At 72.7% G+C, this 52825-nt stretch carries 51 protein-coding genes (1 of these 51 cut by a window edge); 15 read left to right on the top strand and 36 right to left on the bottom strand.

The annotated features are described in order from the left end of the window. A partial coding sequence (locus VFJ94_RS12465) for a hypothetical protein (RefSeq protein ID WP_325004535.1) occupies positions 1-187 on the top strand: 187 nt, incomplete at its 5' end. A 17-nt stretch (positions 188-204) separates the two neighbouring features. On the opposite strand, the gene VFJ94_RS12460 is transcribed toward VFJ94_RS12465, so the two are convergent. Continuing rightward, positions 205-675 carry a hypothetical protein gene (locus tag VFJ94_RS12460; protein WP_325004534.1) on the bottom strand — a complete coding sequence of 157 codons (471 nt, stop codon included), beginning with the start codon at positions 673-675 and terminating at the stop codon, positions 205-207. A 90-nt stretch (positions 676-765) separates the two neighbouring features. On the opposite strand from VFJ94_RS12460, the gene VFJ94_RS12455 reads away from it, so the two are divergent. Next, positions 766-1614 carry a response regulator transcription factor gene (locus VFJ94_RS12455; RefSeq protein ID WP_325004533.1) on the top strand — a complete coding sequence of 283 codons (849 nt, stop codon included), beginning with the start codon at positions 766-768 and terminating at the stop codon, positions 1612-1614. 26 nt (positions 1615-1640) lie between these two features. Here VFJ94_RS12455 and VFJ94_RS12450 read toward each other — a convergent pair whose 3' ends face one another. The 3 genes from VFJ94_RS12450 to VFJ94_RS12440 all read right to left on the bottom strand — a co-directional run bounded on the left by VFJ94_RS12450 (position 1641) and on the right by VFJ94_RS12440 (position 3315). Then, positions 1641-2033 carry an Hpt domain-containing protein gene (locus VFJ94_RS12450; RefSeq protein WP_325004532.1) on the bottom strand — a complete coding sequence of 131 codons (393 nt, stop codon included), beginning with the start codon at positions 2031-2033 and terminating at the stop codon, positions 1641-1643. After that, a complete protein-coding gene (locus tag VFJ94_RS12445) occupies positions 2030-2560 on the bottom strand; it encodes a signal peptidase I (RefSeq protein WP_325004531.1) in 531 nt (176 codons plus the stop codon). Before VFJ94_RS12445 ends, VFJ94_RS12450 begins: the two co-directional genes overlap by 4 nt. A 137-nt stretch (positions 2561-2697) precedes the next feature. Then, on the bottom strand, positions 2698-3315 hold the full coding sequence (locus VFJ94_RS12440; protein ID WP_325004530.1) for a TasA family protein: 618 nt from the start codon (positions 3313-3315) through the stop codon (positions 2698-2700). Positions 3316-3716: 401 nt separating this feature from the next. Between VFJ94_RS12440 and VFJ94_RS12435 the strand changes: the two genes are divergently transcribed. Then, positions 3717-4256 carry an AMIN-like domain-containing (lipo)protein gene (locus tag VFJ94_RS12435; protein ID WP_325004529.1) on the top strand — a complete coding sequence of 180 codons (540 nt, stop codon included), beginning with the start codon at positions 3717-3719 and terminating at the stop codon, positions 4254-4256. 55 nt (positions 4257-4311) lie between these two features. On the opposite strand, the gene VFJ94_RS12430 is transcribed toward VFJ94_RS12435, so the two are convergent. Genes VFJ94_RS12430 through VFJ94_RS12420 form a run of 3 tightly spaced genes read right to left on the bottom strand, consistent with a single transcriptional unit; the run spans position 4312 to position 7024 of the window. Next, the gene (locus VFJ94_RS12430; RefSeq protein WP_325004528.1) at positions 4312-5085 is read right to left on the bottom strand and encodes an FAD:protein FMN transferase; all 774 of its coding nucleotides are present in this window, start codon (positions 5083-5085) and stop codon (positions 4312-4314) included. Then, positions 5082-5549, bottom strand: a complete 468-nt coding sequence (locus VFJ94_RS12425; RefSeq protein ID WP_325004527.1) for an FMN-binding protein — start codon at positions 5547-5549, stop codon at positions 5082-5084. The genes VFJ94_RS12430 and VFJ94_RS12425 overlap by 4 nt, the downstream gene beginning before the upstream one ends. Positions 5550-5593: 44 nt before the next feature. Then, complete coding sequence (locus VFJ94_RS12420) at positions 5594-7024, bottom strand: ferredoxin reductase family protein (RefSeq protein WP_325004526.1); 1431 nt, start codon at positions 7022-7024, stop codon at positions 5594-5596. 113 nt (positions 7025-7137) lie between these two features. Between VFJ94_RS12420 and VFJ94_RS12415 the strand changes: the two genes are divergently transcribed. Continuing rightward, positions 7138-8634 (top strand): HNH endonuclease, encoded by a 1497-nt coding sequence (locus tag VFJ94_RS12415; protein WP_325004525.1) that lies wholly within the window; start codon positions 7138-7140, stop codon positions 8632-8634. A gap of 13 nt (positions 8635-8647) precedes the next feature. On the opposite strand, the gene VFJ94_RS12410 is transcribed toward VFJ94_RS12415, so the two are convergent. From VFJ94_RS12410 to VFJ94_RS12400, 3 genes are read right to left on the bottom strand one after another with little or no spacing between them, the layout of a single operon-like run. Continuing rightward, entirely contained in the window at positions 8648-9430 is a 783-nt protein-coding gene (locus tag VFJ94_RS12410) for a sulfite exporter TauE/SafE family protein (RefSeq protein WP_325004524.1), read from the bottom strand. A gap of 13 nt (positions 9431-9443) precedes the next feature. Beyond that, on the bottom strand, positions 9444-11213 hold the full coding sequence (locus VFJ94_RS12405; protein WP_325004523.1) for a proline--tRNA ligase: 1770 nt from the start codon (positions 11211-11213) through the stop codon (positions 9444-9446). 55 nt (positions 11214-11268) lie between these two features. Next, on the bottom strand, positions 11269-12150 hold the full coding sequence (locus tag VFJ94_RS12400) for a GNAT family N-acetyltransferase (RefSeq protein WP_325004522.1): 882 nt from the start codon (positions 12148-12150) through the stop codon (positions 11269-11271). Between the two features lie 129 nt (positions 12151-12279). Here VFJ94_RS12400 and VFJ94_RS12395 point away from each other — a divergent pair, with 129 nt between their 5' ends. Then, on the top strand, positions 12280-14232 hold the full coding sequence (locus VFJ94_RS12395) for a PKD domain-containing protein (RefSeq protein WP_325004521.1): 1953 nt from the start codon (positions 12280-12282) through the stop codon (positions 14230-14232). Between the two features lie 21 nt (positions 14233-14253). Here VFJ94_RS12395 and ispG read toward each other — a convergent pair whose 3' ends face one another. The 6 genes from ispG to VFJ94_RS12365 all read right to left on the bottom strand — a co-directional run bounded on the left by ispG (position 14254) and on the right by VFJ94_RS12365 (position 22343). Next, on the bottom strand, positions 14254-15414 hold the full coding sequence (gene ispG, locus VFJ94_RS12390) for a flavodoxin-dependent (E)-4-hydroxy-3-methylbut-2-enyl-diphosphate synthase (protein WP_325004520.1): 1161 nt from the start codon (positions 15412-15414) through the stop codon (positions 14254-14256). A 63-nt stretch (positions 15415-15477) separates the two neighbouring features. Further along, on the bottom strand, positions 15478-16824 hold the full coding sequence (locus VFJ94_RS12385; protein WP_325004519.1) for a M50 family metallopeptidase: 1347 nt from the start codon (positions 16822-16824) through the stop codon (positions 15478-15480). An 86-nt stretch (positions 16825-16910) separates the two neighbouring features. Beyond that, positions 16911-18122 carry a 1-deoxy-D-xylulose-5-phosphate reductoisomerase gene (dxr, locus tag VFJ94_RS12380; protein ID WP_325004518.1) on the bottom strand — a complete coding sequence of 404 codons (1212 nt, stop codon included), beginning with the start codon at positions 18120-18122 and terminating at the stop codon, positions 16911-16913. 189 nt (positions 18123-18311) lie between these two features. Beyond that, positions 18312-19775 (bottom strand): NAD-dependent succinate-semialdehyde dehydrogenase, encoded by a 1464-nt coding sequence (locus VFJ94_RS12375; protein ID WP_325004517.1) that lies wholly within the window; start codon positions 19773-19775, stop codon positions 18312-18314. A gap of 1 nt (position 19776) precedes the next feature. Continuing rightward, complete coding sequence (speB, locus tag VFJ94_RS12370) at positions 19777-20871, bottom strand: agmatinase (protein WP_325004516.1); 1095 nt, start codon at positions 20869-20871, stop codon at positions 19777-19779. Positions 20872-20894: 23 nt separating this feature from the next. Continuing rightward, positions 20895-22343 carry an aminobutyraldehyde dehydrogenase gene (locus tag VFJ94_RS12365; RefSeq protein WP_325004515.1) on the bottom strand — a complete coding sequence of 483 codons (1449 nt, stop codon included), beginning with the start codon at positions 22341-22343 and terminating at the stop codon, positions 20895-20897. A gap of 112 nt (positions 22344-22455) precedes the next feature. On the opposite strand from VFJ94_RS12365, the gene VFJ94_RS12360 reads away from it, so the two are divergent. From VFJ94_RS12360 to VFJ94_RS12345, 4 genes are all read left to right on the top strand, one after another. After that, a complete protein-coding gene (locus VFJ94_RS12360) occupies positions 22456-22947 on the top strand; it encodes an Lrp/AsnC family transcriptional regulator (RefSeq protein WP_325004514.1) in 492 nt (163 codons plus the stop codon). Further along, a complete protein-coding gene (locus VFJ94_RS12355) occupies positions 22944-24386 on the top strand; it encodes an aspartate aminotransferase family protein (protein ID WP_325004513.1) in 1443 nt (480 codons plus the stop codon). Before VFJ94_RS12360 ends, VFJ94_RS12355 begins: the two co-directional genes overlap by 4 nt. A 223-nt stretch (positions 24387-24609) precedes the next feature. Continuing rightward, entirely contained in the window at positions 24610-26034 is a 1425-nt protein-coding gene (locus tag VFJ94_RS12350; RefSeq protein WP_325004512.1) for a polysaccharide deacetylase family protein, read from the top strand. A 104-nt stretch (positions 26035-26138) separates the two neighbouring features. Beyond that, positions 26139-26882 (top strand): hypothetical protein, encoded by a 744-nt coding sequence (locus VFJ94_RS12345; protein ID WP_325004511.1) that lies wholly within the window; start codon positions 26139-26141, stop codon positions 26880-26882. A 6-nt stretch (positions 26883-26888) separates the two neighbouring features. Here VFJ94_RS12345 and VFJ94_RS12340 read toward each other — a convergent pair whose 3' ends face one another. Continuing rightward, the gene (locus VFJ94_RS12340) at positions 26889-27830 is read right to left on the bottom strand and encodes an AEC family transporter (RefSeq protein WP_325004510.1); all 942 of its coding nucleotides are present in this window, start codon (positions 27828-27830) and stop codon (positions 26889-26891) included. Between the two features lie 76 nt (positions 27831-27906). On the opposite strand from VFJ94_RS12340, the gene VFJ94_RS12335 reads away from it, so the two are divergent. Next, on the top strand, positions 27907-29016 hold the full coding sequence (locus tag VFJ94_RS12335; protein WP_325004509.1) for a Rossmann fold nucleotide-binding protein: 1110 nt from the start codon (positions 27907-27909) through the stop codon (positions 29014-29016). A gap of 113 nt (positions 29017-29129) precedes the next feature. Here the strand turns inward: VFJ94_RS12335 and VFJ94_RS12330 are convergent, their stop codons facing one another. From VFJ94_RS12330 to rpsB, 10 genes are all read right to left on the bottom strand, one after another. Then, the gene (locus VFJ94_RS12330) at positions 29130-31028 is read right to left on the bottom strand and encodes a propionyl-CoA synthetase (protein WP_325004508.1); all 1899 of its coding nucleotides are present in this window, start codon (positions 31026-31028) and stop codon (positions 29130-29132) included. Positions 31029-31113: 85 nt separating this feature from the next. Further along, a complete protein-coding gene (rlmN, locus tag VFJ94_RS12325; protein WP_325004507.1) occupies positions 31114-32322 on the bottom strand; it encodes a 23S rRNA (adenine(2503)-C(2))-methyltransferase RlmN in 1209 nt (402 codons plus the stop codon). Between the two features lie 42 nt (positions 32323-32364). Then, the gene (locus tag VFJ94_RS12320; protein ID WP_325004506.1) at positions 32365-33363 is read right to left on the bottom strand and encodes a phosphatidate cytidylyltransferase; all 999 of its coding nucleotides are present in this window, start codon (positions 33361-33363) and stop codon (positions 32365-32367) included. Positions 33364-33382: 19 nt separating this feature from the next. Next, complete coding sequence (frr, locus tag VFJ94_RS12315) at positions 33383-33940, bottom strand: ribosome recycling factor (RefSeq protein WP_325004505.1); 558 nt, start codon at positions 33938-33940, stop codon at positions 33383-33385. Between the two features lie 85 nt (positions 33941-34025). Next, the gene (gene pyrH, locus VFJ94_RS12310; protein WP_325004504.1) at positions 34026-34754 is read right to left on the bottom strand and encodes a UMP kinase; all 729 of its coding nucleotides are present in this window, start codon (positions 34752-34754) and stop codon (positions 34026-34028) included. 133 nt (positions 34755-34887) lie between these two features. Beyond that, complete coding sequence (locus VFJ94_RS12305; protein ID WP_325004503.1) at positions 34888-35397, bottom strand: DsrE/DsrF/DrsH-like family protein; 510 nt, start codon at positions 35395-35397, stop codon at positions 34888-34890. Between the two features lie 54 nt (positions 35398-35451). Next, positions 35452-35766, bottom strand: a complete 315-nt coding sequence (locus tag VFJ94_RS12300; RefSeq protein ID WP_325004502.1) for a TusE/DsrC/DsvC family sulfur relay protein — start codon at positions 35764-35766, stop codon at positions 35452-35454. Between the two features lie 228 nt (positions 35767-35994). Then, on the bottom strand, positions 35995-37026 hold the full coding sequence (locus VFJ94_RS12295) for an FAD/NAD(P)-binding oxidoreductase (RefSeq protein WP_325004501.1): 1032 nt from the start codon (positions 37024-37026) through the stop codon (positions 35995-35997). Between the two features lie 192 nt (positions 37027-37218). Next, positions 37219-38049 carry a translation elongation factor Ts gene (tsf, locus tag VFJ94_RS12290; RefSeq protein ID WP_325004500.1) on the bottom strand — a complete coding sequence of 277 codons (831 nt, stop codon included), beginning with the start codon at positions 38047-38049 and terminating at the stop codon, positions 37219-37221. A 97-nt stretch (positions 38050-38146) separates the two neighbouring features. Next, entirely contained in the window at positions 38147-39100 is a 954-nt protein-coding gene (gene rpsB, locus VFJ94_RS12285; protein ID WP_325004499.1) for a 30S ribosomal protein S2, read from the bottom strand. Between the two features lie 323 nt (positions 39101-39423). On the opposite strand from rpsB, the gene VFJ94_RS12280 reads away from it, so the two are divergent. The 5 genes from VFJ94_RS12280 to VFJ94_RS12260 all read left to right on the top strand — a co-directional run bounded on the left by VFJ94_RS12280 (position 39424) and on the right by VFJ94_RS12260 (position 45280). Next, positions 39424-41325 carry a DUF6541 family protein gene (locus tag VFJ94_RS12280; RefSeq protein ID WP_325004498.1) on the top strand — a complete coding sequence of 634 codons (1902 nt, stop codon included), beginning with the start codon at positions 39424-39426 and terminating at the stop codon, positions 41323-41325. Positions 41326-41437: 112 nt separating this feature from the next. Next, positions 41438-42367 carry a metallophosphoesterase family protein gene (locus VFJ94_RS12275; protein WP_325004497.1) on the top strand — a complete coding sequence of 310 codons (930 nt, stop codon included), beginning with the start codon at positions 41438-41440 and terminating at the stop codon, positions 42365-42367. A 40-nt stretch (positions 42368-42407) separates the two neighbouring features. Further along, complete coding sequence (locus VFJ94_RS12270) at positions 42408-43580, top strand: pyridoxal phosphate-dependent aminotransferase (RefSeq protein ID WP_325004496.1); 1173 nt, start codon at positions 42408-42410, stop codon at positions 43578-43580. A 91-nt stretch (positions 43581-43671) separates the two neighbouring features. Next, positions 43672-44220, top strand: coding sequence for a peptidoglycan DD-metalloendopeptidase family protein (locus VFJ94_RS12265; protein WP_325004495.1), 549 nt, complete (start codon positions 43672-43674; stop codon positions 44218-44220). A gap of 142 nt (positions 44221-44362) precedes the next feature. Continuing rightward, positions 44363-45280, top strand: a complete 918-nt coding sequence (locus tag VFJ94_RS12260; protein ID WP_325004538.1) for a tyrosine recombinase XerC — start codon at positions 44363-44365, stop codon at positions 45278-45280. Positions 45281-45342: 62 nt separating this feature from the next. Here the strand turns inward: VFJ94_RS12260 and dprA are convergent, their stop codons facing one another. The 9 genes from dprA to trmD form a co-directional block, all read right to left on the bottom strand. After that, the gene (gene dprA, locus VFJ94_RS12255) at positions 45343-46437 is read right to left on the bottom strand and encodes a DNA-processing protein DprA (protein ID WP_325004494.1); all 1095 of its coding nucleotides are present in this window, start codon (positions 46435-46437) and stop codon (positions 45343-45345) included. Then, the gene (locus tag VFJ94_RS12250) at positions 46434-47963 is read right to left on the bottom strand and encodes a YifB family Mg chelatase-like AAA ATPase (RefSeq protein WP_414654607.1); all 1530 of its coding nucleotides are present in this window, start codon (positions 47961-47963) and stop codon (positions 46434-46436) included. Before VFJ94_RS12250 ends, dprA begins: the two co-directional genes overlap by 4 nt. 17 nt (positions 47964-47980) lie before the next feature. Continuing rightward, entirely contained in the window at positions 47981-48370 is a 390-nt protein-coding gene (locus tag VFJ94_RS12245; RefSeq protein ID WP_325004492.1) for a YraN family protein, read from the bottom strand. A 141-nt stretch (positions 48371-48511) separates the two neighbouring features. Beyond that, the gene (locus VFJ94_RS12240) at positions 48512-48832 is read right to left on the bottom strand and encodes a DUF2469 domain-containing protein (protein ID WP_325004491.1); all 321 of its coding nucleotides are present in this window, start codon (positions 48830-48832) and stop codon (positions 48512-48514) included. Continuing rightward, a complete protein-coding gene (locus tag VFJ94_RS12235) occupies positions 48829-49557 on the bottom strand; it encodes a ribonuclease HII (RefSeq protein ID WP_325004490.1) in 729 nt (242 codons plus the stop codon). Before VFJ94_RS12235 ends, VFJ94_RS12240 begins: the two co-directional genes overlap by 4 nt. A gap of 10 nt (positions 49558-49567) precedes the next feature. Beyond that, on the bottom strand, positions 49568-50506 hold the full coding sequence (gene lepB, locus VFJ94_RS12230; protein WP_325004489.1) for a signal peptidase I: 939 nt from the start codon (positions 50504-50506) through the stop codon (positions 49568-49570). Next, on the bottom strand, positions 50506-51129 hold the full coding sequence (gene lepB, locus VFJ94_RS12225; protein WP_325004488.1) for a signal peptidase I: 624 nt from the start codon (positions 51127-51129) through the stop codon (positions 50506-50508). The genes lepB (VFJ94_RS12230) and lepB (VFJ94_RS12225) overlap by 1 nt, the downstream gene beginning before the upstream one ends. Before the next feature lie 127 nt (positions 51130-51256). Continuing rightward, positions 51257-51634: a 50S ribosomal protein L19 gene (gene rplS / locus VFJ94_RS12220; RefSeq protein ID WP_325004487.1), complete on the bottom strand. Its 378-nt coding sequence runs from the start codon at positions 51632-51634 to the stop codon at positions 51257-51259. A 190-nt stretch (positions 51635-51824) separates the two neighbouring features. Next, positions 51825-52825, bottom strand: partial view of a tRNA (guanosine(37)-N1)-methyltransferase TrmD gene (gene trmD / locus VFJ94_RS12215; RefSeq protein ID WP_325004486.1) — the 3' portion only. 169 nt of this gene lie beyond the right edge of the window; only the last 1001 of its 1170 coding nucleotides appear in the window; its start codon lies off the right edge, out of view — the gene reads right to left on this strand; its stop codon occupies positions 51825-51827.

Here is a 52825-nt window from a genome sequence, read left to right as displayed (position 1 = left end):
GGTGCGCCGATCGCCGAGCCCCGGGATGGTGGCGGTGGCTGGGCCGCCGGACGCACCGGGCATCCCGCTGCTGGCCGAGCGGCCGCTCGTCGGAGAGCGCCCCGCGGCATACGTGTGCCGTGGCTTCGTCTGCGACGCCCCGGTCACGCACCCGGACGACCTGGCCCGGCTCCTCGCCAGTCCGTAGGGGTCAGCAGGTGAGGGTCAGCACGGGAACGTGCCGGTCCAGGCCGGTCCGGTCCACCCCGCCACGCCGGGCACGACGGTCACCGTCCACGTGCCCCTGCCGGCCGACACGGTGCTGGAGACCGAGAGGTTCACCGTCTGCGACCCGGGAACCGTCGCCGAGTCGGTGACCCCCTTGGGGGACGTCAGGGTGAGCACGTAGCGCGTCGCGCCTTGCACCTCGCCGAACGAGGTCACCTTCACCCTGCCGGTCTTGTTGAGCACCGTCGGGCAGGTGGACGTGCCCTGCAGGAAGGACGGGGCCCCGAGCACGAGCGTCTTGGCGCTCACGGAGGCCGTGGCGGAGGCGGTGAACCGCGCCCACGCCACGGACGGTGCGAGCACCGTGACGACCCCGAGCAGCGCGACCAGCAGCAGCCGCCCGGAGCGCCCTGGCCACCCGGAGCGGCCTGGCCGCCCGGGGCCGCCAGCCGGGGCCCTCCTCGACATCACGTTCATCCTCCTGGGTCGCGGCCGGGGCGCGCCACGGCGCCCCCGATCCTGGCCATACCATGCCGCCGGATCTGTCACAATTATCCCATGATTGACGACACCCGGACCGCCGTCGTCGTCGAGGACGATCCCGACATCCGGGAGCTGCTCATCCGCTCGCTCCAGCTGCAGGGCTTCACCGTCCACGCCGCCCGGACCGGCTGGGAAGCTCTCGACCTCGTCTCCAGCACGTCGCCCGACCTCGTCACGCTCGATCTCGGCTTGCCCGACCTCGACGGGGTTGAGGTATGCCGCCGGATCCGGCAGGCGAGCACCGCCTACATCGTCATGGTGAGCGCCCGTGGCGAGGAGATCGACCGCCTCGTCGGCCTCGAGACCGGCGCGGACGACTTCCTGACCAAGCCGTTCAGCCCGCGGGAGCTGCAGGCCCGGGTGACCGCCATGTTCCGTCGGCCCCGCGTGGCGGCGCCAGCTCACGCGCCCGCCGACCCGGCGATCGCGCCGCCCCCGGCGCCCGACTCGCCGGCCCCCGCACCCGCCGGCGTTGCGACCCTGGCCCGGCCACTGACCCAGCCTGTCACCACGGTGGCCGGGATCGAGCTGCCACCCCCCGCGCCAGGCGCGTCCGTGATCCGGCACGGCAGTCTGCAGGTCGACCCCGAGAGCCGCACGGTGACCGTCGAGGGCGCCGAGGTCGAGCTGACCCGGACCGAGTTCGACCTGCTCACCACCATGCTGAGCGCGCCCCGCCGGGTGTGGGGCCGCGACGTCCTGCTCCGCTCGCTGTGGGGAGAGGGTTGGGAGTCCGACGACCACCTCGTGGAGGTCCATGTCGGCAACCTGCGTCGCAAGCTCGCGCGGTCCTCCCGCGCGGGGTCCCGGGCGTTCATCCGCACTGTCCGCGGGGTCGGTTACCGCATGGAGGAGCCGGCCTGAGGCCGCGCCGCGGCCGGCTCCGGTCATCAGCCGTGCTCGACGGCGTAGGCCTCGGCGAGCAGGGCGGCGACCGCTGCCGCGGTCGCCGCCGCCACCCGTGGCAGCCCGTCGGCTGCCGTCCTGGCGGTCACCAAGTCCCCCCTGGTCACCGCCATCTCCACCTCGGCGGCCAGGCCCATGAGCAGGCTGGCCCCCACCATCGCCGAGGTGACGCGCAGGCTGAGGACGGCGTCCTCGGCCGCCTCCGAGTCGGAGGCCGTGCAGGCCGCGCAGACCCGGTCGACCCGGGTCGGCAGCAGTCCGAGGTAGGCCGCGGCGAACCTCAGGGCCGCCTCGCGGTCGCCGACCTCGTCCCCGAGCCGGGCGAGCACCCGCTCGTCGAGCAGCTGTCCGGCCGAGCCGTCGCTGGCGTCACTCATGTCGTCTCTCCTTCGCCACTCGGGCGCCAGATCCGCCACAGCACGAGCGGCACGAGCGCCGCGAGAGCTGCCCAGAACACATACCGCTGCACGAGCGGCTCGCGCAGTGCCCGGATCGCCGAGCCCACGTGCGGCACGACGAAGCGGGTCTTCCACACCGTGTCGCCCTCGATCGTCGCGACCCACGGGTCGACGCCGTTGTTGGCGTCCCCCTTCGTGACGATCGACACCCGGCCCCCCGCATCGCGGGTCACCCTGGTGACGCGGTGTGTCTCCACCCGGTGGTCCTCCACCGGGATGTGGTAGCTGAGGACGTCGCCCACCACGACGTCCTCAGCGGCCTCCGGCACGCTCACCACGACGTCGCCGGGCGCGATGCCCGGCGCCATGCTGCCCGTGAGCATCGTCGCCGTCTGGTATCCCAGCACGTGTGGCCCCACCGCAAGGAAGAGGAAGGCCACGGCCGAGACACCGAGGGCGAGTGTCGTCGCCCAGGCGACGAGCCGGTGGAGCGCCCGACCGAGCACCTGACGCGGCGCGTGAACCCGCGCCCTCGCCCGAGAACGTGGCCGCCCCACCATGGACCTACGTTGGGCGATCGTCGTCATTGCAGTGCTCCAGATCGGTCGTGCGCAAGATCGGTCATGCGCAGGGGGTGGCCAGCTCAGCGGCTGGTGGCCGTGCGCTGCGTGCCGGTGAAGTCGAAGCCGAGGACGCTGTCGAGGCCCTGGAAGGAGTTGTCGGCGGTGTCAGGCAGCGTGAGCCGGACGCGCAGGTTGTCGCTGCTGCCGGAGCCGAGGGCGCCGAGGTTGGTGAGCGTCACGTTGGAGCCGACCACCGGACGGCTCGCGAGAACCGTCTTCGTGGTCCCGGTGCACGTGTAGGTGTAGGCCGGCGAGGTCCCCGCCTCCACCCACGGCGTCGAGCACGAGTCGATCGAGAGCTGAAGCCCGTTCGTCGCGTCGGTGTCGAGCTTGCTCGAGGTGGTCGCGGTGGTGGTGAGCGACAGCGTGGCGAGGTCCTGGTTGCCGGTGTTGCTGAGGACGACCGCGCGCTGGACCGTGTCCCCGGGCACGAGGCCCGTGGCCGCCACGTTGAGCCGGTTGGCCGCCCCCGCCGCGCCGAGCGCGACCTTGACCGTTCCGCTGCCGACGGCCTGGCTCGCCGACGTCGTCGACGTGAAGGACCCGAAGGTGCCGAGCCCCGCGACGCCTGCAGCCGCCGCGACGAGGGCGACGGAGGCGAGGAGCTTGCCGGAGGCGTTCTTGTTCGTGGTGCGCATGGTGTGCTCATTTCCTTCTTGGCCGGGCGATCCGGGAGTCTCGTGCCCGCACCCTGTGCTTCTCGTGCTGGCAAGAGGAAGTCTGTCGTGCAGATTTCAAGGAACAAGCCGGACAGACTGCAGCAGAAACGCAAGAAAGCCGCAAGAACGACTCTTGCCACTTGAGTGATGCGCGTATGCCGCGGAGCCCCGGGCCGTCGACCCCCAGGCAGCCGCGCCGCCGCAGTCCTCCCACTCAGCCCGTACGGCGGAGTACGCGTCTGCCAGGCCGGGTCGGTGGGCGTCCTCGGGAGCAGGCCGGTCGAGCTGTGGCGAGCCCGTCTGGACCGCGCCGGTGTCAACCCCCCTGCCCGAGCAGGCGTCTGTTGATCATCACGTCTCGTGCACCTCGGGAGAACATCATGAAACGGCCACTGGCATTGTCCTCGCTCCTCGCCGCGCTGCTGCTGGTGGCGGCCCCTTCCGCAGTTGCAGCCGACAGCCCGTACTGCGGGATCTGGTGGGGCTCCCTCGACAAGGCGTCGCCGCGCTCGGACGTCACGTCCATGACCAACGTGCGAGCCGGGCGGCACGAGTGCTTCGACCGGCTGGTCCTCGACTTCGAGGGACGCAGCGGCGGGTTCTCTGTTCGCTACGTGCCGGCCATCGCCGGGCTGGGCCTCGCCCAGCCGGTCGACCTGCGCGGCGGTGCGCTCCTCGAGATCGTCGTCGCGGAGCCCTACGGCCCTGACACCCAGACCAGGTACCACCCGGCCAGTCGCGCCGAGCTGGTTGACGTCACCGGCTGGCGCACCTTCCGGCAGGTCGCCTGGGTCGAGCTCTGGGAGAGCAACAACACCTTGGGACTCGGCGTGCGGGCACGCTTGCCGTTCCGAGTGTTCACCCTCGCTGGGCCCGGATCCGGGTCGAGGCTCGTCATCGACGTGGCCCACCGCTGGTGAGTCTCCTGCCAACAAGTGCGCGACTGCCGTCAGCCTTGCCCGCCCGACCGTCGGTCTACAGCCCCAGCGAGCGGTAGCCCGGCGCCTCGCGCGCAAAGGCCCGCGAGGCGGCGCCGCCGCCGACGAACAGCGCGGTGGCCCACACGTCGGCCCACAGCAGGGTCGGCCCCACGACGGTCACGGACCCGGTGCGCCCGACCATGCAGCCGGTGGCCGGGTCGTAGAGGTGGGCACCGCGCGCAGCGGTCCCGGACGTCGCCACCGCTCCGGCCGTCAGGGACACCGTCGTGGCGATGCGCGAGCGATCCGCCGGGTCCTCGATGCCGATGCGCCAGTCGATCGCCCCAGGGCCGCACGCCGGCAGACCGGCCGACGCGCCCACGAGCAGGTCACCACCGGCGTTGATGCAGAAGGAGATCCGCGCCAGCGGACGGAGTTGCTCGGCTGCGCGATCGACCGCCCAGCCCTTGACCAGTCCGGTGAGGTCGAGGGCGAGCCCACCGTCCGCGGTCGGGAGACTCGTCGTGAACGCACCCCCCGTGCGCCGCGCTGCCTCCTCGCCGAGCGCCAGCGCCTGGGCCACGAGTGGACTGCACGCGTCGAGATCGACCTCGCCTCGACGCAAGCGCATGAGGTCGGAGTCGGCGCGGTAGGTCGAGAACACCCGGTCCAGGTCGTGGAAGACCTCGTATGCCGCCATGACGGCCTGGCGGGTCAGCGCGGAGTCCGCGGCGGCCCCGCGCACGTGGATGCTCACCGGCATACCCATGACGTGCTCGACCCACGCCCGGCGCGGGGGCGGGCCGTGCGACACGACGGGATCGGTCACAGGTTCGCCTTGTCGATGGCCGACTGGAGGGACTGGACGTAGCCGTCGTAGGTCACCGTGGCGCCCGACACCATGTCGATGCCGGCGGACTGCGCGGCGACGACCTCGTCGTTGTAGACCGGGACGGCCTGGCTGTTGATCATCTGGTCGTGGCGGTTCTCCGACGGCGCCTGGACGGCCTCCGACTTGGTGATCTTGCCGTCCTGCACCGTGATCTGGACCTGGACCACCCCGTAGCGGGTCATGGCTTCGTCGCCGGTGACGGTGCGGGCGGCAGCCGCCGCGGACGTGGGCGACGAGCCGGAGGAGCCCGACGTGGCCGCCGAGTGCTGCGTCGTCGTCGTGGTGACCCGGCGTGTCTCGGCCGTGGCGGCGACCGGCTGAGACGACCGGGACGTGCTGTAGCTGAAGAGCAGGACGAGGACGGTCAGCGTGCTCATGGCCCACGTGACGATGCGGCGCATGGGGTCTCCTTTGTCGCGGGGTGCCCGGTCCGACGGGCCGGTGGTCAGTAGCTGAAGCGTTCGGAGTGCAGGGCCTGCTCCGGCACGCCCGCCGCGCGGGCCGCCCCCATGACGGACCGCATCCACGCGGGGTTGCCGCAGACGAAGACGTCACGCTGCGCCACGTCGGGAACGATGCGCAGCAGCGCCTCGGCGTCCCCGAGGTGGCCGAGCTGCGCGGGCAGCCAGCTGTCACGGTCGGGCGCCCGGTGACCGACGACGGCGACGACGCGGGCGCCCTTGGAGCGAGCGAGCTCGACGAGCTCGTCGGCGAGGACGATGTCCTCGGTGCTGCCGACCCGGTAGATGAGCACGGTCTCGTCCGGCCCCGCCGGCAGCTCCTCGAGGAGGGCCCGCAGCGGCGTGATCCCGATGCCGGCGCCGATCAGCACGCTTCGCTGCCGGACCTTGGTGCCTGCGTGGAGCCGGCCGTAGGGACCCTCGAGCAGCACCTTCGTGCCGGGGCGGAGACTGCGAAGCCGGCCGGACCCCGGGCCGACGGCCTCACCCGTGAGGCGCAGGCTGCGCCCGTCCGGTGCGGCCGACAGGGAGAAGGGCTTGGCCCGGCTCGACCCGGGCCCGTCGAGGAAGCGCCACTGGAAGAACTGCCCGGCCCGCGCGGGCAGCCGCTCGAGCGCCCTCCCGGTGATGACGACGCTCGTGACCGTGGGCGACTCGGCGACGACGTCCGCCACGACGAGGCGGTGCCTCGCCGAGCGGACGGCCGGCAGGGCGAGGCGGAAGACGAGGACGGCGGCCAGCGTGGCGGCATACAGGCCCCACCAGAAGACGGTGGCCACGGCGCTCGACCGGAAGTCCTGGCCCGTCCACAGCTGGTGCGGCAGCGCCAGCCCGGCGCCGAGGTAGGCATAGAGGTGCAGCAGGTGCCAGGACTCGTAGCGCAGCCTCGCGCGCGCCTTGCGGATCGAGGTGGCGACGACCATGACGAGGGCCACGGTGCCGGCAAGGGCGAGCAGCATGCCGGGCGAGTGCAGCACCTGGTCGACGAAGGTGCCGACCACGCCGAGGCTCGTGCCGGCGGCATACCCGACGATGACCAGCCCGATGTGGGCCAGCATGAGGCTGAAGCTGGTGAACCCGACGACGCGGTGGACCCGCGCCAGCTCGTCCTGTCCCCAGGCCTGCTCGACCATGGGGATCCGGGCCATGAGCAGCACCTGGATCAGGATGAGCACGGAGGAGAGGAGGCCGGCGAGTCGACCGAGGGTCGTCATGGCGTCGCCGGTGGTGCCGAAGGCGGTAAGCCCGCCACCCGCCACCCAGAGACCGACGACGAAGAGGACGAGCCCCCACGCCAGCGCGCCGGACACGTCCCGCCACCAGAGGGGCACGGGCCTCGGCAGCCTCGGCAGCGCAGCACGGGCGGGGGACGGCACGGGTATGCCGTGCGGCTCGGTGACGACTCCTGCGCTCATGCCTCCACGGTGCGGGTGGCCGCTGTGCACTCCCTGTGGGGCGCGGGTGGCCCGGATGTGAGGGCTGCGTGGAGGGCTTCCCTGCGGGCCATCGGTCCGCTATAATCGAACATATGAACGAGTCCGCAGGGAGGCTGTCGACGGGGGACCTGGAGGCCCTCGTCACCGCCCTGCCGCGCCTCGACGACCGGGTCGATGACCGTGAGCGCATCGACCAGCTCGCACTGCTGGAGCGCGCCAAGGCCGCGCTGGCGGCCGCGCAGGTGCGGGTCACCGCCGCCTTGGTCCGCTCTCAGGAGCAGGTGGCTGCCGAGTGGCGCGAGCGGGCGCGGGAGTGTTCCGACCGGGGCGACTTCGACGGATGGCGTGCGGCCCGCGACCAGGCGCGTCGCGCCTCGGTCCCGGACGAGGCGGTCAGCGGCCCCCGCGGTGGGCGCTCCGAGCGACGACCGCGAGGGCCTCGAGCTGGCACCGGCATCGCGGCCCAGGTGGCGCTCGCACGCCGAGAGTCCCCCACGCAGGGCGCCCGGCACCTCAACCTCGCGCTGACCCTCACCGGGCAGATGCCGCACACCCTGGCCGCCCTCGAGGCGGGAGAGCTCACCGAGTGGAGGGCCATGCTCATCGTTCGTGAGACCGCCGTCCTGACGCCGGAGCAGCGCACCGTCGTCGACGCGCAGATCGCGGGACCCCTGGCGGACCAGGGTGAGCGGCTGGGATCGCTCGGGGACCGAGAGCTCGTCCGGCGCGTGCAGGCGATCGCCTACCGCATCGACGCCGCGTCGGTCGTGGCTCGCAGCCGGCGTGCCGAGTCCGATCGGCGGGTCACGACTCGCCCGGCACCGGACACGATGGCCTACCTGACCGCGTTGCTTCCCGTGGCGCAGGCTGTGGCGGTCCAGGCCAGCCTCACCGTCGCGGCCGACACCGCACGCGCCGCCGGCGACGCGCGGTCCAAGGGTCAGGTCATGGCCGACACCCTGGTCACCCGCGTCACCGGTCAGAGCACGGCCGAGGCGGTCCCGGTCGAGGTGCAGCTCGTCATGACGGACCGGGCGCTGCTCGCCGGGGACGACACGCCCGCCCAGCTGACCGGTTACGGCACCGTGCCGGCCTCCTGGGCCCGCGACCTGCTCACGACCAGCGCCCCAGCGGACTCCGCGTCGGCCGCGGCTCGGGCCTGGCTCCGACGGCTCTACACGCACCCCGCCGACGGCACGCTCGTGGCGATGGACTCCACCCGCCGCGTCTTCGACGGCGCACTGCGCCGCTACCTCGTCACCCGCGACGCCGGCACCTGCCGGACCCCGTGGTGCGACGCCCCGATCCGCCACCTCGACCATGTCGTCGAGCACGCCGCGGGGGGACCCACGCATGCGGACAACGGTCAAGGGCTGTGCGTCCGGTGCAACCATGCGAAGCAGCACCCCGGCTGGCATGCCCGCACGCTTCCGCCCGGCATCGGAAGGTCCCGCCGACGGCATACGGTCGAGACCACCACGCCCACCGGGCACACCTATGCCTCGACCGCACCACCCCTCGTCCCGGGCCTGGCCACCGCGCCACCGAGCGCGCTCGAACGTCACCTCCTCAGCGTGCTGGCCGCCTGACCCGACCGCAGTGTCAGGCCCACCAGCCGACGAGGCTGCCGCCGATCTTCACGACGAAGGCGGACACGATGGTGATGAAGAGCGCCCGGACGAAGCCGCTGCCCCGGGCCACGGCGGTCCGCGCGCCCACGTAGCCGCCGACGAGGTTGGCCCCGGCGATGACCAGCGCCACCTTGACGAGGACCAACCCCATCGGGGCGAAGACCGTCAGCGCGCCGAGGTTGGTGGCGAAGTTCGCGATCTTCGCCTTGGCGCTCGACTCGAGGAAGCTGTAGCCGAGCAGGCCGACGAGCGTGAAGACGAGGAAGGAGCCGGTGCCCGGGCCGAGGGCCCCGTCGTAGGCGCCGATGACCAGCCCGGTGAGCATCGCCAGGCCGACGTGCTGGTGGCCGTGGAAGCGCCGGATGGACTCCCGGCCGAGGTCGGGCCTGAGGAGGGTGTAGGCGCCGACGACCACGAGCAGCACCAGGACGACGGGGTTGAACGCCGCCTTCGGGATGTGCAGGCCGACCAGGGCCCCGCCGACGGACCCGGCGTAGGCGACCGCCGCCATGGGCAGCGCGGTGCGCAGGTCGGGGCGCACCCGGCGGTAGTACGTCACCGCGCTGGTCGCCGTGCCGAAGATCGAGCCGAACTTGTTCGTCGCGAGCAGCTGCGCCGGCGTGGCCGCCGGCAGGCCCACGAGCAGGGCGGGCAGCTGGACGAGGCCGCCGCCGCCGACCACCGCGTCGATCCAGCCGGCGGCGAAGGCGGCCAGGGCGAGGAAGGCGAGCGTCGTGAGGCTGGGATCGCTCACCCGCGGCCGCCGGTCACGAGCCGCGGACCTCCGCGACGATCGCCTCGACCACCTCGTCGACTCCCACCTCGCGCCGCTCGCCGCTGCGCCGGTCCTTGATCTCGACGACCCCGGTGGCGAGGCCCTTGCCGACGACGACGATCGTCGGCACGCCGATCAGCTCCGCGTCCTTGAACTTCACGCCCGGGCTGGCCTGCCGCCGGTCGTCGAGCAGCGAGGAGACGCCCCGCGCCTCGAGGGAGGCCGCGACCTGCTCCGCCTTGGCGTGCACCGCCTCGTCCTTGCCCGTCGCGACGATGTGCACGTCGACGGGCGAGAGCTCGCGCGGCCAGATGAGCCCCGCCTCGTCGTGGTTGCCCTCGGCGACGCAGCCGACCGCCCGCGACACCCCGACGCCGTAGGAGCCCATTGTGACCGTCACGAGCTTGCCGTGCTGGTCGAGCACCTTGAGGTCGAGCGCCTCGGCGTACTTCGTGCCGAGCTGGAAGATGTGGCCCATCTCGATGCCGCGCGCGGTGACGAGCGTGCCGCTGCCGTCCGGGGCCGGGTCGCCGTCGCGGACCTCGGCGGCCTGGATGGTGCCGTCGCCCGTGAAGTCGCGGCCGTGGACGAGGTCGAAGACGTGCCGCCCGGGCTCGTCGGCGCCGGTGATCCACGCAGACCCCACGGCGACCCGCGGGTCGAGCAGGTAGCGGATGCCGGTGGGCCGCTTCTCGCCCAGCGCGCCGGGGCCGATGTAGCCCTTGACCAGTCCCGTATGCCGCGCGAAGTCCTTGTCCTCGAAGGCCGCCACCTCCGCCGGCGCCACCTGGGCCTCCAGCCGCTTCACGTCGACCTCTCGGTCGCCGGGAAGCCCGATGGCGAGCGGTTCGCGGCGTCCGTCGGGGTGCACGAGCATGACGAGCACGTTCTTGAGCGTGTCCGCCGCCGTCCAGGGGCGCCCGTCGGCGCGTGGGTGGTGCGCGTTCGCCGAGGCGACGAGCGTCTCGATGGTCGGCGTGTCAGGCGTGTCCTCGACGTGCGCGGCCGGCACGGCGGAGCAGTCGACGGGCTCGGCCTGCGGCACGACCACCGCCTCGACGTTGGCGGCATACGACCCGCCTGTGGAGCGGACGTAGGTGTCCTCGCCGTTCTCCGCCGTGGCGAGGAACTCCTCGCTCTTGCTGCCGCCCATCGCGCCGGCCATCGCGCGCACGATGACGTAGTCGAACCCGAGGCGGTCGAAGATCCGCACGTAGGCGCCGCGATGGGCCTCGTAGGCCGCGTCGAGCCCGGCCCCGTCGACGTCGAAGGAGTACGAGTCCTTCATGACGAACTCGCGCCCGCGCAGCACGCCGGCGCGCGGACGCGCCTCGTCCCGGTACTTGTTCTGGATCTGGTAGAGCGTGAGCGGCAGGTCCTTGTAGGAGCCGAACAGGTCCTTCACGGCGAGCGTGAACATCTCCTCGTGAGTCGGCCCGAGCAGGTAGTCCCCGCCCTTGCGGTCGGTCAGGCGGAAGAGGTTCTCGCCGTACTCCGTCCACCGACCGGTCGTCTCGTAGGGCTCCCGCGGCAGCAGGGCCGGGAAGATCAGCTCCTGGGCGCCGATGGCGTCCATCTCCTCGCGGACGATGCGCTCGACGTTGCGCAGCACGCGCAGCCCCAGCGGGAGCCAGGTGTAGATGCCGGGGCTGACCCGCCGCACGTACCCGGCCCGGACGAGCAGCCGGTGGCTCGGCACCTCCGCGTCGGCCGGGTCCTCGCGCAGAGTTCGCAGGAACAGGGACGACATGCGCAGGGGCACGGGGACTCCTCGGAAGGTGCGAGACGGAACCCCGGCAGGATAGCGGGGCCGCCCGTCACAGCAGGACCGTCGTGAACGAGCCCACCTCGCGGAAGCCGCAGCGGGCGTAGGTGGCCCGCGCCGGGAGGTTGTAGTCGTTGACGTAGAGGGACACCTCTTCGGCGAGGGTGTCGAGGATGATCTCGACGGTCGCGGCCATGGCCGGCACGGCCAGGCCCCGGCCCCGCAGCCGCGGGTGCAGCCACACCCCCTGGACCTGCACGGCCCCGAGCCCGATGGAGCCCACGTCGGCCTTGAAGACGACCTCCCCGCCCTCGACCCGGACGAGGGTGTGGCCGGCGCGGATCAGCGCCGCCACGCCCGACCGGTACCCGCGGTCCGACCCCCGGTAGGGCGGGTAGCCGATCTCCTCGGTGAACATGTGCGCCGCCGCCGGCAGCACGAGGTCGACCTCGTCGGGACGGGCCGGCCGCACCCCTGGGTCGAGCGGGATGCCGAGCGTCGACGGTCGGGTGCCGGTCGTGAGGAGCGGTTGACGGGTGCGGATCGCCCGCACCGGACCCCACGTCGGCGCCAGCCGCTCCCACAGGCGAGCCACCTGGTCGCTCGGTCCGAAGACCGACGCACTGGACCGGCGCGCCCGGCTGATCCGCGCAGCGATGGCGCACGCTGCGTCGTCGTCGAGCCCGACGGGCACGACGTTGGCCGACATCCATGCGAGCCCCGAGAGGGCCCCGTCGCGGTAGTGGCCGAGGAGGGCGCCGGGCTGGGAGCGGAGTGAGCCCTCGAGGATGCGGGCGGCGACGAAGACGTTGGCGACCCGGTCCCGCGCGCACAGCGCGAGCGCGGCATCCGTGTCGGCCACCGTCAGCGGTCGCACGGGGAGGCGTTGGCGCAGCACGCTCTCAGCCTGCCGGTCGACGGCGCCGATTGCCACCTTGGCACGGCCGGTGTTGCGTCCTGCCGTGTATCCAGGCCAATGCCTACCGGTCGCGAGTGGCCGCATGGTATCTCTGGCGCTGATTCCGGCTCTGACGCCGCAGAGCCCCGGGAAGGGACACACATCATGCGTGGTCGAGCCACCGTCGCCGCCGTCGCCGCCGCCGCCCTCCTCGCCGGCCTCCCCGGTCTGCTCGGCTCGGGGGGATCTGGTCCCGCCACCGCAGAGGCGGCCGTCGCCGTGCCGGGCGAGGTGCACTTCACGGCTGCCGGGGACTACGCCAACAGTCCCCAGACTCAGCTCGTCCTCGACAAGGTGGCCGAGACGGCGCCGGACCTCAACCTCGCCCTCGGGGACCTGTCGTACGGCGTCACGGGCCAGGAGTCGGCCTGGTGCGACCTCGTGGTCTCCAAGGTCGGCGCGGGGTTCCCCTTCGAGCTCATCGCCGGCAGCCACGAGAGCGGGGGGATGAACGGGAACATCAACGACTTCTCCGCGTGCCTGCCCAACCAGCTGCCCGGGCTGGTGGGCACCTACGGACGGCAGTGGTATGCCGACGTCCCCGAGACCAACCCGCTCGTCCGCTTCATCGGGATCTCCCCGGACCTGACCTTCCCTGACGGCACGTGGTCGTATGCCGCCGGCACCGCCAGGTATGCGTGGACGGCCAACGCGATCGACGCCGCCCGCGCCAAGGGCGTGCGCTGGGTGGTCGTCGGCCTGCACAAGCCGTGCATCTCGGTCGGCCAGTACACCTGCGGCGGCAACACCGACATCACCAACCTGCTCGTCGACAAGCGCGTCGACCTCGTCCTCAACGGCCACGAGCACCTCTACCAGCGGACCCACCAGCTGCGGCTGGGCGCGGCCTGCCCCGGCATCGTTCCCGGCACGTTCGACCCGGACTGCGTCGCGGACGGCGACGCCACCATGATGCGCGGGGCCGGGACCGTGTTCGCGACCGTGGGGACCGGCGGCGTCGCGCTGCGCGACGCGTCCCCGGCCGACCCGGAGGCGCCGTACTTCGCGACGTATGCGGGGCTGAACCAGGGTGGGCCGTTCGGGGTGCTCAGCCTCTCCGCGACGGCGAGCTCGCTGAGCGCACAGTTCCTCCCCGTCGGCACGAGCACCTTCACCGACTCGTTCGTCCTGCGCGACCCCCTGCCCGGGGAGGACCAGCCGCCCACCGCGGTCTTCTCCGCGAGCTGCACCGACCTCGCGTGCGCCTTCGACGCCTCCGCCTCCTCGGATGCCGAGGGCCCCGTGCAGGGCTACTCGTGGGACTTCGGGGACGGGTCGGCGCCGGGCACCGGTGTCACGGTGGCCCACACCTTCCCTGCCGCCGGCACCTACACCGTCACCCTCACCGTGCAGGACAGCGCCGGGGCGAGCGGCGTGTCGAGCCGGCCGGTCACGGTGACCGTGCCGCCCCCCGCCCCCACCGCTCTGGCCGCCGACTCCTTCGGCCGCACGGTGGCGGGCGGCTGGGGCTCCGCGGACGTGGGCGGTCCGTGGACGCTCACCGGCACCTCCTCCGCCTTCGCCGTCGACGGCTCGCTGGGCGTCGTCCGCCTCACGGCAGGCAGCGGGCCGAGTGCCGTGCTCAAGCAGGTCTCCACCACGACGGCCGCCGTGACCGCGACCATCGGCCTGGACAAGGTGCCGACCGGCGGCACCGCCGTGGTCAGCGTCCTCGGCCGGTGGGTGCCGTCGGTCGGCACGTATCGTGCCAAGGTGAGCGTGGCCGCGAGTGGCGCGGTCTCGGTGGCGCTGACGCGGTTCAGCGGTGGCGTGGAGGCGACGCTGCAACCGGCCGTCGCGCTGCCCGGCGTCGTCTACTCGCCGAACACGAGGCTGGCGGTGCGGATGGAGGTCGCCGGCACGTCGCCGACGACGCTTCGCGCCAAGGTGTGGCCGCAGGGCAGCCCCGAGCCGGCCGCCTGGACCAGGTCGGCGACGGACAGCACAGCCAGCCTGCAGACAGCCGGGGCCGTCGGTGTGGCACCGTACCTGCCGACGACGGTCACGAACGCGCCGGTCGCCGTGTCCCTCGACGACCTGCTCGTCCCCCGACCGTGAGGCCGCTCCCGAGCCGGAGGGTCAGCCGACGGTGACGCTCGGGGAGCCGGCCGACGCCTCGTCGACGGGCTCGCCCATCTCCTCGGCGATCCGCTGCGCCTCCTCGATGAGCGTCTCCACGATCTGGCTCTCGGGGACGGTCTTGACCACCTCACCCTTGACGAAGATCTGGCCCTTGCCGTTGCCCGAGGCGACGCCGAGATCGGCCTCCCGGGCCTCCCCCGGTCCGTTGACGACGCAGCCCATGACCGCCACCCGAAGCGGCACGGTCAGCCCCTCGAGACCCGCCGTCACCTGGTCGGCGAGCGTGTAGACGTCGACCTGCGCACGGCCGCAGGACGGGCACGAGACGATCTCGAGCTTGCGCGGCTTGAGGCCGAGGCTCTGCAGGATCTGGTTGCCGACCTTGACCTCTTCGACCGGCGGGGCCGAGAGGGACACGCGAATGGTGTCGCCGATGCCCCGCGAGAGCAGCGCACCGAACGCGGTGGCCGACTTGATGGTGCCCTGGAAGGCCGGCCCGGCCTCGGTGACGCCGAGATGCAGTGGCCAGTCCCCCCGCTCGGCCAGCAGCTCGTAGGCACGCACCATGATGACGGGGTCGTTGTGCTTGACCGAGATCTTGAAGTCGTGGAAGTCGTGCTCCTCGAAGAGGCTCGCCTCCCAGACCGCCGACTCGACGAGGGCCTCGGGCGTGGCCTTGCCGTACTTGGCGAGGAGGCGCCGGTCGAGCGAGCCGGCATTGACGCCGATGCGGATCGAGACCCCGGCGTCCTTGGCGGCGCGCGCGATCTCCTTGACCTGGTCGTCGAACTGGCGGATGTTGCCGGGGTTGACCCGCACCCCCGCGCACCCGGCGTCGATGGCGGCGAAGACGTACTTGGGCTGGAAGTGGATGTCGGCGATGACGGGGATCTGGCTCTTGCGGGCGATGGCCGGCAGGGCGTCGGCGTCGTCCTGGCTCGGGCACGCGACCCGAACGATGTCGCAGCCGGATGCGGTGAGCTCGGCGATCTGCTGGAGCGTGGCGTTGATGTCGGTCGTGGGCGTCGTCGTCATCGACTGCACGGAGATCGGCGACTCGCTGCCGACACCGACCTTGCCGACCTTGATCTGGCGCGTCTTGCGACGCGGGGCAAGGACCGGAGCGGGAGCCGAGGGCATGCCGAGGGAGACCGTCATGGCGTCATTATCCCCCGCCCCCGTCGCCACCCCGGATTCGAGGTATTCCCCGACCGTCAGCCGTCAGCCGAAGAGCCTGATCGGCTTGACGATGTCGGCGTAGATGAGCAGCACCGACATGGCGATGAGCACCATCGACATCGTGTACGCGATGGGCAGGCCCTTGGCGACGTCGACGTAGCCGGGGTCGGGTCGGCGTCGCAGCCGGGCCCAGCCCTTCTTGACCGCCTCCCAGAGCGCCCCGGCCACGTGGCCGCCGTCGAGCGGCAGCAGCGGCACCAGGTTGAAGACGAAGAGCGCGAGGTTGAGCGAGGCGATGAGCAGCACGAGCTGCGCGAGCTTGGCCCAGTTGCCGCCCGCATCGGCGGGGACGTCGAGGGCCGCCACCTCGCCGCCGATCCGGCCGACGCCGACGACGGAGATGGGGCCGTTGGGGTCGCGATCCCCGGAGCCGAAGGCCGCCTGCACGACGCCGACCATCTTCTCGGGGATCCTCACGATGATCGCCGCCGTGTCGAGGGTGCGGTCCCAGACGAACCTCGGCGCGTCGGACAGGGGCGCCTTGACGATCTCCCGCCGCGGCACCACACCGGCGAAGCCGACGCGCTGCAGCACGAGCTTGCCGTCCTGGACGACGGGGTTGCCCTGGCTGTCGTAGGTGGGCCGCTCGATGGCGGCGGGGGTCAGCGTCAGCGCCTGGCGGGCGCCGCCACGCTGGACCTCGAGGCGAAGCGGCGTCCCCATGCTGCGGCGGATCGCGGCCGTCACCTGGTCCCACGTCGTCACCGGCCGCCCGTCGATGCTAAGGACCCGGTCGCCCGGCTGCAGGCCGGACTGCTGGCTGGGCGACACGGGATCCCCCGGCTGGCAAGCGGGAAGGGGAGCGGTCATGGTCGGCGCGGCGGTCGGGACGCAGGTGGAGACGGCGCCGATCGTGGGCACCACGGTGGGCAGCCCGTAGAGCGTGATCGTTCCGGTGAGGAGCACGGCCGCGATGAGCAGGTTCATTAGCGGCCCGCCCATCATCACGACGACCTTCTTCCACCAGGCCAGCTTGTAGAAGACCCGGTCCTCGTCGCCCGGCCGCACCTCCTCCATGGAGTCGGCGCGCGCCTGGTCGACGAGCTGGCTGAAGCGGCCCGTCGAGAGGGTGCGCAGCCGTCCCGGCTCGTCCCCCGGGCGAGGCGGCAGCATGCCGATCATCCGGACGTAGCCGCCGAGTGGGATCGCCTTGATGCCGTATTCCGTCTCGCCGCGCCGCCGGGACCACACGGTTGGGCCGAAGCCGACCATGTACTGGCTCACCCTGACGCCGAACCTCTTGGCCGGGACGAGGTGACCGATCTCGTGCAGCGCGATGCTCAGCGCCACACCGATGACGATGACGAGGACCCCGACCAGGAACAGCATTGCTCAATTGTCACACCCGGACCGTGAATCTATCGATTCGAGGTGGGAGCGCCTCACCGGCGACGCGCTCCCGCCTCGGCTCGCGGTCAAGGGGTGGTGGGGACCTCCACGGCCGCCGCACGGGCCCAGCGGTCGGCCTCGAGCACGTCCGCGAGGCTCACGTCGGCGACCCGCGACCCGGGCTCGGCGGCATACGCCTCGACGACCCGGGCCACCTCGTCGACGATGTCGACGAACCGCAGCCGGCCGTCGAAGAAGCCCTGCACGCACACCTCGTTGGCCGCGTTGTAGACCGCGGGCCACGTGCCCCCCGCCGCGCCGACCTGCTTCGCGAGCGCCACCGCGGGGAAGGCCGTCTGGTCGAGCGGCTCGAAGTCCCACGACGCGGCCTGACTCCAGTCGATGGCCGGCCCCGCGCCCGGCACCCGGTGCGGCCAGGCCATCCCGAGGGCGATGGGGATGAGCATCGACGGCGGGGACGCCTGCGCGATCGTCGAGCCGTCGGTGAACTCCACCATCGAGTGGATGACCTGCTGCGGGTGCACGACGACGTCGATGCGCTCGAACGGCACGTCGAAGAGCAGGTGCGCCTCGATGACCTCGAGCCCCTTGTTGACGAGCGTGGCCGAGTTCGTCGTGATGACCGGTCCCATCGCGAAGTTGGGGTGGGCGAGGGCCTGCTCGACGGTGACCTCCTGCAGGTCGGCCCGGGTGCGCCCGCGGAAGGGGCCGCCGCTCGCCGTGATGACGAGCCGTCGGACCTCCTCGGCCCGTCCCCCGCGCAGGCACTGGGCGATGGCGCTGTGCTCCGAGTCGACCGGCACGAGCTGGCCCGGCGCCGCCGCCCGCCTGACGAGCGGGCCGCCGATGATGAGCGACTCCTTGTTGGCCAGGGCAAGGGTCGTGCCGGCCTCCAGCGCGGCGAGGGTGGGCGCGAGGCCGATGGCGCCGGTGATGCCGTTGAGCACGACGTCGGCCTCCCGGGCGGCGAGGGCGGTGCTCGCGTCGGGTCCGGTGAGCAGCTCCGGGTCGTATGCCGCCGTGCCCGCCTCGTCGGCCGCCCTGGCGATCGCCGTCGCGAGGGCCTGCTCGTCGTCCACGGCGACCGCCACGACCGGCACCCGCAGCAGGGCCGCCTGCCGCGCGACGAGCTCGAGGTTGGCCCCGGCGGACAGCCCGGTGACGGCGAAGCGGTCGGGGTTGCGCCGGACGAGGTCGAGCGCCTGGGTCCCGATGGAGCCGGTCGAGCCGAGGAGGACGACCCGCCGGGGCCGCGTCGAGCGGGCAGCGTCAGTCACCCGCGCATTCTCTCCCAGCCTCGGCCGAGCCGATCAACTGGCAGATCAACTGGCCGTTGCTGCTGCCCTGACGACATCAGACGCCAGTTGATCCGCCAGTTGATCCACCAGCTGATTCGCCGGTTGATCCACCAGCTGATCCGCCAGCCGTTCGACGGGCGGCATACCGCGCGAGGGAGCGAGCACGACTCAGAGGGCCAGCCCCACGTACTTGGTCTCGAGGTACTCCTCGATGCCCTCGAAGCCGCCCTCGCGCCCGACGCCGCTCGCCTTGACCCCGCCGAAGGGAGCAGCGGGGTTGGACACGATGCCCTGGTTGACGCCGACCATGCCGAACTGGAGCGCCTCCGAGACGAGCAGTGCGCGGGACAGGTCCCGGGTGAAGAGGTAGGCGACGAGGCCGTACTCGGTGTCGTTGGCCATCCGCACGGCCTCCTCGTCGCTGGTGAAGCTCGACACCGGCGCCACGGGGCCGAAGATCTCCTCCCGTGCCAGTCGGGCGTCGGCGGGCACCTGGGAGAGCACCGTGGGGCGGTAGAACCAGCCGGCGCCCTCCGGCGAGGAGCCGCCGACGAGGACCTTCGCCCCCTTGGCGACCGCGTCGTCGACGAGGGCGGAGACCTTGTCCCGCGACTTCGCGTCGACGAGCGGCCCGACGTCCACGCCGTCGTCGGTGCCCCGGCCGAGCCGCAGCGCCCCCAGCCGCTCGGCCAGTCGCCGCGAGAACTCCTCGGCCACCGACTCGTGGACGTAGAACCGGTTGGCCGCCGTGCATGCCTCGCCCATGTTGCGCATCTTGGCGGTCACCGCCCCGTCGACCGCCTTGTCCAGGTCCGCGTCGCCGAAGACGAGGAACGGCGCGTTGCCGCCGAGCTCCATCGACACGCGCAGGACCTGCTGCGACGCCTGCTCGAGCAGGGTGCGCCCGACCTCCGTCGAGCCGGTGAAGGTGAGCTTGCGCAGCCGCGGGTCGCGGATGAGCGGCTCGATGACCTGCCCGGTGGAGCTGGTCGTGATGGCGTTGAGCACCCCGTCGGGCAGGCCGCACTCGCGCAGCAGCTCGGCGAGCGCGAGCATCGTCAGCGGGGTGGCGCTCGCCGGCTTCATCACCATGGTGCAGCCGGCGGCGATGGCGGGGCCGATCTTCCGCGTACCCATCGCCAGCGGGAAGTTCCACGGCGTGATCATGAGGGTCGGCCCGACCGGCTGCTTCATCGTCAGCAGGCGGGTCGCGCCGTTCGGGGAGGTCGAGTAGCGCCCGCCGACCCGGACCGCCTCCTCGGAGAACCACCGGAAGAACTCGGCGCCGTATGCCACCTCGCCCCGCGACTCGGCGAGGGGCTTGCCCATCTCGAGCGTCATGATCATGGCGAAGTCGTCGGCGCGGGCGGTGAGCTTCTCGTATGCCGCGCGCAGCAGCTCTCCGCGATCGCGGGGCGGGACGGCGGCCCAGTCGGCCTGCGCAGCCACGGCGGCGTCGAGCGCCGCGCGCCCGTCGGCGACGGTGGCGTCAGCCACGCGGGCCAGCGTCTCGCCGGTCGCGGGGTCGTCGACGGCCAGCGTGGCGCCTCCGGTGGCGTCGCGCCACCGCCCGCCGATGAGCAGCCCGGTGGGGACGGCCTCGAGGACGGTTCGCTCGCGAGTGGCGGTCATGTCAGGGACCTTCCGGTGTCAGTGGACGGGGCGCTCGGGTGGTGGCTCGGTGCTCGTCAGCGCGGCCGCGGCGGCCTTCGGGAACGCGGCCCGACAGGAGCGCGATGGACGGGTCCCACCGGATGCCGTCCCGGGCGTCGCGGCGCTTGCGGGCGATGGCCGACAGGGCTTCCAGGACAACCCGGTTGGCCAACGCGGCGGTGATGTCGGCCTGGTCGTAGGGCGGCGACACCTCGACGACGTCGACGCCCACGACGGGCAGCTCGAGGCAGACTCGGCGGACGGCGTCCAGCAGCTGGCGTGCGGAGAGCCCACCGGGCTCCGGGGTGCCGGTGCCCGGGGCGTGACCGGGGTCGCAGACATCGATGTCGACGCTGAGGAAGACGCCGTCGCACTCGTCGGTGGCAATGGCGAACGCCTCGGTGAGGCAGTCGTCGAGGCCCCGGTGGCCGATCTCGGTCATCTCGTAGGACCGCATGCCCTGGTGTGCCATCCAGTCGAGGGTCTGCGGCCCGGGCCAGTAGCCGCGCAGACCCACCTGGAGGAAGCGGTCGCCGCGCAGGGCGCCGGACTCGATGAGCCGCCGCATCGGCTGGCCGTGGCCCCAGAGCGAGCCGAACTCGATGTCGCCGGTGTCGGCGTGGGCGTCGAAGTGGACCATCGACACCCGCCCGTGACCGAGGACGTTGGCCACGCCCTTGGCGTCGGGGTAGGCGATGGAGTGGTCGCCGCCGAGGACGACGGGGATGGCCCCGGCGCGAGCGACCTTCTCGACCGCGGCCTCGAGCGCGGGCAGCGCCCTCTCGATGTCGCCCGAGTACATCTCGACGTCGCCTGCGTCGAGGACCCGCAGGTCCACGAGGCCGTCGGTGCGCAGCGCCAGCGACGGCCGCGAGCCGTCCTGGGGCAGGTAGTCGGTCGTCCGGATCGCCTGCGGGCCGAAGCGGGCCCCCGGCCGGTGGGAGGTTCCTCCGTCGAAGGGGGCGCCGACGATGACGACGTCGGCACCGGCATACGACTCGGGCACGTCGAGGTCGCACCGCTCCACCCCGAGGAAGGTGACATCGGGGCCGAACTGCGCACCGTAGCGGCTCACCCGCGCAGCCTAGCCCGCGGCAGTCACGACTCGAGGTTGGCCATGACGTGCTTGACCCGGGTGTAGTCCTCGAGGCCGTACATCGACAGGTCCTTGCCGTAGCCGCTGTGCTTGAACCCGCCGTGCGGCATCTCCGCGACGAGGGGGAGGTGCGTGTTGATCCACACGCACCCGAAGTCGAGCCGCTTGCTCATCCGCATCGCCTTGCCGAAGTCGCGGGTCCAGACGCTCGACGCGAGGCCGTAGTCCACGCCGTTGGCCCACGCGAGGGCCTGCTCCTCGTCGGTGAACCGCTGCACGGTGATGACCGGGCCGAAGATCTCCGACTGCACCTGCTCGTCGTCCTGGTGCAGCCCGGCGAGCACCGTCGGCTCGAAGAAGAAGCCGTCGCCCAGAGCCGCGACCCGCGAGCCGCCGGCGGCGACCCGGGCGTGCTCGGGCAGCCGGTCGAGGAAGCCCGCGACGTGGCGCACCTGGTTGCGGTTGTTGACCGGGCCGACGAGGGCGCCCGGGTCGTCCGGCATACCGACCCTGGCCTCGTTCCGGGCGTAGTCCGCGAGGGCGGCCACGAAGTCGTCGTGCACGCGGGGCCCGGCCAGCACCCGGGTGGCGGCCGTGCAGTCCTGGCCCGCGTTGAAGTAGCCGGCGAGGCCGATGCCCGCCGCCGCGGCCTCGACGTCCGCGTCGTCGAAGACGATGACCGGCGCCTTGCCGCCGAGCTCGAGGTGCACGCGCTTGACGTCGCGCGACGCGCTGGCGGCCACCTCCATGCCCGCGCGCACCGAGCCGGTGATGGCGACCATGGCCGGTGTCGGGTGCTCGACGAGCATCCGGCCTGTCTCGCGGTCGCCGGTGACGACGTTGAAGGCGCCGTCGGGCAGGAACTCCGAGGCGATCTCCGCGAGCAGCAGGGTCGTCTGGGGCGTCGTGTCGGAGGGCTTGAGCACGACGGTGTTGCCCGCGGCGAGGGCGGGCCCGACCTTCCAGATGGCCATCATCATGGGGTAGTTCCACGGCGTGACCTGGCCGACGACCCCGATGGGTTCCCGCCGCACCCACGACGTGTGCCCGGGCAGGTACTCCGCCGCCGCCCGGCCCTCGAGCACCCGCGCCGCGCCGGCGAAGAAGCGCAGCTGGTCGACCATGGGCGGCAGCTCCTCGCTCGCCGTGAGCGAGCGCGGCTTGCCCGTGTCCTCCACCTCGAGCCGCACGAGCTCGTCGGCCCGCCGCTCGATGGCGTCGGCGAACTTCAACAGCGCGTGCTGGCGCGCGCTCGGGGTCGTCTCCCCCCACGTCGCGAAGGCCTGGGCCGCCGCGTCGTATGCCGCGTCGACATCGGCCTGACCGCTCACCGGGGCGGTCGCCACCACCGTCGCCGTGGCCGGGTTGACGACCTCGGTCCGGGTGTCGCTGGCCGGCTCGACATACCGGCCACCGACGAAGTTGCGCAGCGGGCGAGGCCGGTTCGTCATGTGGGCATGGTAGGCCGGTCCCTACGAATTCGAAAGGCTGTCGGTGCGCTGGCTTCGGATTCAGTCGCAATCGTGGTTGCCAAGGCGCGGTTGCGCAGGTCACCATCGAGGCATGACGACCAAGCGGGCCCGCGGGCGGCCGGGCCGCCAGGCCCCGACCAGCCTTGACGACGTCTCCAAGTCGATCATCGAGCAGCTGCAGCAGGACGGGCGAAAGTCCTATGCCTCGATCGCCGGCGAGGTGGGCCTGTCGGAGGCGGCGGTGCGCCAGCGCGTGCAGCGCCTGCTCGATGCCCAGGTGATGCAGATCGTCGCCGTGACCGACCCTCTGCAGGTGGGCTTCCAACGCCAGGCGATGGTCGGCATACGGGTCGCCGGCGACATGACTGCAGTGGCGCAGGCGCTCTCCGCCATCGAGGAGGTCTCCTACGTCGTCACCACCGCCGGCAGCTTCGACATCCTCGCCGAGGTGGTCTGCGAGGACGACGACCACCTGCTCGAGCTGCTCACCACCCGGATCCGAAACCTTCCCTCCGTGACCGTCACGGAGACCTTCGTCTACCTCAAGCTCAACAAACAGCTCTACAACTGGGGGACCCGATGACCGTCGACCCGAACGACGTGTGGGAGCCGGAGTCCGACCGGTCCACCCGCACCGGCGCCACCTACGCCCAGGCGGCCCGCGACCACCTGTGGATGCACTTCACGCGGCACTCGGTCTTCGAGGAGCCCGGCTCGGCGGGCGGACTGGGGCACTCGGTCCCGGTCATCACCCGAGGCCGTGGCTGGACCCTCTGGGACGACCGTGGCAACGAGTACATCGACGGCCTCGCCGGGCTCTTCGTCGTCCAGGTCGGGCACGGCCGCGAGGAGCTCGCCGAGGCGGCCGCACGCCAGGCCCGCGAGCTGGCGTTCTTCCCGCTCTGGTCCTACGCGCACCCGAGCGCGATCGAGCTCGCCGAGCGGCTCGCGGCATACGCTCCCGGCGACCTCAACCGGGTCTTCTTCACCACGGGTGGCGGCGAGGCGGTCGAGACGGCGTGGAAGCTGGCCAAGCAGTACTTCAAGCTGACGGGCAGGCCGACGAAGCACAAGGTCATCTCCCGCGCCGTCGCCTATCACGGCACCCCGCAGGGAGCCCTGTCCATCACCGGCATACCGGCCGCCAAGGAGATGTTCGAGCCGCTCGTGCCCGGCGCGTTCAAGGTGCCCAACACCAACGCCTACCGGGCACCGGAGCACCTGCGACACGACGAGCAGGCCTTCGGCCGGTGGGCCGCGGACCGCATCGCCGAGGCGATCGAGTTCGAGGGGCCGGACACCGTCGCGGCGGTCTTCCTCGAGCCGGTGCAGAACTCGGGCGGCTGCTTCCCGCCGCCGTCCGGCTACTTCCAGCGGGTCCGCGAGATCTGTGACGCGCATGACGTGCTGCTCGTCTCCGACGAGGTCATCTGCGCCTTCGGGCGGATCGGCTCGATGTTCGCCTGCGACGACTTCGGCTACGTGCCCGACATCATCACCTGCGCCAAGGGGCTGACGAGCGGCTACTCCCCCATCGGCGCGATGATCGCGAGCGACCGGCTCTTCGAGCCCTTCCGGCACGGCACGACGTACTTCCCGCACGGCTACACCTTCGGCGGCCACCCCGTCTCGGCGGCCGTCGCCATGGCCAACCTCGACATCTTCGAGCGCGAGGGCCTGACCCAGCACGTTAAGGACAACGCCCCGGCGTTCCGCGCCACGCTCGAGCGGCTGCTCGACCTGCCGCTCGTGGGCGACGTCCGCGGCGCCGGCTACTTCTACGGGATCGAGCTGGTCAAGGACAAGGCGACGCGCGAGACCTTCGACGACGCAGAGGCCGAGCGGCTGCTGCGCGGCTTCCTGTCCAAGGCGCTCTTCGACGCGGGGCTCTACTGCCGCGCCGACGACCGCGGCGACCCCGTCGTGCAGCTCGCGCCGCCGCTGACGATGGGCCCGGAGCAGTTCGACGAGATGGAGTCGCGGCTGCGGTCGGTGCTCACGGAGGCGGAGAACCACCTCTGAGAACCACCGCTGAGAACCACCGCTGAGAACCACCACTGAGAACCACCACTGAGAACCACCGCTGAGACGGGCGGGACCTTGGCCCCTACCCCTGCGGAGGCTGCCGCGCGACCATGGCCCTGAGGGGCGTGAAGGGCTGATCATGAACGGCCGTGGGCGTGGTGGCAGGTGGGGTGCGGCGCTCTGCGGGGCCTTGTTGACCGGGGCACTGGCCCTTCCCGCCATGGGGCCCGCGACACCGGCGGGGGCCGTGACCCCGGTCACCGCGACGGTGGCCTCCGACTTCAGCGGCGACGGCCACCCCGACATCGTCGGCCCGACGAGCGACGGCGTGCTCTGGCTCTATCGCGGCGACGGCCTCGGCGGCTTCTCCGGGGTGCGCACCCAGCTCGGCACCGGATGGAGCGCGCGGGACCACATCCGCCTCGTCGGCGACTGGGACGGCCGGCCGGGGACCGACGTCATCGCCCGGGACCCGAACAACGGGTCCCTGTGGCTCTACTCCGGCAACGGGGCCGGGGGGTTCCGCGACTGGACGGCCATCGGCAGCGGCTGGAACGTCTTCAGCCAGATCTTCTCGCCGGGGGACTGGAGCGGCGACGGACGAGCCGATCTGCTCGCCGTCCGCAGGGACACCGGCGCACTCTGGCTCTACACCGGCAACGGGACGGGCGGGTTCTCCGGGGCCAGGCAGGTCGGCAGCGGCTGGGGCTCGTACGACGGCCTCGTGCTCACCGGCGACTGGGACGGCGACCGGGTCGTCGACTTCCTCGCCCGCAACACCGCCACCGGCGACCTGCAGCTCTTCCGGGGGGACGGCGCCGGTGGCGTCACCGGCGCCATGGTGGTCGGCCGGGGCTGGAACCAGTTCACGGCACTCCTCGGCGTCGGCGACTGGTCCGGCGACGGGCGAAGCGACGTCCTCGCCCGGGCCGCCGACGGGCACCTCATCCTGTATCGAGGCAACGGGACCGGCGGGTGGGTCTCGCCCTACCCCGTCATCGGCGCCGGCTGGCAGGCGATCCGCCTCCCGGGCGAAGGCGCCGCGCCCCCGCCCCCGCCACCTCCACCTCCACCTCCGCCGCCGCCGCCGCCGTCTGCCGGGACGGTCTACCTCACCTTCGACGACGGCCCCCACCGCACCTATACCCCGCAGGTCCTTGCGGTCCTTCTCAAGTACGGCGTTCGTGCGGTCTTCTTCGAGGTCGGACAGAACATCGCGGCCGCCCCGGACGTCACCCGATCCGTGCGCGCCGCAGGTCACCTCGTCGGCAACCACACCTGGGACCACCCGGACCTGACGACCCTCCCGAACGCCTCCATCACCTCGGAGCTGGACCGCATGGAGTCCGCGCTGGGCTACCGGCCCCGCTGTGTCCGCCCGCCCTACGGCGCCACGAACAGCCGGGTGCTCGGCATCATCGTGGGACGCGGCCAGCGCCAGATCCTCTGGACCGTCGACCCCCGCGACTGGTCGCGGCCGGGCACGTGGACGATCGTCGACCGGGTTCTCGCGGCCGTCGCTCCCGGCGCCCGGATCCTGCTCCATGACGGCGGCGGCGACCGGTCACAGACCGTGGCGGCCGTCGACCTGCTCGTCCCGCGGCTGCACGCTCGTGGCTTCGCCCTCGGCCTCATGGCCTGTTGACCCGGGGGGGCCCGCCCGTCGGACCCGGTTGTAGCGGGAACTTCACGGGGTAGGGGTGTCGTTGTCAGCACACTCCCAGCATCGACACTCCAAGGGGTCCCACCATGGGTTTTCTCGACCGGCTGCTCGGCCGTGAGCCGCTCTCCTCGTCCCGCACCGGCGCCCCGGCCCCGCGCGATGGCTCGCTTCCGCCGCCCTCGGGCCAGCCGTATGCCGTGCCGGCTCCCTCGGGCGGCGCCTCGGAGGAGGACGAGCGCGCCATCGCGCGGTACAAGTACCTGCTGCGCACCGCGCCGCCCGAGGCCATCGAGCAGGTGCACCGCGAGGCGTTCGAGAAGCTGACGCAGGAGCAGCGCCAGCAGGTGCTGCAGCGGATGAGCGCCGACCTGCCCGAGGCCGAGCGGCCGACCCGTGCCGATCCGGCCGAGCTCGCGCGGGCCGCGACCCGGGCCGAGATGCGCCAGCCCGGCTACCTGCCACAGGCGTTCGGCGGTGGCGGCATGGGCATGGGCCGCGGTGGCATGGGCATGGGTGGCATGGGCATGGGTGGCATGTTCGCCGGCTCGATGCTCGGGACCATCGCCGGCGTCGTGGTCGGCTCCGCCATCGCCGACGCGATGATGGGCGGCTTCGACGATTCCCCCGAGGCGGCGGCCGCCGCCGACACGGGTGACCCAGCCGGCGACAGCGGCGACTCGGGCGCGGACACGGGCGCGGACACCGGCGCCGACTCGGGGGTGGACTACGCCGGGGACGGCGGTGGCGACCTCGGCAGCGACTTCGGCGGCGGGTTCGGCGACTTCGGCGGCGGGGACTTCGGCGGGGACTTCGGCGGCGGGGACTTCTGAGGGCGGTCAGATCCCGGCCAGGGCGTGGAAGCCCGCCGCGATCCCGAGGATGACCGGGACCGAGGCGAAGGTGCTGAGCAGGACGACGTCCCGGGCCAGGTGCACCTCCCGGCGGTAGCGCACGGCATACGTGAAGACGTTCTGCGCCGTCGGGAGGGCACCCGTCACGACGACGGCGAAGAGCGCGTGCCCGCGCAGCCCGAACGCCGCGGCGCCGACGCCGAGCGCCACCGCGGGCTGGACGAGCGTCTTCAGCACCACGAGGAGGCCGACGTGGCCGGCGGACTCCCCCGCCGCCGGTCGTGGACCGAGCCGCAGCGAGATCCCGAAGGCGATGAGCATCGACGGGACGGCCATCGCACCGAGGAGCTCCACGGCGGCCGAGACCACCCGAGGCAGTTGCACCTGGAGGGCGGCGAGCAGCAGCCCCGCGACCGCTCCCACCGTGACCGGGTTGCCGCCCGCCCCTCGCAGCGCGTGCCAGAGCGTGGGCCGGCCGGACCGGGCGTCGCGGTCCAGGAGCGCCATGGCCACCGGCGTGAGCACGAGCAGCTGGAGGAGCAGCGTCGGCGCCACCCAGGCCACGTCGCCGAGGACGTAGAGCGTGATCGGGATGCCGAGGTTGCCCGCGTTGACGTAGGAGGCGCAGAGGCTCCCGACGACCCGCTCGCCGAGCGACCGCCCGGGCCAGCGGACGACGGCGAGGGCGACATACGCCGCGACGACGGCGGCGACGCTCGCCAGCGAGGTCCAGAGGTTGGGCGAGAGCAGGGCGCCCAGCGGCGTGCGCTGCATGACCGTGAGCAGCAGCGCCGGCGACGCGACGGCGAAGGCCAGCCGGGACAGGGCGACCTGCGCCGTCTCGTCGAGGACGCGCACGTGGGCGAGCAGCCAGCCGACGGCGACGACCGCCCCGATCGTCGCGAACCCCTGCAGCACGCCGAGCATCCGCCGATCCTGCCACCGGTGGATGTGGCAAGTGCGTCCGGTCCGGGCCGTGCAGGCGGCTCGGCACAATGGCGCCATGGAGATCGAGGACCTCGACGAGCTGGACGACCACCTCGACGGGGGCGGCTCCCTTCGCGGACTGCGCCTGCAGCACCTCGACCTCACGGCCTACGGCGACCGGCTGGCCGAGCACGACGACCTCAGGGGGCTCGTCGTGCTCGGTGGCACGGTTCCGGCCGACGTCGCGCACGCGCTCCAGGTCCGGGGCGCGATCCTCTTCCCCGCCGTGACGGATGCGCCCGTCGACCCCTGGCGGGGCCTCTACCTGCCGCAGGAGCTGTATGCCGGGCTGGACGCCGGTGGCTACGCGGCGACCCCCGACGCCCGCGCCTACGCCTGGTCGGTCGACGCCCGGCTACGCACCGACGCCTACTGCACGCTGATCCGCGCCATCCACGACGACGCGGTCACCGACGAGCTGGACGAGTTCGTCGCCGGCCGGTCGGTCGTGGGCGTCATGGGTGGGCACGCGCTGGCCCGCGGGTCGACGGGGTATGCCGCCGCCGCTGGCCTGGGACACGACCTGGCCGAGGCGGGGCACCTCGTCGCGACCGGCGGGGGCCCGGGTGCGATGGAGGCGGCCAACCTCGGGGCGTTCTGCCGCGACCGCGTCGCCCTGTCCGAGGCGCTCGGTCGGCTGGAGCGGGTGCCCTCCTTCCGCCCTGACGTCACCTCGTGGGCGTCGCTCGCGCTGCAGGTGCGCCAGACCATCGTCGGCGACGAGCCGCCAGCGCCGACGGACACGCTGGGCCCGTCGGCCCGCTCGCTCGGCATCCCGACGTGGTTCTATGGCCACGAGCCGCCCAACGTCTTCTGCGACGTCGTGGCCAAGTACTTCTCCAACGCGATCCGCGAGGACGGCCTCCTCGCCCGCTGCACGGGGGGCGTCGTCGTGCTGCCCGGCGCGGCGGGCACCGTGCAGGAGATCTTCCAGGCGGTCACGCCCCTCTACTACGCCCGCGAGGAGGCGCCGCTGCCACCCCTCGTCCTGGTCGGTCGGTGGCACTGGACGGAGCAGCTGCCGATCTGGCCGGCGCTGCAGGCGCTGGCCCGGAGCCGGCGGATGGCGGGCTCACTGCACCTCGTCGACGACCTCGACGCAGCGGTTGCACGCATTGCCACGTGAGCGTTGCCCCGGGACGCGCGTGGGCCCTGCACGGAACTGGCCACTCGACGTGGGGGCGGGGCAGGTGGGTGCGGGCCCTGCACGGAACTGGCCACTCGACGTGAGGGGGTGGTTCAGTCCCGGCGCAGGACGGGGCCGAGCGCGTCGAGGACGCCGGCGTCCTCGATGGTGGCGGGCACCGAGGGCGAGCCACCGTCGGCGATCTCGCGCATCGTCTTGCGCAGGATCTTGCCGGAGCGGGTCTTCGGCAGGCCCGGGACGATGTCGACCTGCTGCAGGGCGGCGACCGCGCCCACCTCCGCCCGGACCCGCTGGACGAGCTCCCTGCAGATCCGCTCCCCGTCGGCTGCGGCGTCGACGCCGGACTTGAGCACGACCAGGGCCCTCGGCACCTGGCCCTTGAGCTCGTCGCGCACACCGATGACGGCGCACTCGGCGACCGCCTCGTGCCCGGCCAGGGCGGACTCGATGGAGCCGGTCGAGAGCCGGTGGCCCGCGACGTTGAGGACGTCGTCGGTGCGGCCCATGACGAAGATGTAGCCGTCCTCGTCGATGTAGCCGCCGTCTCCGGTGAGGTAGTAGCCGGGGTAGGCGGACAGGTAGGAGCTGACGTAGCGCTCGTCGTCGCGCCACAGCGTCGGCAGGGTCCCCGGCGGCATGGGCAGCCTGATGCAGATCGCCCCCTCCCGGCCCCGCTCGACCTCGTTGCCCTCCCCGTCGAGCACCCGCACGTCGTAGCCCGGCACCGGGACCGAGGGCGACCCCGGCTTGATCGGCAGCTGCTCGATGCCCTTGGGGTTGGCCGCGATCGGCCAGTCGGTCTCCGTCTGCCACCAGTTGTCGATGACCGGCACCCGGAGCGTGGCGGAAGCCCACTCGTAGGTGTCCGGGTCGAGCCGCTCCCCAGCGAGGAAGAGCGTCTCGAAGCCGGCGAGGTCGTATGCCGCGAGGAGCGTGGCCCCGGAGTCCTCCTTCTTGATCGCGCGGAAGGCCGTCGGGGCCGTGAAGAGGGCCTTGACGCCGTAGTCCGCGATGACCCGCCAGAAGGCCCCGGCGTCCGGGGTGCCGACCGGCTTGCCCTCGTAGAGCACCGTCGTGGCGCCGGTGAGCAGCGGCGCGTAGACGATGTAGGAGTGGCCGACGACCCATCCGACGTCGCTCGCCGTGAAGAGCGTCTCGCCCGGCCCGACGTCGTAGATGGCCTTCATCGACCAGCGCAGCGCCACGGCATACCCACCGCTGTCGCGCACGATGCCCTTCGGCTTGCCCGTCGTGCCGGACGTGTAGAGGACGTAGAGCGGGTCGGTGCCGCGCACGGGGACCGGGTCGGCGCCCGCCCGGGCCGCGTCACCGGCGACGAAGTCGCGCCAGTCGACGTCGCGTTCCCCGAGCTCGGCCGGCTGCTGCTCGCGCTGGAGGATGACGCACGTGTCGGGCTGGTGCGCGGACCGGTTGATCGCCTCGTCGAGGAACGGCTTGTAGGGCACGACCCGGCTCGGCTCCACCCCGCACGAGGCGGACAGGATGACCTTGGGCGCGGCGTCGTCGATGCGCGCGGCGAGCTCCTGTGGGGCGAAGCCGCCGAAGACGACGGAGTGGACGGCGCCGATCCGGGCGCAGGCGAGCATCGCGACGACCGCCTCGGGCACCATCGGCATGTAGATGACGACCCGGTCGCCCTTGTCGACCCCGAGCCCCCTCAGGCCCCCCGCGACCGCCCGCACCTGCTCGAGCAGCTCGGCATACGCAATGGTGCGCGTGGTCCCGGTCACGGGAGAGTCGTAGCGGATGGCCGGCTGGTCGCCCCGGCCCGCGGCCACGTGCCGGTCCACGGCGTTGAAGCACACGTTGAGCTCGCCGTCGGGGAACCACCGGTAGAACGGCGCGTTCGAGTCGTCGAGGACGGTGGTCGGGGGCGTGACCCAGTCGATGTCCTGCGCAGCCGCCCCCCAGAACGCGGCGGGGTCCTCGATGCTGGCCTGGTAGGTGCGGGCGTAGGCGCCGGTGCTCATGGCCTCACTCTGCCGTCCCGCACCGGGCGGTGCCAGTGGGCCGGGGCGGGAGTGACCGGCTTGGCAGCCCGTGGCCGCTCGGCGGTCAGGCGGTGGACGCCGCCAGCTGCCCGCACGCCCCGTCGATGTCCTGGCCGCGGGTGTCGCGCACCGTCGTCGGTATGCCGTGGGCCCGCAACCGCTCGACGAAGTGCTGCTCGACCCCCGGCCGGGAGGCGGTCCACTTGGACCCGGGCGTCGGGTTGAGCGGGATGGGGTTGACGTGGACCCAGCCGCGGCCGCGCCGGCGCAGCTTCTCCCCGAGCAGGTCGGCCCGCCAGCCCTGGTCGTTGATGTCCCGGATCAGGGCGTACTCGATGGACACGCGTCGGCCGGTCGTCGCGTAGTAGCGGTGCGCGGCGTCGAGCGCCTCGTCGACCGACCACCGGGTGTTGATCGGCACGAGCTCGTTGCGCAGCTCGTCGTCGGGTGCGTGCAGCGACAGTGCGAGCGTCACGGGCACCCCCTCGGCGGCGAGCTTGTCGATGCCCGGCACGAGCCCCACCGTCGACATCGTGATCCCCCTCGCCGACAGGCCGAGGCCGTCCGGGACCGGGTCGGTGAGCCGCCGGATGGCGCCGATGGCCTGCTGGTAGTTGGCGAGGGCCTCCCCCATGCCCATGAAGACGACGTTGCTGACGCGCAGCGGGGCCTCGCGGTCGGCCGCCTCGCCACCGGCGAGCTCCCCGGCCCGCAGCGCCCGCGCCGCCCACACCACCTGCTCGACGATCTCGGCGGTGGACAGGTTGCGCGTGAGCCCGGCCTGTCCGGTGGCGCAGAAGGGGCAGTTCATGCCGCACCCGGCCTGGCTCGAGATGCAGATCGTCACCCGCCCCGGGTAGCGCATGAGGACCGACTCGACGATGGCGCGGTCGTGCAGGCGCCACGCGTACTTCATCGTCTGGCCGTCGTCCGCGGTGCGCCGCACGACGGGGGTGAGCAGGGTGGGCAGGAGGTCCGCGACCAGGCCGCCACGCACGGCCTTGGGCAGGTCGGTCATCCGCTCCGGGTCGAGGGTGAGCCGATCGAAGTAGTGCGTCGACAGCTGCCGGGCGCGGAAGCCCTGCTGCCCGAGGCGCACCACCGCGTCGGTGCGCTCGGCCGGGCTGAGGTCGGCGAGGTGCCGCGGCGGCTTCGCGCGCCGGGGCGCGCGGAAGGTCAGCTGGCCGGGGACCGGTGGGGCGGTCGTCGGCTCGGGCAGGGGGACGGGACGCCGGGAGGGCGCGGAGGGCGCGGAGGGCTCGGAGGTGCTCATGGCCCGTCCATTGTCTCAGGCCCGCCAGCGTGGTCGGTCCGCCTACCGGGCGGTCGGCGCGAGCAGGGTGAGGACCGCCCAGACGATGGGCGCGACGACGATGAGCGAGTCGAGCCGGTCCATCAGGCCACCGTGGCCGGGAAGGAGGTTGGACATGTCCTTGATGCCGAGGTCGCGCTTGAGCAGGGACTCCATGAGGTCCCCGACCGTGGCGGCGACGGCGACGCCGACGCCGAGGAGCATCCCGATCCACCACGGCTGGCCGAGGATCAGGCGCACCGTGACGGCGCCCCCGGCGACGCAGAGGAGCACCGACCCGCCGAATCCCTCCCACGACTTCTTCGGGCTGATGGACGGCGCCATGGGGTGCCTGCCGAGGAGGACGCCCGCGGCATACCCCCCGACGTCGCTGCACACGGTGATGAGGATGAAGACGAAGACCCGGCCGACGCCGTCCTCGGCTGCGAGCAGGAGCGCGCAGAAGCCGGCGAGGAACGCCGGGTAGGTGACGATGAACATGCCGCCGAGCACGTCCCGCGCTGCGCCTTCCGGGGGGCCGGCGGCGCGCCACAGGACCACCGCGACGGAGGCGAGGCACCAGGCCGCGGTGAGGGCGGCCGGCCCGCCGGCATACGCGGCCCACAGCATCCCGACAGAGCCGAGGACCGCTGGGGCCAGCGCGGCCCGCGCCCCGGTCGGCCGCAGGGCGGCCCGCATCTCCCAGACGCCGACTGCCACGGCGGCCATGAGCAGGACGAGGAACGACTCCTTCCGCACCGCCAGGGTGCCGACGACGAGCCCGCCCAGGGTGAGGCCCACCGCGATCGCGGCCTTGAGGTCGCGGCCGGCGCGCGGCGGCTTCTTCTCGAGGACCTCCTCGGGTGGCAGCGTCGCGACGTCGTCGAGCGAGGCCTCGTAGGGGACGGGGGCAGTCACCTCGAGCAGTCCCTCTCCGTGGTGCTCCGGCTCCGGAACGGGTGGCGCCTCGCTGCCGGAGCGCTCCTCGGTGCCCGAGGACTCTGCTGGCTCGTCGGAGGACATGGGCGGGCGAGCATCGAGGTCACACCTCGAGCAGCTCGGTCTCCTTGGACTTGACGAGGGAGTCGACGAGGTCGACGTGCTTCTTCGTCAGCGCGTCCAGCTCCTTCTCGGCTCGCGCCCCCTCGTCCTCGCCGACCTCTCCGTCCTTGACGAGACGGTCGAGGTCCGTCTTGGCCTTGCGCCGGATGTTGCGGACGGAGACCCGGGCCTCCTCGGCCTTCTGGTGCGCGAGCTTGATGTAGTCGCGGCGACGCTGCTCCGTCAGCTCCGGCATCACGCAGCGGATCTGGTTGCCGTCGCTGCTCGGGTTGACGCCGAGGTCGGAGTCGCGGATGGCCTTCTCGATGGCGTGCATCGCCGACTTGTCGAACGGGATGACGAGGATCGTGCGAGCCTCCGGGTTCTGGAAGGAGGCGAGCTGCTGCAGCGGGGTCGGGGCGCCGTAGTACTCGACCTGCAGCTTGTTGAACAGCCCAGGGTTGGCCCGGCCGGTCCGGATGCCGGCGAAGTCCTCCTTCACGACCTCGACGGCCTTGTCCATCTTCTCTTCGGCCTCGAACAGGGTCTCTTCGATCATCGGGTTTTCTTTCCTCGTCTGTGGTGACCGGTGGTGACCGGGGTGCGGCTGCGGACGCCGACGCCCGGCGCTGCTCGCACGGGCATCAGTCGTTGGTGACCAGCGTGCCGATCCTCTCACCCAGCAGCGCGCGGGTGATGTTTCCCGGGCCCTCCATGGCGAAGACGACCATCGGGAGCTTGTTCTCCATGCACAGGGCGAACGCGGCGGCGTCGACGACCTTGAGCCCGCCCGAGATCGCCTCGGTGAAGGTGACGGTGTCGAGCTTCTGCGCGTCCGGGTTGCGGCGCGGGTCGGAGTCGTAGACCCCGTCGACGCCGTTCTTGCTCATGAGCACCGCGTCGCACTTGATCTCCAGCGCCCGCTGCGCGCTCACGGTGTCGGTGGAGAAGAACGGCATCCCGGCCCCTGCGCCGAAGATCACGACGCGTCCCTTCTCGAGGTGGCGGATCGCCCGCCGTGGGATGTAGGGCTCGGCGATCTGGGTCATCGAGATCGCCGACTGCACCCGTGTCTCGACGCCCTCCTTCTCGAGGAAGTCCTGCAGCGCGAGGCAGTTCATGACCGTGCCGAGCATGCCCATGTAGTCGGCCCGGGTGCGGTCCATGCCGCGTTGCTGCAGCTCGGCGCCGCGGAAGAAGTTGCCGCCTCCCACGACGACGGCCACCTGCACGCCCTGGCGGATGGCGGGCGCGATCTGCCTGGCGATCCCCGCCACGACGGCCGGGTCGACGCCGACCTTGCCCCCGCCGAACGCCTCCCCCGAGAGCTTGAGCAGGACCCGCCGGAGCGGGACGGTCAGGGCGTCGGGCATGACGGAGCCTCCTGGGCGGTGTGCGGGGCGGTCGCCCGATCCTTCCACACCGCCGCTCCCGGCGCCGATCCGGCCAGGGGTCCCGGTCCGGCGACGACTGGCGGCTGCTCCTCTCGGGGCCTGGCCTACCCGGTCAGATGAAGAGGATCTGCGCCCCCTCGGTGAGCTCCATGAAGTCGGCGGCGGAGATGATGCCTTCGACGTCGTCACGCAGGTCCGCCTCGTGGAGGTGCTGCAGGTCGGCCGACATGCGGCAGGCCCACAGGTGACCGCCGGAGGCGACGATCTGGTCGAGGAAGTCGGGGACCTCGGGGATGTCGAGCTCGGCCATGGCCTTCTTCATCTGCGACGTGGCCAGATGCGTCATGCCCGGTATGCCGCCGAGCCCCTGGGGCACGTGGGTCGCGGTGTTGCCGAGCGGGGTGAACTTGAGGTCGCCCATGGTCCTCTTGTTGATCATGTCGAAGCCCCAGAAGGTGAAGAACAGGTGGGTCTCGATGCCCTCACCGAGGGCGGCGTTGGCGAGGACGAGCCCGGGGTAGGCCATGTCGAGGGTGCCCTTGCTGCAGATGATCGCGAGCTTGCGGCCGCTGGTCGCCGCATCGTCGAACGACGGGAGGATCACCGGCATGGTGTCGGTCATGGGAAGGCCTCCTTCGAGTGGGTGGGTGGGTGGACCGGCATACCGGGAGGCGGCTCAGACGCACCCCTTGGGCTTGGGCAGCCCGGAGACGTAGGCCAGCTTCTTCGCCGGCTTGCCGGGGAAGAGGGCGAAGAGCTGCTTCACGGGCACGCCGGTCGACGTGCTCACGCGGCGCAGCGTGGCCGTCTCGCCCTGGGCGGCGAAGTCGTCGCGCAGGAAGTGGACGAGCTTCCAGTGCTCGGGGCCGAGCTCGATCCCGATGAGGCGGGCCAGCTCGGCACCGAGCTCGTCGCTCCACTGGCGCGGGTTGGTGAGGAAGCCCTCCTCGTTGACCTCGACGGGGTGGCCGGCGATGGTCGTGGTGGTCATCGTGACGTTCCTTTCTCAGGCGGCGGGCCTCTTGCCCGCCATGGACAGCTGGGCGGGCAGGCCCATCGGTCGCCCGGGCAGCAGGACGTGCCAGTAGAGGTGGCGGAAGGCGAGCTTGCCGACGTGGTTGGCCCGCGAGGCCTTGAGCAGGCGAAGCGGCCCGACGACGGGGAGCGGGAACGTGCCGGTGAGCGGCTCGGTGTCGTAGTTGAAGTCGAGCAGCAGCGCCTAGCCCCCGCCGGACTCGACGAAGCAGTTGGCGTGGCCGTCGAAGGACCGGGTCATCGGCCGGCCGGCCACGAGGTCGACGAAGTTGTCGACGAAGACGTCCACCGAGAAGTGCGCCACCGAGCCCGCCTTGGAGGTGGGGATGTTGCTCGCGTCGCCGAGGGCGAAGATCGTCTCGTAGGCCGTCGAACGCAGCGTGTGCCGGTCGACGGGGACGTAGTTCAGCTCGTCGCCGAGGCCGGAGCGGGCCACGAAGTCGGCCCCCATGTTGAGCGGGACGGTGACGAGCTGGTCGTAGGGCACCTCACGCTCGTCGTAGGAGACGAGGACCTTGCGCTCCTGGTCGATGCGCTCGACGAGGAAGTCGGTCTCGACGCCCACGCCGCGCTCCTCGAGCAGGTGGCCGAGCTCCCGGCTCGCGACGGGCTTGGTGAAGGCGCCGTCGAGGGGCGTGACGAAGACCAGCTCGGTGCGCTCGCGCAGGCGACGGTGGCGCAGCCAGTCGTCGGCGAGGAAGGTGAACTCGAGCGGGGCGACCGGGCACTTGATCGGCAGCTCCGTGATGTGCACGACGAGCCGTCCGCCGGTGAAGTGGGCGAGCTGCTCGCGCAGGGCGAGGGCGCCGTCGTAGGTGTAGAACTCGCCCACCGAGCGGTGCCACTGCTCACCGAGCATGCCGGGCGTCTGGTCCGGCCTGGGAGTCGTGCCGGACGCGATGACGAGGTAGTCGTAGGCGATCTCCCGCCCGTCCTGCAGACGCACGGTGCGGGCGTCCGGATCCACCCGGTCGACCTCCGCGAGGACGAGCTCGACCCCGTCTGCGATGAGGGGATGCCTCGCACGACGCACCTGCTCGGGCGTCGTGGCGCCGAAGGGGAGGAAGAGATACCCCGGCTGGTAGTCGTGGGTGTCGTTGCGGTCGATGACGGTGATGCGCCAGTGGCTGGCCGGGAGCCGGCGACGGAGCTTGTTGACGACCATCGTGCCGGCCGTTCCCGCTCCCAGGACCACGAGCGAGGTCGTGGTTTTCATAGCTCAATTATACCCCGCTGGGTATATCGGAGCGCTGTGATGTGTGAGACAAGGACTGCCCCGCAAGCGGATTCGCAGGCGGCCGGCAGACGACGACGCCGGTCGTCCCCCACAGGGACGACCGGCATCGTGGCCATCGTAGCGTCCGCCGAGGTCAGGGGGGCGCCCCCCGACCCGCGGACACCTCGCGAGCTACTGGCCGACGCGGAAGCGGGCGAAGGCGGTCGCCTTGGCCCCGGCCTCCTCGAGCACCTTGGCGACGGTCTTCTTCGCGTCCTTGGCGAACGGCTGCTCGAGCAGGACGTTCTCCTTGAAGTAGCCGCCGACCCGGCCCTCGACGATGCGCGGCAGCGCGGCCTCGGGCTTGCCCTCCTCGCGCGCGGTCGCCTCGGCGACCCGACGCTCGTTCTCGACCGTCTCGGCCGGGACCTCGTCGCGGGTCAGGACGGACGGCGAGAACGCCGCGATGTGCATCGCGACGTCGCGGCCGACGGTGTCGTCGCCCCCCTCGAGCGCGACGAGGACGCCGATCTGCGCGGGCAGGTCAGGGCTCGTCTTGTGCAGGTAGGACACGACCCGGTCGCCCTCGAGGCGGGCCACGCGGCGCACCTCGATCTTCTCCCCGATCGTGGCGTTGGCCTCGTCGAGCAGCTCCTTGACGGACGTGCCGTCGTCGAGCGTGCTCGCCAGGAGGGTGGCGGCGTCCTCGGCTCCGGACGCCACGGCCTGCGCGAGCACCTGGTCGGCCAGGGCGATGAACTTCTCGCCCTTGGCCACGAAGTCGGTCTCGCAGTTGACCTCGACGAGGGTGCCGACGCCGTCCCGGGCCGCGGCCGCGACGAGCCCGTTGGAGGCCGAACGGCCCTCGCGCTTCGTCACGCCCTTGAGTCCCTTGACGCGCAGGATCTCGACTGCCTTGGCGCGGTCGCCCTCGGACTCGTCGAGAGCCTTCTTGACGTCCATCATGCCCGCGCCGGTCTGCTCGCGAAGCGCCTTGATGTCAGCGGCGGTGTAGTTCGCCATGGGTGTAGTTCGCTCTTTTCGTCGGTGCTGGTGGCTGCTGTGTGGCTGCGGGGGGTGCCGGGCCGGCTGGCTGCCGGCTCGGGGGCCCCCCGGGACGTCAGGCGTTGGCGCTGCCCGGCTCGGCGTTGAGCGAGGAGGCCACGGCCGGGGCCTGCTCGCTGCCCGGGACGGCCGCCGGTGCGGTCTCCTCGGCAGCGGCGTCCGTCGCCTCCACGGCGGCGGCCTGGGCCGCCTCCGCCGGTGCGGCGTCCTCGGCGGGTGCCGACGGGGCGTCGGCGACGGCGGCGGCCTCGGCGTAGAGCTCCCGCTCCCACTCGGCGAGCGGCTCCTCCGCCGCGGCGTCACCGCCGCTGCGGCCGGACGAGCGCTGGACGAGACCTTCGGCGACGGCGTCCGCGACGACGCGGGTCAGCAGCGTGACGGACCGGATGGCGTCGTCGTTGCCGGGGATCTTGTAGTCGACCTCGTCGGGGTCGCAGTTGGTGTCGAGGATGGCGATGACCGGCAGACCCAGCTTGCGGGCCTCGTCGACGGCGAGGTGCTCCTTCTTCGTGTCGACGACCCACACGGCGGAGGGGACCTTGGTCATCGAGCGGATGCCGCCGAGGGTCTTCTCGAGCTTGTCCTTCTCGCGGCCGAGGATGAGCAGCTCCTTCTTCGTGTAGCCGGAGCCGGCCACGTCGTCGAAGTCGAGCTCCTCGAGCTCCTTGAGGCGCGTGAGCCGCTTGGAGATCGTCGAGAAGTTGGTGAGCATGCCGCCGAGCCAGCGGTGGTTGACGTAGGGCATGCCGACGCGCGTCGCCTGCTCGGCGACGGGCTCCTGGGCCTGCTTCTTCGTGCCGACGAACAGGATGGTGCCGCCGTGGGCGACGGTCTCCTTGACGAACTCGTAGGCGTTGTTGATGTAGGTCAGCGACTGCTGCAGGTCGATGATGTAGATGCCGTTGCGCTCGGTCATGATGAAGCGCTTCATCTTGGGGTTCCAGCGTCGGGTCTGGTGCCCGAAGTGAACGCCGCTCTCGAGGAGCTGGCGCATGGTGACGACGGCCATGCCGTTGTCCTCCCTTGTCGTGGTGTTGTCAGTTGTCCGCGGGACGTGCCGCCCCCCGCCCGAAGGACCGGGCTGGACGGCATACGTCTCGCGCCTGGCGCCTTGCACGCACCCCGCCCGGACCCGCCGGGACTGCCGTGGTGCGCCCCGGACCGAGCCCCGCGGGGGAGCTCCGTCCGGCAGAAGACGCGCGAATTACGGTCGCGGCGCGCACGAGGCACACCGGACCACCCCCGATCCTATGGCCTGCCCCGGGTGGGGGCGAAATCCCCGGCACCCGCCACAATGGGCGCGGAGGGGACCCGATCGACGGTGGAGGGCGCATGGCGAGCTGGACCGAGGCGATCCCGGTCCTCACCGTCCTGACGGCCCTCCTGCTCGTCCCCGGCTGGCTGGTCGTGCGGGCGCTCGGTGCGCGGGGCCTCGAGGCCGTTGCCATCTCCCCCGCCGTCTCCGTCGCCGTCCTCGGCGGCTGGGCCACCGTGGCTGGGCTCGCCGGCGTGCGGTGGTCCTTGCCGCTCCTCGTCGCCGCCACGGCCGGGACGACCGCGGTGGCGGCGCTGCTCGGCCACCTCCTGCACCGCGACGGCCCCCACCTCACCCGCTCCCGGCGGTGGCTCGGCCGGCCTCGACCGGACGCCGCGGTGGCCTGCGGCATCGGGGTCGCCGTCACCCTGATCACGCTCCTGCCGGCCATCGGCCGGCCCGACGAGCTCGTGGACAGCCCGGATGCCGTCTTCCACCTCAACCGGGTCCGGCTCTTCCTCGACACCGGCAACTTCGCCCCGACCAACGGCTCCCTCTACCCGAGCGGCTTCCACGCCTGGACGGCCACGGGCATGCTCGCCGTCCACGTGCCCATCCTCGCGGCGGCGAACGCCGCCACCGTCGTGCTCGCGGCCGTCGTGTGGCCGGTCGGCTGCGTGGCCCTCGTGCGGCACGCCCTCGGCACCTCGCGCCTCGTGCTCTACGCCGGCGGGTTCGCGGCCGCGGGCTTCGTGGCCTTTCCCACCATGCTCCTCGGCTGGGGGGTCCTCTGGCCCAACCTCATGGGCACGGCGCTGACCTCCGGGGCGCTCGCCCTCATGCTCCAGGCAGCCCGTTCGCGGCGCCCGGGCCAGGTCCTCGCGTTCGTCGCCGCCCTGCCCGGCCTCGCCCTCGTCCACCCCAACGCCTTGGTCTCCCTCGTCGTCTTCGCCCTCGCGTGGTTCTTCGCCGCCCGGTTGCGGGCCGGGGTGCTCGGACACTCGCCGTGGACCGTGGTGGTGCGCGACATCGCGGCCGTGGTCGCCGTCGTCGCGGCCGGCGTGCTGGCCGCACCCCTGGTCTCCTCCCGCCTTGCCGCAACGCAGGCCTACGGCTGGCCGGGTCACGTGTCCGTGTGGACCGCCCTCGTCGAGAGCGTCGGGGGTCGCCTGCAGGTCACGTCGGTGGCCTGGGGACTGCTGGCCCTGGTCGCCCTCGGCACGGGGTGGATCCTCACGCGGGCGCGGGCGGCCGCCCCGGTCCTCGCGATGTGGGTGTGCTGCGTGGGCCTCTACGTCCTCGCCGCGTCGTCGACGTCCGAGTGGACGGCCCTCGTCACGGGGTACTGGTACAACGACAAGGTCCGCCTGGCCTCGCTCGCCACCGTGCCCGGCGTGGTCATGGTCGCGGCGGCTGCTCCTGCGCTCCGGGCGCTGCTACGGCGCGTGCCCGCACTGCGGCGGGCGCCCTTTCTCGTGGCGGCCGCCGCCGTGGGCGCGGTGCCGCTCCTCACCGTCGTCGCCGACCATGCCGACCGCAGCCGCCTCCTGCGGGACTACTTCCACCCCGCCCTGCCCGAGAGAATCATCCTCGACCCCGCTCGGCAGGCGGACCTCGAGCGCCTGGCCGCCTTCGTGCCGCCCGGGCAGGTGGTCGCGGGGCGCCCGGAGAACGGCTCCCCGCTGCTCTATGCCCTCACGGGCACGCGCACGCTCTACCGCTCGATCCCCATGGCAGCGGCCGGGGACGAGGTGGTCATCGGGACCGGCCTTCGGGACATGGCCGCTCGGCCCGACGTGTGCGCGGCGCTGCGTCGTCAGGGCGTGCGCTTCGTCGTCGAGTCGCCCGACGTCTACTGGCTCGACCTTCCCGAGCGGTCCTCGGGTCTCATGCACCTCGCCGCGGTCCCCGGCCTGACGAGGGTGGCGACCTCGGGGCGCTACACGCTCTACCGGATCACCGCCTGCGGCCTTGCCTGAGCGGGCGGTCCGTCACCGCGCACATTCCGCTGCGCGCCGGCTTCACGGCATACACAATGGGCGACCACTGACCAGTCCGCGGGGAGGACCGGACCGACAGAGGGGCCACACCATGCGCATCAGACTTGCCCGGGCGGCAGCGGCCGCCGTCGTCTCGATCACAGCCGTGGTGGGCGTCACCGCCCCCACATCGACCGCTGCGGTCGTCCCGGTCGTCGTCATGGCCGCCGGTGACATCGCGGGATCCGGCACCAACGCGGGCTCCACGGGTGACGTGATCCGCGCCAACGCGCCGAAGTTCGTCCTGCCGCTCGGTGACAACGCCTACGAGCTGGGCTCCCTCAGCGACTACAACACCAAGTACGCGCCGACGTGGGGCTCCTTCAAGGCGGTCACGCGGCCGGTCCCCGGCAACCACGACTACCAGACAGCCGGGGCGGCCGGGTACACCTCGTACTTCGGGCCCGTCGTCAAGAACGCGACGAACGGCGCCCTCTACTACGCGTGGGACATCGGCAACGGGTGGCGCGGCTACGCGCTCAACTCGGAGGTCCCCATGTCGAGCACGTCGCCGCAGTACGCGTGGCTCAAGTCCGACCTCGCCGCTCACCCGGGGGCGCACATCCTGGCCACGTGGCACCAGGCGCGCTACACCTCGCCGAACTCCATTACGGACTACACCGCGGCCGCCCCGATCTGGGCCCTGCTGCAGACCGCGCACGCCGACATCGTCCTATCGGGCCACAACCACAACTACGAGCGGTTCGCCAAGATGAACAGCACGGGCGCCCTCGACGCCGCCGGCATCCGCTCCTTCGTCGTCGGCACGGGCGGCAAGTCGTTGTCGAACCGGTCCTCCAAGCACGTCGGCAGCCAGGTCTTCGACCGCTCCGACTTCGGTGTCCTCAAGCTGCAGCTCTTCCCCGACCACTACCTCTTCGCCTTCATCGCCTCGGGCCGCGGGCTCGTCGGCACCACGCTCGGCGACACCGGCCGGAAGGGGGTCGTCATCGACTCCGGCTCCAACCCGACCAACCTCTGAGCGCGGGCGCGTGCGGGGCGTCGCCGTCTACCATGCCGGTATGCCGTCCCTGCGCCGAGACGCCCCGTTGGCCGGCTTCGGCACGACGGTCTTCGCCGAGATGACGGCGCTCGCGCAGCGGACGGGGAGCATCAACCTCGGGCAGGGGTTCCCGGACACCGACGGCCCGCGCGTCATGCTCGAGGCGGCGAAGGCGGCCATCGACGCGGGTCGCAACCAGTACCCGCCCGGCCCGGGCGTCCCGGAGCTGCTCCTCGCGATCGCCCGGCACCAGGAGCGGTTCTACGGGCTGCGCGTCGACCCGGCGTCGGAGGTCCTCGTCACCGTCGGCGCCACCGAGGCGATCGCCTCGGTGATCCTCGCGCTGTGCGAGGCCGGCGACGAGGTGGTGACCTTCGAGCCCTACTACGACTCGTATGCCGCGACGATCGCGCTCTCCGGCGCCGCGCGCCGCACGTCGGTGCTGCGCTTCCCCGACTTCGCCGTGGACGAGGCGTCCCTGCGGGCCGCCTTCTCGAGCCGGACGAGACTCGTGCTGCTCAACACGCCGCACAACCCCACGGGCAAGGTCTTCACCCGCGCCGAGCTCGAGCTCGTCGCGTCGCTGGCGAGGCAGCACGACGCGTGGGTCGTCACCGACGAGGTCTACGAGCACCTGGTCTTCGACGGTGTGGAGCATGTGCCGATGGCGAGCCTGCCCGGCATGGCGGAGCGGACCATCACCATCTCCTCGGCCGGCAAGACGTTCTCGGTGACCGGCTGGAAGGTCGGCTGGCTCTGCGGTCCCCGCGAGGTCGTCTCGGCGGCCCGCACCGTCAAGCAGTTCATCACCTTCGTCGGGTCTGGGCCGTTCCAGCCCGCGGTGGCGCTCGCCCTCGGCCTCGACGACGAGGTGTATGCCGGGCTCGCCGCATCCCTGCAGCGCAAGCGCGACCTGCTCTGCTCGGCGCTCGCCGCCAGCGGGCTGGAGGTGTCCCGGCCGGCGGGCACCTACTTCGTCATCGCCGACGCGGCACCCCTCGGGGCGCTGGACGGGGTCGAGTTCGCTCGGCGCCTGCCGGAGCTCGCCGGGGTGGTGGGGGTGCCGGTATCGGTCTTCTGCGACGACCGCGACGCGGCGAGGACGCTGATCCGCTTCGCCTTCTGCAAGCGTGACGACGTCCTCGTCGAGGCGAGCCGGCGTCTCAGCGCCCTCAGCCGCGCCAAGGCCTGAGCGTCCACAGGGCGACGACCACGTCAGCGCGTCGTCCACCGCCGCGGCATCGGTCGCCCGGCCGACGCGGGACGCGCCTAGCGTGGCCGACATGCCCATCGGCACGGCCGTTCTCGCCCTCGCCACGGCGCTCACCGCCACGGTGGTCGCGCTCGGGGGTGCTTCCGCCACCGTGGGGAGCCTCGCCGCCGACGCCGGCGAGCCCTCGGGGGCCGGCACGAGCCGCGGGTGGCAGTGGCCGCTCTCCCCCCGCCCGGCGGTGGCGAGAGCCTTCGACCGGCCCGAGCACCGCTGGTCCCCCGGCCACCGCGGGGTCGACCTCGAGGCCACGGCCGGGCAGGCGGTCCTCTCTCCGGGCGCGGGGCGGGTCACGTATACCGGCCTGCTGGCCGGTCGCGGCGTGGTCGTGGTCACCCACGCCGGAGGGCTGCGCAGCACCTTCGAGCCGGTCACCGGCCCGCCACCGGTCGGGACCCTCGTCGCCGGTGGCGCGGCCATCGGGCGCGTCGCCCCGGCAGCGGGCCACTGCGCGCCGCGCGCGTGCCTGCACTGGGGCGTGCTGCGCGGCCACGACTACCTCGACCCGCTCAGCCTGCTCATGCCACGGCCGATCAGGCTGCTCCCCCTCCGCCCTCTCTGACCGCCGGGCTGAGTCGACCGTGGACCGGGGGCTCCGGCGCGCCGGCGCCGACCGCCGGCAGGATGTCCTTGCCTGTCCGACCTGCGTGCGCGAAGGTGCCGGCATGGCAGGTCTGTCGGACGGCGCTGACGGCTCGGCTGCGATGGCCGCGCGCGAGTCGTCGCAGGCCGCCCTGCTCGACGCCTTCTCCCGGCACCTCGGAGCCGAGCGTGGCCGGTCCGAGCACACCCGGCGCGCCTACCTCGGAGACGTTCGTCACCTGCTCGCCTTCGTGGCCGGGCGGGGGCTGGCCGGTGCGGGGGACATCCGGCTCGCCGACCTGCGCGCGTGGCTCGGTGACCAGGCCGCCGGCGGCGCCGCCCGGGCCACGCTCGCCCGCCGGGCGGCCTCCGCGCGCACGTTCTTCTCCTGGGCCCACTCGACCGGCCGGGTCGAGCGGGACCCGTCTCTGCGCCTCGTCGCGCCAAGGCGCGTCCGGACGCTGCCCGGCGTGCTGCGGCAGGACCAGGCGGGCACGCTCCTCGACGTCGCCGCGGTGCGGGCCGACGACGGCGACCCTGTGCACGCCCGGGACCGGGCGGTGCTCGAGCTGCTTTACGCAAGCGGGATCCGGGTGGGCGAGCTCGTCGCGCTGGACGTCGATGACCTCGACCTCGGCCAGCGCGTGGTGCGGGTCATGGGCAAGGGGGCCAAGGAGCGGGTGGTGCCGTTCGGGGCCCCGGCCGCCCGGGCCCTCGAGGAGTGGCTCGCGGTCCGCCCGCGCCTCTCCACGGCCACGTCGGGTTCCGCTCTCTTCCTGGGGCGGCGGGGCCGGCGCGTGGACGCCCGCCAGGTCCGGGCCGTCCTGCATGCGCTGCTCACGCAGGTCGCCGACGCGCCGGACCTCGGGCCCCACGGACTGCGCCACAGTGCGGCCACGCACCTGCTCGAAGGCGGCGCGGACCTTCGGGACGTCCAGGAGCTCCTCGGCCATGCCAGCCTCGCGACGACCCAGATCTACACCCACGTCTCCGTGGATCGGCTGCGTCGCAGCTACGAGCAGGCCCATCCCCGCGCCTGACCACGATGCGGGGCAGCCGCGGGGACCGTCACGACTGCGCCCCGACCCCCGGGCGGCTGGGGTCAGGAGCGGCGCGCTCGGGCCTTGCGCCAACGGCCCTCCTCGGCGACGGCGAGGCCGAGGTCCTCGAGCCGGGCCAGCGCCGCTCGGACCGCGAGGGGCGCCAACGTCGTCAGGACGCTGAGGCCGTCGAGGTCCATGGAGCCGCGCACCGGCAGGGCCTCGAGGACGCCCGCCTCGGCCGGCGGCAGGTGGTCGGCGGCCAGCACCGGCCCGCTCGGCTCCTCGCACGCGTCGACGCCCACGTCGCCGACGAGCTCGATGACCTCCGCCGCGCTCGTGACGAGGACCGCCTCGCCCGACCGGATGTGTTGGTGGCAGCCGGCCGAGCTCATCGAGGTGACCGGCCCGGGCACGGCGGCGACCGGACGGAGCAGCGCGGTGGCGTGACGCGCGGTGTTGAGGGAGCCGGACCGCAGCCCCGCCTCGACGACCACCGTGCCGGCGGTCAGCGCCGCGATCAGCCGGTTGCGGTGCAGGAAACGGCTCTTCATCGGCGCGGATCCCGGTGCCACCTCGGAGACACAGGCGCCCCGGTCGAGGATGCGCTGCAGGAGCTGCCCGTGGGCGGCGGGATAGACGCGGTCGATGCCGCCGGCGAGCACCGCCACGGTGGTGCCGTCGACCGCGAGGCAGCCACGATGCGCCGCCGCGTCGATCCCGAAGGCCGCGCCCGAGACCACCGCCCAGCCACGGCCGGCGAGCGCGGCACCGAGCTCGGCCGCGAAGTGCTCACCGTAGGGGGTGCAGATCCGCGCGCCCACGACCGCCACCGACCGGCGCAGGCCCGCCCCGAGCTCCAGCGGTCCGCGGACCCAGAGGCACCACGGCGGGATCGGGAGGTCGTCGAGCCGCGCCGGCCACTCGTCGTCTCCGGGGATGACGACACGCGCCCCGATCCGGGCGCCGTTGGCGAGGTCCTGGTCGACGTCGAGCCGCTCCACCCGGGCGGCGAAGCGCTCGAGCCCCTTGGCCGCCCACCGGATTCGCTCGACGGCCTCCACGGCCCCGACCCGGTCCAGCAGCGCCGCGACGGTTGCGTCACACGGTTCGACGAGCCGGCTCAGGGCAGCTCTCGCCCGTCGCTCGTCGGTCATGCCGCCACCGCCGCCTGCCGCCGCAAGGAGAGCGCCAGGTCCACCTGCTCGCGGACCGGGCGGGTCAGCCCCACGAGGTCCGCCATGGTCCACGCCACGCGCAACGTGCGGTCGTATCCGCGCAGGCTGATCGACCCCAGCTCGAGCGCCCGGTCGAGCGGGGCGGTGTCCAGGCGCGGTAGCCGCCAGGGCGGCTCGCGCAGGACCGAGCCGGCGACCTCGCTGTTGAGCTCGACGGCCCGACGGGCAGCCGCCCACCGGTGGCGCTGGGCCGCCCGCGCCTGCGCCACGCGCGCCGCCACCGTGGCGGTGGTCTCGCCCGGCGCCTGTCCCGCGGACGTGAGACCCGGCGGCTGCACGTGGACCTGCAGGTCCACGCGGTCGAGCAGGGGCCCGGAGAGCTTGCCGAAGTAGTTGCGGCGCAGGAGCGGGGTGCAGGTGCAGTCCAGCCCCTTGCCCCACCCGTGGCCGCACGGGCAGGGATTCGCGGCGAGGACCAGCTGGAAGCGGGCTGGGAAGGTGACCGTCTCCGCGGCCCTGGCGATAGTCACCGTGCCGCGCTCGAGGGGGGTCCGCAGCGCTTGCAGGACGTTCTTGTCGAACTCGGGCGTCTCGTCGAGGAAGAGGACCCCGGCATGGGCCTGCGTGACGGCACCGGGGCGGATCCGCCCGCTGCCGCCGCCGATGACGGCAGCCGTCGACGCTCCGTGGTGTGGGGCGACGAAGGGCGGCCGCCGGATGAGCCGCACGTCGTCGCCGAGGACGCCCAGCACGGAGTGGATGGCCGTCACTTCCATGGACCGAGGCTCGTCGAGGCCCGGCAGCAGGCCGGGCAACCGTTCCGCGAGCATCGTCTTGCCCGCCCCGGGCGGCCCCGCCATGAGCAGGTGGTGCCCACCGGCCGCCGCGATCTCCAGGGCCAGCTTCGCCTCCGCCTGGCCGAGCACCTCGGCGAGGTCCATCCCCGTGGCTGGCGACGCCGGCTCCCGCGAGGGCGGCACGGGCACCTCGACCACGGGCCGGCCTCGCGCGAGGTTGGCGTAGCGCTGCATCAGCTCGGCCACGTCGGCGACCGGGTGCACCTGGACGCCGGAGACGAGGCGGGCCTCCGCGGCATTCGCGACCGGGACGACGACGTGCCGGACGCCCTCCTGCGCGGCCGCGTGGATGGCGGGCAGCACCCCCGGGACCCCGCGGACCGCACCGTCGAGCCCGAGCTCGCCGAGATGCAGCACGTCGGAGACGACGCGCTGCGGCACGGCGCCCATGGCGGCCGCCACCGCGACGAGGATCGCCAGGTCGAACCCCGGCCCGGTCTTGCGCACGCCCGCGGGCGAGAGGTTGACCGTGATCCGCCGCTGGCTCGCCGGCAGCGCCAGGGCCGACGCGGCCGCCCGGATCCGCCCCGGCGACTGCGCGACGGCGGAGTCGCCGAGGCCGCTGATGACGAACGACGGCAGTCCTTGGGACACGTGCGCCTCGACGTCGACGAGGAAGCCGGTCACGCCGCGCAGCCCGACCGCCATGGTGCGCCCCAACCCGCTCACGACACGCCGCGCAGGTGCTCGAGGCGGGCCGGTGCGCCGGGTGCGCAGAGGATCGAGATGACGTCGATCCGCAGGCCACCGGGCGCCACCGAGCGCCCGGTCCCCTCGGCCGGCGACCGACCCGTCTCGAGCCACAGCCCGGCGAGGCGTCGGAGCCGTCGGACCTTGCGCTGGGTGACGGCCTCGAACGGGGCGCCGAATTGCTCGGAGCTGCGGGTCTTCACCTCGCAGATGACGATGCAGCCGCCGTCCTCGGCGACGATGTCGATCTCGCCCCGCGCGCAGCGCCAGTTGCGGTCGAGGACGGTCAGCCCCCGGTCGGTCAGATACCGGCAGGCGAGGCGCTCGCCGTAGTCACCGAGGATGCGGCTGGGAAGGGAGTCCATGCCACCAGCCTGCGGCCGGCGGCGCCTGCGCGGTCACCGCCCTGCAGGCCCTGTGGACGACGCGCGTCCCGCCCGGCTCGGTGTGGACGCTCGGTGTGGATGTTCGCTGTGGACCCTCGGTGTGGATGTTCGCTGTGGACCTCAGGAGAAGTCGCCGGACTCCGGCAGCTTGATGTCGGGCTTGGGCAGCTCCTCGACGTTGACGTCCTTGAACGTGATCACCCGCACGTTCTTGACGAAACGCGCCGGTCGGTAGATGTCCCACACCCACGCGTCGGCCATCGTCACGTCGAAGAAGACCTCCCCGCCGTCGGTGCGCACCTTCACGTCGACGGAGTTGGCGAGGTAGAAGCGGCGCTCCGTCTCGACGACGTGGGTGAAGAGGCCGACGACGTCGCGATACTCCTTGTAGAGCTGCAGCTCCATCTCGGTCTCGTACTTCTCGAGGTCTTCAGAGCTCACCGAACCGCCGTTTCTGTCTGCTCGCCGGGGGCGAGGTCCTGCCACTCATTGTGGTCCACGACGCCCGGCAGCCGCCACGAGCGGCGATGCAGTGCGCACGGCCCCAGCCGGGACAGCGCGTCCAGGTGCTCGGGAGCGGCATACCCCTTGTTGAGACCCCACCCGTATGCCGGGTGGTGCGCCGAGAGCCCGACCATGAGCTCGTCGCGCTCCACCTTGGCGAGGACGCTGGCGGCCGCGACGCTGGAGCACCGCAGGTCCGCCTTGATCATCGTCACGACCGGTGGGGTGACGGGTCGGTCCCCCGTGAAGGCGAGCAGCCCCACATCCGTCGGGGCGGTCAGCCAGTCGTGGTTGCCGTCGAGGATGACGAGGTCGGGCGCGACGCCCAGCGCGGCGAGGGCGCGGATGCCGGCGACGCGCAGCGCGGCGAGAATGCCGATGGCGTCGATCTCGTCGGGGCCGGCATGCCCGACGGCGTGCGCCACCGCCCACCGCTGGATCCGTGGCACGAGGCCGGCACGCGCCCGTCCGGTGAGCAGCTTGGAGTCCTTGACGCCGACCGGAGCCGACCGGACCGCCTCGTCGATGACGACGACGCCGACACTCACCGGCCCCGCGAGGGCGCCGCGGCCGACCTCGTCCATGCCGGCGAGCAGTCGGTGGCCCTGTCGCTGCAGCTCACGCTCGACGCGCAGCGAGGGCTTCCGGGAGGAGGTGGCCATGACGGTCGGGCTAGGCCGCAGGTGCTTTGCCCACGGTGGCGGCCGGCCTTGTCGTGGCGCGGGGGGGCGTGGCCTTGCCACCAGGGACGGTGGTCGTCGTCGTGCGCGGCTTGGCGGGCGTGATGGCGGACGGTGACGGCACCGCGCCGAAGGTCCGCTCCGGCACGCCGAGCCACGTCACGTGGTCGATCGGCCACACGATGAAAAGGGCCCGGCCGACGATCTTGTCCATGGGCACGGAGCCCGTGGCCCCGGTGCCGTCATCGTGAAACCTCGAGTCCGAGGAGTCGGACCGGTGGTCGCCCATGACCCAGACGCGCCCGGCCGGGACGACGACGTCGAACGGCTTGTCCTCGCTGGGCTCGTCGCCCGCCTTGACGTAGGGCTCGGTGATCGGCACGCCGTTGACCTTGATGTCCCCGCTCCTGCCGTCGGCCTGAACGTGGTCGCCCGGCAGGCCGATGACCCGCTTGATGAGGTGGTTCTCCGCGTCCTCGGGCAGCAGCCCGACGAAGACGAGCGCGTCGTGGAACGGGCCTCCCACGGTCGACGACGAGCCCTGCACCCCGGAGAGCCAGGGCACCGGCCCACCCGGGTCCTCGAAGACGACCACGTCACCGCGGCGCAGGTCGAACGGGCCCGGGGTCAGCTTGCTGACGATGACCCGGTCGTCGCGCACGAGCGTGTCCTCCATCGACCCGGAGGGGATGTAGAAGGCCTGGAAGAGCCACGTCTTGACCACGAACGACAGCGCCATGGCCAGCACGACGACGATGACGATCTCCTTGAGGCCCGCCAGGACCGAGTCGAGGACGCCGGCGGACGGCTCGTCCGCCTCCTCCTCGAGGGGCCCACCGGGGCTCGGCTGCACCCGGCGCAGGGCGGAGTCCTCGTCCGGGCGCTCCACGACCGGGTCGTCGGGGTGGCGTCCGGGCTGCTGCGTCGACATCACTGACCGTTTCGTGGGCTCGCGGAACTGGGCTGGGGGCCGGATGCGAGCCTCCCGGCCCGACCGAGCGGCCAGTATCGCATCCAAACCTGACCGATGATGTCCTCTCCGGGCACCATCCCACCGCCGGGGTCGCCGAGGTGGGCACGGGAGTCAGCGGACGCGGATCGGTGGTCGCCGAGCACCCAGAAGGAGCCTGCCGGGACGACGACGTCGAAGGGATGGTCACTGGGGCGGTCCCCCGGGTAGACGTAGGGCTCATCCACCGGCTCGTCGTTGACGACCACCCGGTCGGCCGCGTCGCAGCACCGGACGTGGTCACCGGGCAGGCCGATCACCCGCTTGACGTAGTCGGTCTCTGGCCCGTGACCCACCAGGGTGCCGAGGGCCTCGCCGATGCTCGCGACGACCCCATGGCCGGTCGTGGCGAGGCCGAAGGCCCGCGCGGCGTCGAAGACCACGACGTCACCACGCCGGAGCCCGTCGGGCGCGGTCGCGCGCGTGACGAGGATGCGGTCGCCGACCTCGAGCGTGGGCTCCATCGACCCGCTCGGGATCGAGAAGGGCGCGACGAGCAGCGCCCGGACCGCCACGACCGCGAGGAGCACGGCGGCGGGGGCCACGAGCCACGCGAGCGGACGGCGCCGCGACGCCGACGGCGCGGCCGCCCCGGCGCCGCCCGGCGCTCCCGGGCGGGGAGGCTGGGCCGCGGCGGGGCGACCGCGCCGTCCGAGGATCAACGCCGGCGCGTCAGCTGGTCTTGCTGGCAGCCTTGGCCGGGACCGTCTCGCGCTTCTCGCGGATCTTGGCGGCCTTGCCGCGCAGCCCGCGCAGGTAGTAGAGCTTGGCGCGGCGCACGTCGCCGCGCGTGACGAGCTCGATCTTGTCGATGACCGGGGTGTGCAGGGGGAAGGTGCGCTCGACGCCCACCCCGAAGGAGACCTTGCGGACCGTGAACGTCTCGCCGATGCCACCGCCGTGGCGGCGGATGACGATGCCCTGGAAGATCTGGACGCGCGAGCGGGTGCCCTCGATGACCTTGACGTGGACCTTGACGGTGTCGCCGGCGCGGAACTCCGGCACGTCCGTGCGCAGGGAGGCGGCGTTGAGCTCGTCGAACGTGTGCATGGCTGCTTCGCTTTCTCGCGGTGCCACAGGCCACCCGGGGTGAATGCTGGTCGTGCGTCCGTCGGGCCACGTCGGGCCGACCCGCGCCGCTGCGCGGGAGCCGGCTCGACTCCCCCTGTGGCAGGGGCCGTCTGATGCCGGACGCAAGCGACCAGTGTGCCAGAGCGGCACGGCATACCCGAAATCGTGCTCAGCGCCGACGCTTCACGAGCTCGACCGTGCCTGGGATGCTCGGCTCCCCCGGCACGGGACGGTAGCCGGCGCGGCGGTAGCGCCGGAGGTTGGCCACGCTGCCGGCGCCGGTGAGCAGCCGGTAGGCCCGTATGCCGTCGGGCGCGGTGGACTCGGCGTGCTCGAGCAGGCGCCGGCCCAGTCCCTGCCCCTGCAGGTCCGGCGCGACCATGAGCCGGCCGACGTACAGCTCGTCGCCGCGCTGCTCGGTCCGGACCGACCCGACGAGCCGTCCCCCCCGGCGCGCCACCCACGTCCGCGTCGAGGCGAGGCTCGCCCGCACCGTGTCGTAGTCCTCGACGAGGGCCGGGATGTCGAGGGTGTCGTTGGCCTGCGCCTCCTGCACCCAGCAGGCCCGGGTCAGCGTGAACAGCTCGGGCGCGTCCGCGGGCACGGCGAGCCGCACCTCGAGGTCGGCGTCGGCGTGCGACGCGTGCAGCAGGTCGGGCCGGCGCGCGGCCGTGCGGGCGAGGCGCTGCTCGTGCCGCCACCGGTCGATGGCCGCGTGGTCACCGGAGAGCAGCACCGCCGGCACCTGCCGCCCCCGCCACGTCTGCGGGCGGGTGTAGACGGGGTACTCGAGCAGGCCGTCCTCGTGGGACTCCTCGACGAGCGACTCGGCGTTGCCGACCACCCCGGGCACGAGCCGGGCGATCGCCTCGACCATCGCGAGCACCGCCACCTCGCCGCCGTTGAGGACGTAGTCGCCGAGGCTGAGGACCGACACCTCGAGCCCCAGGTCGTGCGCGGCGTGCTCGTAGACCCGCTCGTCGATGCCCTCGTAGCGGCCGCACGCGAAGGCCAGCCAGGGCTCCCGCGCCAGGCGACGGGCGATGGCCTGGGTGAAGAGCGTGCCGCCCGGCCCCGGGATGACGAGGTGCGGGCGCCCTCCCGGATTCCCTTGTGCCACGACGTGTCCCAGCGCCTCGGCCCAGGGCTCGGGCTTCATCACCATCCCGG

Source organism: Intrasporangium sp. (assembly GCF_035688975.1).
Classification (GTDB): Bacteria; Actinomycetota; Actinomycetes; order Actinomycetales; family Dermatophilaceae; genus CALMNV01.
Note: the sequence above shows the minus strand (reverse complement) of the source record. Positions and strands in the feature narration are given on the sequence as shown.

What these genes read in the sequence shown, in the direction of transcription:
- VFJ94_RS12460 (WP_325004534.1), bottom strand. Translation starts at nt 675, where the DNA reads ATGTCGAGGAGGGCCCCGGCTGGCGGCCCCGGGCGGCCAGGCCGCTCC.
- VFJ94_RS12455 (WP_325004533.1), top strand. Translation starts at nt 766, where the DNA reads ATGATTGACGACACCCGGACCGCCGTCGTCGTCGAGGACGATCCCGAC.
- VFJ94_RS12450 (WP_325004532.1), bottom strand. Translation starts at nt 2,033, where the DNA reads ATGAGTGACGCCAGCGACGGCTCGGCCGGACAGCTGCTCGACGAGCGG.
- VFJ94_RS12440 (WP_325004530.1), bottom strand. Translation starts at nt 3,315, where the DNA reads ATGCGCACCACGAACAAGAACGCCTCCGGCAAGCTCCTCGCCTCCGTC.
- VFJ94_RS12435 (WP_325004529.1), top strand. Translation starts at nt 3,717, where the DNA reads ATGAAACGGCCACTGGCATTGTCCTCGCTCCTCGCCGCGCTGCTGCTG.
- VFJ94_RS12425 (WP_325004527.1), bottom strand. Translation starts at nt 5,549, where the DNA reads ATGCGCCGCATCGTCACGTGGGCCATGAGCACGCTGACCGTCCTCGTC.
- VFJ94_RS12420 (WP_325004526.1), bottom strand. Translation starts at nt 7,024, where the DNA reads ATGAGCGCAGGAGTCGTCACCGAGCCGCACGGCATACCCGTGCCGTCC.
- VFJ94_RS12415 (WP_325004525.1), top strand. Translation starts at nt 7,138, where the DNA reads ATGAACGAGTCCGCAGGGAGGCTGTCGACGGGGGACCTGGAGGCCCTC.
- VFJ94_RS12395 (WP_325004521.1), top strand. Translation starts at nt 12,280, where the DNA reads ATGCGTGGTCGAGCCACCGTCGCCGCCGTCGCCGCCGCCGCCCTCCTC.
- ispG (WP_325004520.1), bottom strand. Translation starts at nt 15,414, where the DNA reads ATGACGGTCTCCCTCGGCATGCCCTCGGCTCCCGCTCCGGTCCTTGCC.
- VFJ94_RS12385 (WP_325004519.1), bottom strand. Translation starts at nt 16,824, where the DNA reads ATGCTGTTCCTGGTCGGGGTCCTCGTCATCGTCATCGGTGTGGCGCTG.
- VFJ94_RS12375 (WP_325004517.1), bottom strand. Translation starts at nt 19,775, where the DNA reads ATGACCGCCACTCGCGAGCGAACCGTCCTCGAGGCCGTCCCCACCGGG.
- VFJ94_RS12365 (WP_325004515.1), bottom strand. Translation starts at nt 22,343, where the DNA reads ATGACGAACCGGCCTCGCCCGCTGCGCAACTTCGTCGGTGGCCGGTAT.
- VFJ94_RS12360 (WP_325004514.1), top strand. Translation starts at nt 22,456, where the DNA reads ATGACGACCAAGCGGGCCCGCGGGCGGCCGGGCCGCCAGGCCCCGACC.
- VFJ94_RS12355 (WP_325004513.1), top strand. Translation starts at nt 22,944, where the DNA reads ATGACCGTCGACCCGAACGACGTGTGGGAGCCGGAGTCCGACCGGTCC.
- VFJ94_RS12350 (WP_325004512.1), top strand. Translation starts at nt 24,610, where the DNA reads ATGGGGCCCGCGACACCGGCGGGGGCCGTGACCCCGGTCACCGCGACG.
- VFJ94_RS12345 (WP_325004511.1), top strand. Translation starts at nt 26,139, where the DNA reads ATGGGTTTTCTCGACCGGCTGCTCGGCCGTGAGCCGCTCTCCTCGTCC.
- VFJ94_RS12340 (WP_325004510.1), bottom strand. Translation starts at nt 27,830, where the DNA reads ATGCTCGGCGTGCTGCAGGGGTTCGCGACGATCGGGGCGGTCGTCGCC.
- VFJ94_RS12335 (WP_325004509.1), top strand. Translation starts at nt 27,907, where the DNA reads ATGGAGATCGAGGACCTCGACGAGCTGGACGACCACCTCGACGGGGGC.
- VFJ94_RS12330 (WP_325004508.1), bottom strand. Translation starts at nt 31,028, where the DNA reads ATGAGCACCGGCGCCTACGCCCGCACCTACCAGGCCAGCATCGAGGAC.
- rlmN (WP_325004507.1), bottom strand. Translation starts at nt 32,322, where the DNA reads ATGAGCACCTCCGAGCCCTCCGCGCCCTCCGCGCCCTCCCGGCGTCCC.
- VFJ94_RS12320 (WP_325004506.1), bottom strand. Translation starts at nt 33,363, where the DNA reads ATGTCCTCCGACGAGCCAGCAGAGTCCTCGGGCACCGAGGAGCGCTCC.
- frr (WP_325004505.1), bottom strand. Translation starts at nt 33,940, where the DNA reads ATGATCGAAGAGACCCTGTTCGAGGCCGAAGAGAAGATGGACAAGGCC.
- pyrH (WP_325004504.1), bottom strand. Translation starts at nt 34,754, where the DNA reads ATGCCCGACGCCCTGACCGTCCCGCTCCGGCGGGTCCTGCTCAAGCTC.
- VFJ94_RS12305 (WP_325004503.1), bottom strand. Translation starts at nt 35,397, where the DNA reads ATGACCGACACCATGCCGGTGATCCTCCCGTCGTTCGACGATGCGGCG.
- VFJ94_RS12300 (WP_325004502.1), bottom strand. Translation starts at nt 35,766, where the DNA reads ATGACCACCACGACCATCGCCGGCCACCCCGTCGAGGTCAACGAGGAG.
- VFJ94_RS12295 (WP_325004501.1), bottom strand. Translation starts at nt 37,026, where the DNA reads ATGAAAACCACGACCTCGCTCGTGGTCCTGGGAGCGGGAACGGCCGGC.
- tsf (WP_325004500.1), bottom strand. Translation starts at nt 38,049, where the DNA reads ATGGCGAACTACACCGCCGCTGACATCAAGGCGCTTCGCGAGCAGACC.
- rpsB (WP_325004499.1), bottom strand. Translation starts at nt 39,100, where the DNA reads ATGGCCGTCGTCACCATGCGCCAGCTCCTCGAGAGCGGCGTTCACTTC.
- VFJ94_RS12280 (WP_325004498.1), top strand. Translation starts at nt 39,424, where the DNA reads ATGGCGAGCTGGACCGAGGCGATCCCGGTCCTCACCGTCCTGACGGCC.
- VFJ94_RS12275 (WP_325004497.1), top strand. Translation starts at nt 41,438, where the DNA reads ATGCGCATCAGACTTGCCCGGGCGGCAGCGGCCGCCGTCGTCTCGATC.
- VFJ94_RS12270 (WP_325004496.1), top strand. Translation starts at nt 42,408, where the DNA reads ATGCCGTCCCTGCGCCGAGACGCCCCGTTGGCCGGCTTCGGCACGACG.
- VFJ94_RS12265 (WP_325004495.1), top strand. Translation starts at nt 43,672, where the DNA reads ATGCCCATCGGCACGGCCGTTCTCGCCCTCGCCACGGCGCTCACCGCC.
- VFJ94_RS12260 (WP_325004538.1), top strand. Translation starts at nt 44,363, where the DNA reads ATGGCCGCGCGCGAGTCGTCGCAGGCCGCCCTGCTCGACGCCTTCTCC.
- dprA (WP_325004494.1), bottom strand. Translation starts at nt 46,437, where the DNA reads ATGACCGACGAGCGACGGGCGAGAGCTGCCCTGAGCCGGCTCGTCGAA.
- VFJ94_RS12250 (WP_414654607.1), bottom strand. Translation starts at nt 47,963, where the DNA reads ATGGCGGTCGGGCTGCGCGGCGTGACCGGCTTCCTCGTCGACGTCGAG.
- VFJ94_RS12245 (WP_325004492.1), bottom strand. Translation starts at nt 48,370, where the DNA reads ATGGACTCCCTTCCCAGCCGCATCCTCGGTGACTACGGCGAGCGCCTC.
- VFJ94_RS12235 (WP_325004490.1), bottom strand. Translation starts at nt 49,557, where the DNA reads ATGGCCACCTCCTCCCGGAAGCCCTCGCTGCGCGTCGAGCGTGAGCTG.
- lepB (WP_325004489.1), bottom strand. Translation starts at nt 50,506, where the DNA reads ATGTCGACGCAGCAGCCCGGACGCCACCCCGACGACCCGGTCGTGGAG.
- rplS (WP_325004487.1), bottom strand. Translation starts at nt 51,634, where the DNA reads ATGCACACGTTCGACGAGCTCAACGCCGCCTCCCTGCGCACGGACGTG.